Here is a 57,671-nt window from a genome sequence, read left to right as displayed (position 1 = left end):
AGTACGCGATCGCGCCAGGAAATAAATTTTTGCCCGTCGGCACCTTCTTGAATATTTCTGACAGGCAAATCCAGAGTATCTTCTACGCCATCCATAGGGAAGGCAATTCTGGCTTTATCGGAAACGCAGCAGAGAGCTTTGCAAATACTCAATGTCAGTGGCAGGCGAATAGTAAAGGTTGTTCCCTTACCTATAGTTGAATCAATAGTAATTGTTCCCCTAATTTCGCTGATTTTGGTGCGAACTACATCTAAACCAACACCCCTGCCTGCGAGATCGTCAGCTTGATCTTTGGTGCTAAATCCAGGCTGGAAAAGTAAGTCATAAACTTCAATCGGAGACATGATTTTGGCTTGGGCTGGGGTAATTAAGCCCACCTTCATCGCCTTGGCTTTCACCCGTTCAGGATCGATACCCGCACCATCATCACTGACAGAAATTACAGTTTGGTTACCTTGATGAAAAGCATTGAGGGTGATAATTCCCACAGTTCGCTTGCCTTGGGCTTGCCGTTCGTTTGGGATTTCAACACCGTGAGCGATCGCGTTGTTGAGCAAGTGTGTGAGCGGTGTCTTCAGATGTTCTAAAATCATCTTGTCAATCAAGGTATCCCGACCTTGAACAATCAGTTCCACTTGCTTACCATACTTAATTGAGTTGTCGCGCACACCTCGCGGTAGTAGATCGGTAGCTTGAGAAAAAGGCTCCATTCGCGCTCTTGTCAGCCCCTCTTGCAGCTGGCTTGTTACCTGCCTAAATTGCCGGGCTACACGCTCGGTTTCCTCAGTAACAAAGTCGATGTCACTTGCTGACTCGCGTACTCGCACAATTAATTCAATAATTTCTTGGCTGAGGATATGGAAAGGCGTAAAGCGATCCATTTCCAATTCGCTAAAGCCCCGATCTGTCTCTATTGGGGTAAAACCACTGTTTTTACGGCTAGCTAACAAAGAAGCTTCTAAGAGCGATCGCTCATACAATTCTTGCATTTTTGCTCCCACATCCGAGAGTTGATGCACTTGAATTAGTAAGTTATCAAGCGACTGACGCAGACGTTCTTGATCTTGCTCTAGAGTATTGCGATTAACTACCAATTCTCCAACCAAATTGCTCAGATCGTCCAGATGTTTAACTGGAACTTTCATCAACTGTTCAAATCTGGAAGCGCTCCAACTAGAGTTACGCCCACCTGGTAGATTAATTGTACCGGGTGTCATGGCTCTTCCTACCATCCCCTCCAAATCCTTAAATTCGTTGTCAATTTCTGGAGAGGAAACAGGTTTGCTGGGAGCTTTTGAAAAATTAGTTAGAGTAGGCTGGGCTGCTGCTATATCCTCATCTTGATTCGCAGCCAGCAGTTCTTCTAAATCGGCAAATTCTTCTTGCTCTGCAACAGATTCAACATCGGCGTTTGCTGTAACATCTTCTTTGAGCAACTCATCTAAATCACCAAATTCTTGCTCTGAGACAGGTTCAACATCGGCGTTTGCTGTAACATCCTCTTTGAGCAACTCATCTAAATCGCCAAATTCTTGTTCTGCGACAGGTTCAAAATCGGCGTTTGCTGTAACATCCTCTTTAAGTAGCTCATTGAAACCGATAAATTCTTGTTCTGCGACAGGTTCAACATCGATGTTTGCTGTAACGTCTTTTTTAAGTAACTCATCTAAATCACCAAATTCTTGTTCTGCGACAGGTTCAAAATCGGCGTTTGCTGCACCATCCTCTTTAAGTAGCTGATTGAAACCGATAAATTCTTGCTCTGAGACAGCCTGAATATTGGTATTTGATGTCACATCCTCTTCGGGCAACTCATCGAAATCAGTAAATGCATTTTCTTCAGCATCGATTTCTGAAGCCTTGTGAAAATCGAAGGCAACTGCTACCAATTCTGTAGGAGCAACAGCAATATCTTCTACTGCTGTATGTTCATCGTCTTGAGTTGTTGCCGATCCATCTTCGCTAAAATCAACTTTAACAACATCAGCTTCTTTTTCAGTCTCAAAAACTATCGTTTCAGTTGACAGCCAGATATCTACTAAGCCAGGGTTAGTATCAATGTCTGCAATCTCCGAGGATGTCTGCAACACTTCGGATTCAGAAGCATCTGTAAAATCGAGATCGGGTTGAATAATTGTAGAGAAGCGATCGTCAGCCAATTGCTCTTGTGGTACGCCAAGAGAAAAATCTGTACTCTCAGCCTGCAAATCATCAAAATTAGGTGTTGATGAATCTTCAAACAAAATTTCCAGATTCTCGTTGTTGTTCTCTTCTACGACATCTAACCAACTAGGTTCCTGCTCAATTGGTGATTGTGATAAATCAATCTGTGAAATTTCTGTAGATGAGTCGGTAAATGCTGGAGACAATTCCAGAGCTTCTGGTTGTTGTGAAAAAGTCTGAATTGGTGTGTCAGACAATTCGCGATCGCTTACAGGTAGCGCAGTAATTGAGTCATTGATTACCAACTCTTCAAATAAATCATTATCACCATCAACTGAAAGCGCCAAATCTAACTGTTGTTCTTGGGATAAATCTATGTCTAAATCTCCCAACTCTAGATCTGAGCCAGATGCAGACTGTTGGCGATCGCCAAATATCTCATTAGCACTCGTAGCAGCAAACAAAAGCTCCTCTAAAGCTGTGGCTGTGTCTTGCTCAAGGGGTGCTTGCAATGGCTGCTGTTGTTTACCCGTGTCTTCTGGTATCCATAAATTCAGATCCTCTTCTACAGGAGAAAATACGGGAGAAGTTGCAGATACTGTATCAAAAAAATCACCAAATTCAGACTCATCAATTGTTAAATTTAGGTTACTATCTTCTTCTGCTTGGTTAAACAGATGATCTAAATTCCAATTTACTTGTGTTTGTGGCGTATTTTCAGAATTTTCCTTTATTAAATCCTGATTGTCACTTAATGAAAACAACTCATCAAAACTGTCTTCTACATCTATTTCTAATGAAGTTAATTCATTTGAAGTTTGTAATTGATGAATTTGTGTATTTTCAATAATTTGTTGATTTTGTTGTTTTAAATTTTCTTCTTCTAAAAAGTCATCACCAAATAATTGTATAAGAGTTAAATCTTCTTTCGCAGTTTTGAACTGACTATCTTTTATACTTGTTTCTCTATCCAAAGATAATAGTTCTGCAAAATCATTACTAATATCTTCTGTTTCAGCATTATCAATAGTAAGTTCAATTTCACTACTACTGGGTTCAGATTCGAGAATTTCTTCTTCTATATCCCAATTTTCATGCAAATCAGGAGTTTCTCTTTCAAATAATTGAGCAAGGGTACTCAGTTCAGCAATTCCTACCTCTGGTCCATGAGCGTTAGTATCGAAACTGCTATGTATTGAAGCTTCATCTTCATCATCACTATTAAATTGATAGGATAGTTCAGGTAAGTTAGTGATGGAGTCTTGTAAGTCAAAATCTATTAGCTGTGCTTCGGCAGTAAATTCATCAAATTTGTCTATATTATCATCTATATTACTGCTAATATGGTCGGATAGTTCCGATAAACTAGTTATACTATCGTCTGGTTCACAATCTATTGACTCAGACTCAGTAGCAAATTGGCTAAAATTTTCAGCTGTTGAAGTAATAAATTTATCACTGTAAGTATTTGCAGATACAAATTCTTCTGGTGGATGGAGAGATAGAACTACTTCCACTTCCAGCCGCTCATCTACAAAATCATTGGAATTATCTAAAGTTTCAACATTGTGAGGAATTAAGACTTCTAGTTGCTGACTAATAGTGATTTCGTGTTCTTTTGCCGCTAAGGCAAGTTCTAGAGCTTTTTTAATATCTGTAATAATGATTTTTGCTAATGTCAGGAAACTATTTTCTTGATTAGCGATCGCTATTCCTGCCGCGTGACACAAATTCGACCAATTGGGGCAATTTGCTTCTGCACCAATTTGGGCTAATTTATTGCAACAATTTTGAAGATTTTGTCGTGTTTCGGGTGTGCAATCTTGTTTAAATAACTGCAACATCTCGCGCAATGTTTGCATCACTTGGTTGTAAGAAATTTGCCAACAATCGCTATCTGTCGTTTTTCCTCCACTACTTTTTTGTTGTACAAGCAAATTTAAATGTTCGTTTAAATAGCCAAAAGTTGGTTCTACTTTTGAGATGATTTGATTTGCAGTATCTTCTGTTAAACCGAATGGCCCTTGCAAATTTTCTAGCAATGCTTTGAGAGCATCAGATACATCAAGAAACAAAGATTCAAGTTTTTGATCGACATGAACTGAATGCTCTTTTAAAACTTTAAAACAGTCTTCCAAACGGTGAGCCGTCAACTGAATGCTACTTAAACCCAGCATCGCCGCTCCTCCTTTAATTGAGTGAGCTGCTCTGAATATTTCGTTGAGCATTTCTGGGTCTTTGATGGTACTTTGAAGGTTTAGCAATCCCTGCTCAATTGTATTCAGGTGCTCTTTAGCTTCCTCAATAAAGTAACCTAGAATACGCTGTTGTTGTTCTGGCAGCATAGGACAAGATGAAGGGTGAAGGATAAAGGATAAAAGATAAATGCTAAAGGATGAAAGCTAGAGGATGTAGACGCCCGCTAGAGCGGCTTCTCGTACTCCACAGGAGAACCCGCAGGGTAGGGTAGGCTAAAGGATGAAATATTTCATTAAATTCATACTTCATACTTCACACTTCATACTTCATACTACCCACTTCATTCTTTACCTAGTTTCAGAGGCTTCCACTCGGAAACGTTCCACGGAGGAGATTAAGTCACGGGAAACACCCACCAAGTTTTGCAAAGCCCCAGAAACCCTTTGTGCTTCTTGGGAAGTTTCTTGGGCTGTGAGTTCGACAGATTGCATGACTTGAGCTACAGCGCGGGAGGTTTCTGTTTGTTCAACTGTATCGGTAGTGATAGAGCGCACGAGAATATCAATTCGATTTGCTACTTGAATGATATTTTCGAGCGATCGCTTGGCTTCTTCTGCCAAGATGGTGCCTTGAATTACCTGTTGCGTACCTTCCTCCATTGCTGTCATTACCGAGCTGGTTTCACTCTGGATTTGACGGACAATTTCTTCTATTTCTTTGAGTGATTTAGCCGATCTGTCCGCTAACTGGCGCACTTCATCCGCCACAATCGCAAACCCCCTACCGGCTTCTCCTGCCCTTGCCGCCTCAATACTGGCATTAAGTGCTAACAAGTTGGTTCTGGAGGCAATCTGGGAAATCAACGCCACAATTTTAGAAATTTCTTGAGAAGATTCTGCCAAGCGCTTCACTTTACGAGTCGTCTCAGCTACAGTTTCCCGAATTTCTAAAATACCCGCCACAGTATTTTCCACTGCTTCCCCACCTTTAAGAGCGATACTGCTGGCATCGCGGGCAACAGCTTCTGCTTCTCGCGCTGCTTCTGCCACCCTTTGGATCGAATCAGTCATTACCTGTACGGAATTTAAGGTAACTGCTAACTCTTCTGCCTGCCGCAAGGCATCACTAGATAATGCTCTCGCAAATGTCTCAGAGTTGGTAGCTCCTTTAGTAACTTCCCGTGCTGCTACTTTTACCTGCTGTACAATATCGCGCAAGTTTTGAATCGTCAGGTTAAAAGCATCGGCAACTGCTCCCAACACGTCAGCAGTCACTTCGGCTTGTACAGTTAAATCTCCTCTGGCGGCTCCTTCTACATCATCAAGTAGGCGAATTACTTGACGTTGCAAGTTTTCTTTCGCTTCTTCTTGTTCTTGAGCTTTGCGTGTAGCTTCATGAGTAGTCGTGAAAATTACACGAGTCATTTCATTAAAGCCTGCCGCCAATTGCCCTAATTCATCTTGGGAATAAACAGTGGCTTTGACATTGAGATTTCCTTGTCGTACCGCATCAAATTGGGCTTGTAAATCTTTGGTAGTGCGGCGCAATTTCTTAATGCCAAGATTGCCCATCACCCCGGCAGTTGCAAAACTGGCAATTCCTGCTGCTAATGCCATTGCCCAACCTGTATTTCGCAGTGATGCCCGTTGTTGGGGAGGAGAAATTGTCGTAGCGGTAAAGCTAACCGCAGCTACAACCACCGCCGAAACAATGCCCGCAGTACCACCAATTATCCATTGCTTAGTTGTGAGTGGGGCATTTTCAAAAGGAGCTAATAAGCCTTGTTCTACATTGACTTGGGGTTCAATGTTAGCAGCACTACTTTGGGTAAAAATTGGCACTGCTTCTTGCGAACCGGTGATACTAAATAGCTCATCGTCACGATCCTTGTCTGTGTTGCCGCCTGCAGCCTGATTTTTTTGACTACTTTTATTGGTTTCAAGTGCTCTGCTTTGATTTTTGCTATCTAAGGCGATCGCTCCAGAATGCAGTTGAGAGTCACCCAAATTAGAATCTGCAACAAAGTCAAACTCTGCTTGAATATTCCCTAGATCGTCAAAGTCATCAAAGTCATCTAAAAACTCTATATTGCTTCCCTGGGAAGTTTTGCCATTTAAAATGCTGTTTGTGTCTTCACTATCTGCAAAACTCTCCGAGCCAAAAGCAGATTCAAATGCTTCTATATCAAAGCTATCATTCTCCTCAAAACTATTACTTGGTTTGACATGAGAGCTTGAGTTAGACTTTTGATTTTCTAAAGTAAAAGTACTGTTTGAAGTACTGTAACCTAAACTATTTATTCCTGATAAATCACCACTAGTTCCTGCTTCTTGTACCAGTAAAGTTTCATCCTCAAAACGATTGAACATCAGCTTAGAATTCGGTTCAACTTGTTTTGGAGATGTTTGTTCAGCTAAATTTTCTTGATTCTCTAATTCCGGTATAGAAAAGGAATTCTCTGGCTCAAACGTTGAGAAATTTCTCTTATTCTCCTGCTCTAATTCAGGTATTGAAAAGGAATCGTCTGGTGCAAATGATGAGGAATCTCCATTATTGTGCTGGTTAAATTCTGAATCTTCAGAAACAGAATCGATACTATCTGTAAAGAAATTGCTAAGTCCTTCTGCTTCTTTCTCTGATTCTACGGATATATCCTCTATATCTTCTTCTAAAAAAGCAGGGAATTTTAGTTCAGTTTGTTTATTCCAAATGTTTACCTGTGAATCTTCTGCCTCTTCGGAACTGAAAGCAAAAGGATTTTCGTCAGATTTTTCTGATGACTCTAATTCTGTATCAAATAAACTAATATCTACGGGTATATCAAATGGACTGCTATCTAAGGAATCCTCTTGAAACATTTCCAGAGCTTCTGGCTTCTCGAAGGAGCTCAAATCAAAGTTTTGGTCGCTAGAGTCTGCTATTGCTGCCAAATCTTCTAATTCTTGTTGCCCATCTTCTCCAGAATCAGACAAGTTAGGGAAATTTGCTTGAGAGTTATTATCTACCTCAAAATCAGCATCTAGTTGCTGTTGGTAATACTCTATATGCTCTAGACCATTTTTAGCAAAACCAATAATTTCTGGATCTTCAGTTAATTTTAATACCTCTTGATATTCTGCTTTTGCCACATCATACTGCTGCAAAACATAATAAACGTGACCCCTTAGCAAATGAGTATTAGGATCGTGGGGTAAATTTTGCACCACCTCATCAATCAGAGTGGCTGCTTCTTCGTAATTTTGTTGCGCGTAGGCTGTTAGAGCCTGTTGATATGTCTGCGCGTAATCATCTACACTCGCTGCCATTTCCTGCCTCCCTATTTCATCCCGCCCAGCGCGCACTTCGTAAAATTGCCGTTTGATCTAGCAGTCGCAAACACTGTTTTTTGTGAGCATCTAATAACCACTCTCCCCGCAAAAAAGGAGCCATCGTATCCGGCACGTTAGTTGGTGCCATCAAATGCTGCACATCAAGCCAGTGCATACCGCCAATTTCGTCTACTGCCAAGCCCACAATTGTGTCTTGCTCTTCAATCGCTATCACCGGAATCTCTGCGCGATCGGTGTTTAATGCTGTTGTTCCTCCCAGAAATTGACCCAAATCAGCTACCCAAATTACTCGACCTCGTAAATTTAGAGTACCCAAAAGTAAAGGAGAAACATTAGGAATCGGGGTAATTTTATCAGGACTGAGTTCAATTACCTCGCGAATACCTGTAGCTAGTAGTGCAAACTCCTGATGCGAAGGAATGAAAAATCGCAGGTGTAGTTCACCTTCAGGACTTTCTACTTGTAATTCAGGGCGAAAGTGATCTTGTCCACTGCCCCCTAAAAAGTCCGGCTTGCTCATCATTTTATACTCATCCTTATCCTCGCAGCAGTTGTTTGACTGTTCCCACCAATTCTGTTGGTTGGAAGGGTTTGGCTATGTAGGCATCCGCACCTTGCTTCATCCCCCAATAGCGATCAAATTCTTCGCCTTTAGAAGAACACATCACTACAGGAACATTTTGAGTTTTGGGATCAGACTTTAAGCGGCGGCACACTTCATAGCCATTCATCCGAGGCATAACGATATCCAATACCACTAAATCGGGCGGAGCAGTTTGAATTGCTTCCAACGCTTCTAATCCGTCACTGGCGTGGGTTACTGTTAAGCCACTCGCTTTCAGGAGATCTGTAATCATTTCCCTTTGCGCAATACTGTCTTCCACAATCAGAACTGTACTCATAAATGCCTTATCTACCTCCTGATGTAAAGGTTCCGACTTGGAACATCACCGAATTTACCGCAAGCATTTAATGTAAAAAATCACTTTATTCACACTACTTAAGTTTCCCAAACTGAACTCTAAAGTTGACTAATTCTGTGATAATATTTTTACTCTATCTTTTACTGAATCAACAAGTGGTGTATCTCTTTTGTTACTTTTGTTACAGAAGGGCGTTAAATATTTCTCTACTAAGATAACCAATTCATTATTCCCAAATGGCTTTGTTAAATAATCAGTAGCTCCCACCATTGTTGCTTTGACTCGGTCTAAAAATCCTTCTTTGGCAGTAAGCATAACGATTGGTACAAACCGAAATGCTTGAGACTGCCGCAACATAGCACAAATTTCATACCCGTTTAAATCTGGCATAGTAATATCACACAAAATCAGATCGGGCTTTAGTGTAAAAATAAGACTCAGTGCTTCTAGGGGATTACTCAGAGCGATCGCTTCATAACCTTGAGATCGCAAGATACTTTCTACAGTCGTACAGATAGCGATCGCATCATCAATACATAATATGAATTGCTTTCGGTTTTCCTCTAAATCTGGTGTTTTTTCGGATTTATTTGTCAGTAATTGTACCCAACCTTGTTGAATATAAGGATGTATAGCTTTAGCTAGTGCCACAAAATCTCGATTCAAATAGCGAGCTAATTGACGCAGCGAAGTTTTACCATCTGCCCAATGTTGGAGCTTATTGACAGTTACTGCTGGCAGTGAAGAGCGTAGATTCACTATGTCAGCAATGATGGGAATCTGATCGGGAGATTGAATATGAGGATATAGTAACTTCCAGATTTGCACCTGCTTGATCATCTCAGTTAGTACAGGGGCAATCTCCAGGGCAGTTAATTGCGGAGTCAGTGCCGAACCCACCTCAAAAATAAAGTTACCTTGCTGTAAATTCAGTAGATCGAAAAGAGTCTCATGCACCAAACTGTGGATAATACTGCGAGCTTGGGTTGGATTGATGATATTTTGCTCTAACAACATCCATAAGTATGCATATTCGGGTGGATTTAGAGTTCTTAGGCGATCTAGTTCTCGTTCATCAAGTTGGACTTTAATTTGGTGATGGCGCAAATAATCATTCAAACGCGATAGACTGGTATCGCCATTAGCCGCATAAATAATTTGACCATTGAGAAAAAAGACGAACCAGCAGTGGCGATCGCCGCAATCATTATGTCTGTCTGTCTCATCTACACCCAGTTTAGGGCATTTGTAATAATTATGGGCTTCTACAAATAGTTGCCCAGTGCGTTGCCCCAACTCAATTAATTGCAAAATACTGCGAATATCAATTTCATTTAAATTTCCCTGCATTTAGTGAACAAGCACTCCTTTTAATTCTGTCAGACTTACGTATATTTAAGTATTTGCAATCTTCTGCCTACGATATAGAGAGCCAGAGACTCTAGTTCTCGTTACCAGGTTGAACCTCTGATATCTTGCACCTTTCTCAATAACCGTAGGGTGGGCATTGCCCATAACGTCAAAATAAGGTTTTGAGCCAAATCTAAGCAATGCCCACCTTACAAAAATCGCAATTAAAAAACTGGTGCAAGATGTGAAACCTGATAACGAGGGTTTGTGGACTTGCCTGGTGGCTGTTGAAACTGATGCAAGATGTGAATTAAGGGATAATGTGTGTAGTTTAGATTTTTTAATTTTGCTGTTGTGTTTTTCTATCCTTTCAGCAGATATAGTAGAACTTAGAGTTTAAGAATTAGAGAAAATTTTTATACTAGCTCTTAGAAGATGTTTTCGACAAGAAAATCAATTAACATAGGTATTTTATTGTTTTGAGATGCCTTAACATTCCTAGATAACCTGAGTGATAACACGGTAGTCACTGTAACTTACAGCAGTAGAAAATATAAAGAAGCGACAATTTGGTTGTATAAATCTTAAGACGTAATTTCGCGTCTATAGACAATTTTGCCTGCCTTGTTTCCCCCTAAATTTAATTTAAACAAGGCAGCTTACCGCAATTATCTTCGTATAACAAACACTGATATTAAGTCCATCAGAAGGATTAAGGGTGTGCTGTATTTAGCAGAAGTACAAAAACAGAAAGGCAGTTTACTTACTGGCGCTGGCAAAACAGAAATAAAGCTGTTAGCTTGTCAGCGAACAGATCAAAGTTGGAGTACCGTATCAGAAGACGTAATCGCTGCTGAGGAAGCCAGTAAATTAAATGATGGTGCACTTATATTGGTGGAAATGACTCCTCAGCGTCAAGTGCAGCGGATTCAAGAGGCGGGACGTCCGCTAGTGAATATTTTGCAGAACTTCTCTCGCCAGCAGGAAAAAATTAAAGTCAAAGAAGAAGAAATCGATCAGTGGAAAGAATCACTGACGTTTCAAGCGCAGGAACTTAATCGCCGCGAACTGGAAATTGAAACGCGCTTGGAACAATTGGAAAATATGGAAGATGAGTTTCAACGCTTAGAGACAGAAAAACAAGCAGTTGAGACATCTTGTGCAGAAATGGAAAAGTTGCGAGAAGAAGTTGAGCGCAACCGTCAAGAACTCGAAGGAGCTTGGGAACATTTGCGGGGTGAGCAGCGCCGCCTAGAGGAGTCTCAAGCACACTTACAGCAAGGAAAGACGCTAGATGAAGAGCAAAGCCGTCTACTCAATGAATTACTAGATCGGCTCTCTAGCAGTGTTGCTCCAACACAACCAATGCAAGAACACCTCCAGCTAGCATTTGAAATGCTGGAAACACAACAATCTCTTCTTAACTCTCACTGGGAAAAACTAGAGCAGCAAAAAACAACAGTTGGCGAACAACAAGCAGAAGTAGATCGGCTGTCACAAATTTTCTCTGAGCATCAAAATGATTGGCAACAAGCGCAAAATTCTTTGGAACAGCAAACAGTCCAGTTGGAAGTGAATACAGTCACTCTCACGAGCAAGCAAGAGTATGCTTGTAAACTGAAAGACCAATTGCAATACCAAGAAGATTTATACCAGCAAATTCAATTTTTGGCAGCAATGTCTGGTGATGTGGTTTCTACCCCAGAGGTGGATATGGCTGCTTTGGAAAAAATGCCTCTGGAAGAATTGCAAAAGATAGTACAAGACTTGCAGGGAAAGTTAAATGTAGACTCTAGTTTTGTTAAAGAACAGGAACAAGAACTTGAAGAGAAGCAAAAAACTATAGAAGAATTACAAAAAAAGATAAACCAAGCATCAGAAATTGAGCGGAGTACATTAGAACCTGAACTGGCAGACGAGAAAGATCACTACCAAATGCTGAATGAAACATTGGTAGGACAACGTCGCCATCTGCTTGAGTGCCAGGGGCTTCTTAAACAACACAAAGTAGTGTTGCTGCGGCGAGAACAACCGTCTGCTAATTTCCAAGAAGAAAAATTAGATTTTAGTCCCGTACTGGTACATATTGAAAAGCAGCGACAAAGACAGTCAGAAGCACTGCAAAACTTAGAACGAGAAATTGAGCAGATGCAGGCTAGTATTGAACAGATGCAGGGAGTAATAGAAGAGCAAACTCAACAGCAACAAACTAGGTGGCAAGAACTGCAAACGATGGAGCAAGATTTGCTATCCTTGCGAACTGCAACTGCGGAATGTTCGGGTAGGGTGAATTTATATCAAGAGGCTTTACAACCAATTCAGGATTCCCTTGATGGATTGCGGCAGAAGTTGCAAGGCATTAGTGAAATTCAACAAACAGGTGACGAGCAAATCCAGGTTATTAACCAGATGCGTCAGGTTTTTGTTGATTTGATTTCTCAACCGCAATTAGCAGCAACTTAGGGAATGGGGACTGGGGATTAGGGAAAATGAAAAGGGGAGACGTGAATTACGTTGCTCTTTGTCACCTCTAACCTCTTTTCATCCGTTGTATCATGTTCGTCAAAATACCCGTAATAAAATAACCTTACCTTCCTGCGGCCTTTTTAAGGAGATGTTGGGGTGAGGTAACGCAGGAATTAAGGGTAATTTAGGGGACATAATTATTGGGTATGCAGTTCTTAAAGAATAGCCAGAATCAGGAATGATGTGGATTTGATTGAGATCATAGCGTTTCATAAGAACTTGAGTGATCGCCAAGGTAACAAGTAGTGACCTTTGCATTCACTTAGAAGGATAATGAAAAATATGTTTTTGATTTGACAGCAAGAGGATGTCAGAAGATGCTGCTCAATGAGCGCTATCAAGTAATTCGCACTCTGGGAAGTGGTGGATTTGGTGAGACTTTCTTAGCAGAAGATACCCAGATGCCTTCTCACCGTCGCTGTGTGATTAAACTACTCAAACCAATTCAAAATAATCCCCAGATTTACCAACTAGTACAAGAGCGGTTTGGGCGGGAAGCAGCAATTTTAGAAGACTTGGGCGGATCTACTGACCAGATTCCGACTTTATATGCTTATTTTCAATTAAATAATCAATTCTACTTAGTTCAAGAGTGGGTTGAAGGTGACACACTAACTGAAAAGATTGAACAACAGGGTTTATTTAGCGAAAGTGTAGTCCGAGAATTATTAGCAAATTTATTACCAGTTTTAGAATACGTACACTCCAAGCGGATTATTCACCGCGATCTCAAACCAGACAATATCATTTTGCGTCATCGCGACGGTAAACCCGTACTGATTGATTTTGGTGCGGTACGAGAATCAATGGGAACGGTGCTAAATTCACAAGGAAATCCCACTAGTTCGATTGTAATTGGTACGCCTGGATATATGCCCAGCGAACAAGCCGCAGGTAAACCAGTATATTCCAGCGATTTATATAGTTTAGGGATGACGGCAATTTATCTACTTACAGGACAACCACCACAAGCACTGGAAATAGACTCACGAACGGGAGAAATTCTTTGGCATAGTCATGCTATGAATGTTAGTCCTACATTGATGGGGATAATTGATAAGGCAATACAGTACCATCCGCGCGATCGTTACTCCAGCGCCAGAGAAATGCTACAGGCATTGCAGACTGGAGGAAATCAAACTATATCTACTCCAACCTTGGTTTCTGCACCACCAGCAAGACTATCCTCACAGTCTCAACCAGTTGTATCACCATATTCATCTCAGCCAACGCCATCCCCCAGTGGCTTAACTGATTTGCAAAAAATCTTGATCTTAGGGACGTTTATTAGTACAAGCATATTACTTTGTTTTCTCCTCATAAAAAGTTTTCAAGAGGTAGTGTCTAAGCCACAAAATACTCAAAAAACTTCATCTACAGAGCCTTTTGCTTCTCGCTCAACAGTTGTACCAACAAACCCTACTCAATCAACTGTCTCACCCTCCAATGTTCAACAGAGTCTTTCCCTTGGTTGGATCAGACTTGGTTCTGTGAATAATACTTTAGGTACTGTTACACTTGGAGAACCGCTTATTAAAACAACTCAACCCGTCACTATATCGCCGACGGTTGTTCCCTCCATAGGGACTCAAGTTACTGTTATCAATGGAGTCAATTTACGGAAAAAACAACCACAAAAACCGGACTATAAACTTGCAGAACGAACAGGTGTTGTTGTGGTTGGGCAAAACCTAGTTATTCTTAACTTAGATTATTTTGTTGACTCTAATTCTGGTTCTCCATACACCACAGTTTGGGCAGAAGTAGGTTTATGAGATAACAATATTAATTATTCATCTTCATTATCAAACAATATTCCGTTAATGCCAATAATATTAGCCTTTACAACTTCCTAATCCAGATCCAATCGCCTTGTACTTGCGCGATCGCACCACCGGGAAATGGATCGGTTTGTGATCGGTTGGGCGCTGTAATTAAAGCTGTAAGTTTTTCTATTTGCTCGAAGTTGGGAGCATCCGGCAGTATTTGTTGCAATACCTGCCGCATCACACGACGTTGTAAAGCTAGTGGGGCTTCTCGTAAAATACGACGATTTAATTTGAGGGGAAGAGGGGAAAAGGAGGGGGAGAGTGGGAGAGCGGGAGAGAGGGAGAGGGATTCGCGGCGTCTGGTTGTCTCCGCGTCTTTTTTTTCCTCACTCATGGCTTCTTCCTTCAACTTTTGGGCAGCTTTTTCTAAATATTCGACTTCTGCTTGCAGTAGTTCTGCTGTTTGAGCTAAAGCTGATTCAACTTGAGGGTTAAAATGCTCGCGTAAATACGGAATTAGCTCTTGACGAATGCGGTTACGGGCGTACTTCAAATCTTGATTGGTAGAATCTTCCCAAATTGGCAGCTGATTTTCTTGACAAAATACTTCTGTTTCTGCGCGAGTCAATTCTAACAGGGGACGCACTAGCACAATGTTATCAACTAGCGAACGTCGCCAGGTTAAAGCTTGTAAGCCATCAGCGCCAGTACCGCGAATTAAGTTATAAAGCAGGGTTTCTGCCCGATCGCTTGCTGTATGTCCTGTAACAATGCAGTTGTAATTATGTTGCTGGGCGATCGCACTCAAAGCTTGATAGCGCCAGTTACGTGCAGCAGCTTCACTTTGTAAAGATGCGAGTTCTTCCGTCTCTACAGTTGCTAAATAAAAGGGAATGTTCCAAGTTTTGGCTAAACTTTCTACGTGTTGGGCATTTGCTTGCGAATCCGCACGCCAGCGATGATCGCAATGAGCAACACCTAAATGCCATCCCCATTTAGATTGCAAATCTAATAATAATTTGATTAAACACAGAGAATCTTGTCCGCCAGAGACGGCAACTAATAGGCGCTGTTTACGTTCAAATAGGTGACGCGATCGGATAGTGCGATGGATTTTTGCATATAGGGGAGTCCATACCATTTTTGATTTTACAAATATTTTTACTCATTCTCAAGTAAGTTTCGTAGGTCTTGAATTACTAAATCAGGAGTTGGAATAGTTGGAGAAAGAGGTTGATTGTTTGAATTTATCCAAATTGCAGATAAACCTACTGCTTTTGAGCCTGCAATATCGAACAACAAATTATCACCAATAAATACTATTTTGGATTTATTCACACCAATATTTTCTATTGCTTTTTGGAAAATTAAAGGCGAGGGTTTTATAATACCATAATCAGAAGAAAATATAATTGTTTCAAATAAATCACGAATTCCTACTCTGTGAAATTCTTGAAGACAGAATTCACTTTTACACCAAATATTTGATACAACACCCAATTTATGGGTTTTTCTCAGTTGGCTAATTGCTGCTGCATATGTATTTGGAATTATTCCAATTTCGTGCTTAGTGAAAACTTGCTCTAATAAATCAATTTCACTAATTGGCAAACTGTTTTCATTAATAATCTTCACTATATAGCTTTTTAAAGATGGGAAAGATTCATAATATTCTGGATTATTATAATCATTGCCCATTTGATTAAATACCTGAACAATTATAGATTCTACTTGTAAATTAGAGAGTAAATTTCCACCGTGGTTGCGATATGTTTTACCAAAATCTTCTAATTCCGAAAAGCGATCGCACTCGAACATGAAAGTATCCCCCATGTCAAGGAGAATCGCATCAAATTTATCTAGAAAACCCATTATTTACTAAAAATTCTAAATAACCAAATGGATTTCATAACTGAGTTATTCCCTCTCTGTTTAGGCTATGATGCATAGACAAGAATCTAAAATGGTGCGTTGCCCTACGCGACAACACACCTACAACACTACTAATATTAGATTTGAATTTGATTCATCATTTGTGTGTACACCGTAGCCGCTTGGGGAGAGGGGTTAGAGTAAGGTTCCTAAAAGAACCACCCATAAGAGTGTAAACCCTTACCCAAAAGATTTACCCCTAAATAGCAAACCCAGACTACAACAAAACCACTAGCTGCTAAAATTGCCGGGCGACGCCCTTGCCAACCACGAGTAATACGAGCGTGGAGGTATGCCGCAAAAACTAACCAAGTAATTAATGCCCAAGTTTCTTTAGGATCCCAACTCCAGTAGGAACCCCAAGCTTCGTTAGCCCAAACAGCACCAGCAATAATACCAATCGTCAATAGAGGAAATCCGAGTCCAATGACTCGATAGCTAATATTATCTAAGGTTTCAGCAAGGCTGAGGCGTTGAGGTGAAAGGGGTTCGCCAGATGTTACGGTTTGAGGCTCGGAAGCAGTAACTAAATCCAAAACAGCAGTTTTACCGTTAGTGTTACTTTCGTAACGAGCCAAGCCATTATTTTCTACTGCCACTGTTGAGGATTGAGAAACTAGTTCACCTGCTTTTTGCAAGCGGAAACCATTACTGCGATAACCACCAGTACCAACAGAACTTCCTTGGAGTTGGATATCTTGCCCGCGAGTGACGACGAGGAAAGCGATCGCCAACAGCGAACCTACCATCAAAGCCGCATAACTTAACATCATGACGCTGACGTGCATCATCAACCAATTTGATTTCAATGCAGGTACTAATGGTTCAGCTACTTGCATTTCTGATGGCAATGTTAGGGTGGCAAAAGCGGTAATGCCCATCGCAACTGGGGCAGTAACAACTCCTACTAAACGACTGCGGCTGCTGTTTTCAGCAATCAGATGGATAGTTGTGATTCCCCAAGCTAAGAAAAACAGAGATTCATACAAATTGCTGAGAGGAAAATAGCCAGCCTCTAGCCATCGCGCTCCTAGTAATGTTGCGATGCATAAATTAGCGATCGCCATCCCTGCCGTTCCCAAAGTTGGTAAATAGGGCACGTTCCCAAAAGCCGCCCCAAACCAATAAATCAGCATTGTGATAAAGAGGACAGCAAAGGAGGCATTGTCTAGCGAGTTCTGGAGTTCAACCAGATTCATAAAATGTTCTCCCCCATGGATTCCTAAAAGTATTTCTTCTGACAGTTTTGATCCTATCTGTTTCTGGCTAATAGTTGGTGGTTAGTCATTAGTAGGGGCGGGTTTTGTTGATTATATGAACGGTTAAAAACGACAATTTATCTTTTAAACCCGCCCGTACAGTCGTTAGTGTTCTGCCTATCTCCTGGTACTCTTCTGCTCCCTGCTCCCCTGCTCCCCTGCCCTCTCTAGGGAGACGGTGGTGTTGCACGTAAGGGTATGCCAGAAGCATTGGGTAGAGTCGGCAAAGGAGTAAGAGAAGAGATGGGATTGATAGAGGAACTCTTTAGAGAAGCTGGTTTTCCAGCTTTTTTGAGTCCTAGAAAAATTTCGTAGCGATTAGTACGACTATCTTCGATCGCGGTTGTTATACCAACCGAGCGTGTTGCTTTTAACCATGCTTGTTGATTTGGCAACAGAGTCGGTAAAGGAAAATTTTTGGCGGTACGTTCTACATCTAAGAAAAACTGGCTATTTTTAGGATTTTTTTCTAAAGGAACTGTTGTTTGAAATAAAGGGTTAATAGCTAGTGCGTTGTTAGGTTTTGGGATAATTCTATCGCTGATGGGAGCACCCAGCGCCAAGAAAGCAATATCTTCATCTAACCAACCGTGGGTAGCAGTTAAGGTGCCTAAAGGCCCAATCCAGTTAACAATAGGTTTACCAGCGACAGTCGTCTGTTGAATCTGGAATTGGTACTGAGTTTTCATTACTTCATCGAGCTGTTTTAAGGAAGTTTCTGCCCGATCGCGATCGCGTGCTTGTACCATAAACAGCAAAGAAGCACGAAAATCCTCTGATGAACTGTTGGGAGTATTGGGAATTACGGAAAGAGAAAACTCTCCGCCCATCCAACTCAATAAATCTCGTTCTAAATCGAGATTCACAAGAGATTTTACACCTCCTCGCAACTGTTCTGGTGCAATGGGTGAGAGCGGATTTCCTTGGGATGTGGAAACGTAGTCTGCCCAAAAACGTTGCAAGTTGCCACCAGAAAACATCATCAAGGTTTCAGATGGCACGCGATTTTGCATCTTCCCAGCTTTGTTTTCAACTGCCAACACACGCTGACTATTAGGATTGAGCCAGGAAACACCTTTAACACGTATTCCTTGTGGCTCTAAGGTAACTGTACCTGCTAAACCTTGGTTATTTTGCAGTTGTGCTAAAACTTGGGCGGGTAAATGACGGTTACCAGATGCGGCAGCGATTTTGGCAGAGGATGGCACATTTACATAATATTGAGCAAAAGGTTGAGAGCTAGCTATTTTAGGAAAGTTATCTGCAAAACCTGCGCTTGTGGCTAGAGATGTTTTATTTCTATAAGCTTGAATTGCTTGTTCTATAGTTTTAGAATCGTCAGCAATCACCAGAAAACGACCATTGATGACTGCTGCTGATAAATTTTCTCCCAATGTGGATTTAGTTTCTTTGATGGCAATACCCTCGTAGCTGCGCTCACTCCATTCTCCTCCTTTGAGTGCTTGAGGTTGTGCCAAAATGTTTTGAGCTTTTTGTTGATCTTTGATGGGCAGCACCATCACTAACGATTGCTGATTAGGAATACTTCCATCCGTAGCTATGGGTTTGAGTGCAGGTTTAGTTGCTTGTGGGGCAAGAATTGCAATCGTCACTTGCTCGCCAACCCAAGGACTTATATCTTTTTGAAAGTCATAACCTTTGTTATTGATAAAGCGATCGCGCAACTGCACTAAATATCGATCTAGTTCGACTTGAGTTTCTTTTGTGCCAAACTCCCGCAATTGCTGCCATTGAACGGGATCGGTAGTTAGGGAAACCGCAAATAAAGCATCTTGAGGGATGATATTTGCACCCACTGGTAAATTTTTGGAAAATAGTTGTCCCTGATTTAACAGCCAGTATGCCGCCACACCACCACCAATTAATAACCCAGCAGATGAGAGTGTGAGTACCAGGGATGGTTTCTTTTTCTTCTTCATCGACGAAACAGATAGGACGGGCAGCGCCATTGAAACAAATACCTCATCATAGCGAATTTATTACTTGCTTTGTTGCCAAAACAAACCAAAAAGTTTCCCTTGTAGTAGGGTGTGAAATATATTAAATTATTAGCTCTAGAAGTTAATAATACTTCGGTAATAAACTACCATTGTTTCCTATGAATGACACGCCTGACGAAAAATAATTTCGTGATTAATTATCCAAAATTTGAGCTAAATTTTAGTAATTTTTAGTTTATGGTATAAATTCTTCAAATAGCCTTATTTATCAGCATCTTTGCTATCATTTCTCCAAATTACAGGGTTATAGTAGCTATGCCATCAAAAATAAATACTATTTAAATTAATTCAAGTTTAAAAAATGATGTGCTTTAGAAAATATTAATATTACTCAATTGTAGTACATATCACTTTTAGTAAAACTTGACTATCTTTAACTATTCAAAATTCAGGATACAATAATACTCTTTTCGTATAATAACTTACTACTTCAATCATGCCAAAATGAACAGTCGCAACAACCCAGATGTTCAGGCTGACTCGAACAGCTATATAGACTTGCTTATTTAATAGCAATTTTTACTTCAAACTTGTGTTAATAAATGCAACAAGAAGTAAACGTCGATAGTCAACAGTGCTTTGCTGCGAAGCTCTAAAATAGCGATCGCCTAACCGTAGTTACTTTACGGTTCAAATTCTGAATCTGATTGGAATTAAAAGTCAACTATTCAAGCCAACTGTGTCGATCCCAAATATTTTGTTAAATAAGGTGAAAAAACTTCATATATCAAAGTCAAGGGCTGTCCGTGATGCCAAAACAAGTAATGGCGTCCCCAAAAAGGCCCTTTTTCAGCAAAACCAGATTCCAATCCATCCGAGTAACCGTGATAAATACCTTGGATATCTCGATATAACTCTGTACGCAGACGAGCTAAACTAGCCCAAATCGGCAATGAACGGTTTTGTAAATATTCATCTACATGAGAAGCTTCCCACCATGAGGTGGCATACGCCAATCTTTGACCAGAGGCAGTACGCAGCCACACTTGCCGTCGCAGTCTCGGCCCAGGTACAGCTTTGATCAACTCAGGAGCACCATCCAAATCCATGCCAATCAATGACATATCAATAACATCCACTTCTGTTGGCTCACTTGTGAGCAATTGTAAGTGTCTTGTCGGGGAACCATCACCTAAAAGTAGCAATTGCCAAGCCGGAGCTAGTTGAGCGTGTGGCAAACCTTGTTGAATGACTTCTTCCCCACCTTGCCAGATGGGAGTAAGGCGGTGCCAACCCGTGGGCAATGTTAGATTGTTTGTCGCTGTAAAAGTAGCAGTCAATGTCCTTTACAAATCTTCACTTATTTCTATCAAAGCATAAAAAACCCACGCACCCAACAAGAAATAGGGATATACAGGGAAATAAGGAAAAATCTGACTCTTGACTGTGAATTTCAAAATGCGGATGGCGAGACTCGAACTCGCAAGGCAAAGCCACACGCCCCTCAAACGTGCGCGTATACCAATTCCGCCACATCCGCAAGGTTTTGCTGAATATCAAATATAGCACAAAAAAATATTTATAGTGGAGTCATACTTAGGTATTTCAAAAAATCAACGATCCATATGCACAAAATCTTTGACATGATGATCGCCCTTGAGGTAGGAAACAGGTTTGGGAAAACACAGACAACTCTGAGCGAAGGAACAGTGATAAAAGCTGCCCGAATAATTGGATACAAGCCGCTTACTGACAGCAAAATAGCATCGAAGTGATATTAAAAAGGGGTACAGCCACAACTCGGTAGATGCAACACAGAAGTTAGGTACACTGTTGATGCACGGTGCGCCTTAATCATTCTGGAGCGGGAAAGACCAGCATAATGTGTTGGTAGTCTGGTAAAACCCGTAAAAGCAGTGAAGCCAATGGATTGGACTTGGTCATCTCCTGTCATAATGTGAAATCAGGCGAAAGCGTTGTTTCAAAATTGCCGGGAGAAATTGTCAATTTACTAAACTGATATCGAAAGCTAGAAGATGAAGTTTGACAAGATATTAATTGCTAATCGGGGAGAAATCGCGCTTCGCATTCTCCGGGCTTGTGAAGAAATGGGAATTGCGACTGTCGCGGTACACTCCACCGTTGACCGTAATGCGCTCCATGTCCAACTTGCTGATGAAGCGGTTTGCATTGGCGATCCTGCCAGTAGTAAAAGTTATTTGAATATTCCCAATATTATTGCTGCCGCCTTAACTCGTAATGCCAGTGCTATCCATCCCGGTTATGGTTTTTTGGCAGAAAATGCCCGATTTGCAGAAATTTGTGCAGATCATCACATTGCTTTTATCGGCCCGTCTCCGGAAGCAATCCGGTTAATGGGTGATAAATCTACAGCTAAAGAAACAATGCAAAAGGCAGGAGTGCCAACCGTACCGGGTAGTGAAGGTTTGATAGAGTCAGAAAAAGAAGGATTAGCGATCGCCAGAAAAATTGGTTACCCCGTCATGATTAAAGCTACAGCCGGTGGTGGCGGCAAGGGTATGCGCTTGGTGCGATCGGAAAACGAATTTGTGAAATGCTTTCAAGCAGCCCAGGGCGAAGCAGGAGCAGCATTTGGTAATTCTGGGGTATATTTAGAAAAATTTATCGAACGTCCCCGCCACATAGAATTTCAAGTTTTAGCGGATAACTATGGTAACGTTATCCACTTGGGCGAGCGAGATTGCTCGATTCAGCGCCGCAACCAAAAGCTGTTAGAAGAAGCACCCAGCCCTGCTCTTGACTCAGACTTGCGAGAAAAGATGGGACAAGCAGCAGTCAAAGCAACCCAGTTTATCAACTACACGGGAGCAGGAACAATTGAGTTTCTCTTAGATAAATCTGGAAATTTTTACTTTATGGAAATGAATACGCGGATTCAAGTTGAGCATCCGGTAACCGAAATGATTACTGGAGTAGACTTGGTTGTTGAGCAAATCCGCGTTGCTCAAGGAGAAAGACTAAAGTTGACTCAAGATCAAGTAATCTTAAGGGGTCATGCGATCGAATGCCGGATCAACGCCGAAGATCCCGACCATGACTTTCGCCCTTCTCCGGGTAGGATCAGTGGTTATCTGCCGCCTGGAGGCCCTGGAGTGAGAATTGACTCCCACGTCTATACTGATTATCAAATTCCTCCATATTATGACTCTCTCATTGGTAAGCTAATTGTTTGGGCACCAGACCGTTCTGCAGCTATTACCCGTATGAAACGAGCACTGCGGGAATGTGCAATTACAGGGCTACCTACCACTATTGGATTCCATCAAAAAATTATGGAAAACCCACAATTTTTACAGGGTAATATCTACACTAATTTCGTACAGGAACTTCAAGGCTAGGGGCACTTGAAGGGGATAAGGGGGCAGAGGAGCTTCAGCGGCAGAGGGGATGGGGAGAACTACTAACGACTGTACGGGTGGGTTTAAAAGATAAATTGTCATTTTTAACGGTTCATATAATCAACAAAACTCGCCCCTACTAATGACTAATGACCAATGACTATTGACTAACCACTAACCCATCCCTAATTTACCCTAGACATCATAGTCAATAGCCCTTGCTGCCCAAGGAGAATTTCTCTCACTAAACTGAAGATGCCAACCCAAATAATGGGTGTAATGTCTACTCCCCCTAGAGGTGGTATCAACTTTCGCATTGGTACTAAAAATGGTTCTGTTGGCCAAGCGACTAAATTCAAAGGAAAACGATTTAAATCGGCTTGGGGATACCAAGTTAGAACTATGCGGAAAATAAACAAAAGTGTCATCAGTCCCAAGCTGAGACCGAGAATCCAAGCAGTAAGGTTAACGCCAGTCATTGTCTGTTGCTTCTCACTCTTTGTGAAGAAAAACCAGGGGGAAAGCCGAAAATCTTTAAGCTTTGTAAAGCTATTCCAATACTATTTTAACTAAATGTTGTCCCCTGCTCGTAAAGATGAAAGAACTTAGGTGCAAGGGCTGTCAATTATATGATGAGTCAAGGTAGCAAGTAAGTTTAGTGACCACAAATTGGAGACCAAAAGCTCATTGGAGAATCAATTCCCCGTAGTAAAATCAGTTCAATGCTAATAGCAGAATTGCGGTTTGACTCTAACACATCATCATGAGTCAACAACTAGTACAGATGCGTATGGTTGTGCTCGAACGGTGTGATAGACCATTAAAATTAAGATGAAGACTGTAAAAAAAGGTTGAAAACTATGACGCCTTCTTTAGCAAATTTTCTTTGGAGCCTTGTTTGGGGTACTGTAATTGTCGTTATCCCTGCTACTGTGGGATTGATTTTGATTAGCCAAAGAGATAAAATTCAGCGTTCTTAATTATCTAGTGGGAGTCAATTTGACTCTCAAAACTACTTGTGAGTCAGTCAATTGCTTAATTGCTGACATTTTGCAATTTATCTGTGCTGAAGGTAAATCAAACCAAACTGGCAGATAATGGCTTTTTAACTTTGGGTGATAATGTAGAGACGCGATCGCAGTCGCACGGGCGGATACAAACTCTGCTACGGCGCTACTATGAGTTTCGCGTCTCTACAATATATTTATGTCTTGTTAGAGTAGAGATTTAAATTCTGACCGGATAACAATAGATTTGATATTGGGAAAAGAACAATGATAACTTTTTGGCTGAACTCAGCGAGTGTTCTGGCTCAAGTAAATTTTGGAGCGAACTCAGCCAGTATTTTAGGAATTTTCCTAGCTGTGGCTGGAGCAGCACTTTATTTTCTCCGCACTGTACGTCCAGAACTATCACGAGATCAGGATATATTTTTTGCTGCTGTCGGCTTGCTATGCGGCTTTATTCTTATTTTCCAAGGCTGGCGTCTAGACCCAATTCTACAATTTGGTCAGTTGCTTTTAGTTGGCTCAACAGTATTTTTTGCTGTCGAAAGTATTCGCCTGCGGGGAATTGCGACTCAGCAAGCCAAGCGCAATACACCAATTGTGGACGATGAGCGAGAGGTTAGCAATCGCTATAAATATGAAAAAAGATCTCCCTATAAGGCTCAGGTGGACTATGAATACGATCCACTACCTTATGATGACGAATATGAGGAGGAACGGCCCCGTCCGCGCATTCCAGGTAGCAGAGAAAACCGTTCTTCTCGCGAAGATTTATATGAAGAAGAATCTCCCCGTCGCCCAGAGCGCCGCAATGTAAGTGAAAGACCAGAATTGACAGATAGACAGCGCAGACGTGGTACTACGCGTCCTACAAAGCGCACTCCTGAGAGAGTTGAAGATGATTGGGGTACTTCCAGCAGAAAAGTTGATGATTGGGATAGCCCAACGAGCGAAGAAAGAAAACCTCCTCGGCGTAGTAACAACGGTTCTTTCCGTCCAGAAAGTCGCAGTGATGATGTAGCTGATACTACATCAAGACCACCGAGAAGACGTCGTCCATCGAGCAGTCCAGAATCTCGACCAGAGCGAGTTGATGACGATGTCATACCTACTGACTATGTAGAATACAAACCAGTAAAAAGTTCAGAAGAAGAGCCAGATAATTCGGTAAATTTTGATGATGTTTAAATAAACTAAGGTGGAGGTTGCAAAAAGGTAACGGAAAACAGGTGAGGTGAAAAAAATTACACCTAGATTTTGGCTCCAAAGACAAATTCATTGGAGTCTCATTTTTGGATTGGCAAGTTTGCTTATATCTTGTAGTTCCGAGAATATTCCTATTGGCCCCACTTCTGTTAACAGTCGCTACACTGAAGCACAGCCGACTTTGAGTGGAAATGGGCGCTTTGTGGCATTTGTATCTAATCGAAATGGTTCTCACCAGATACTGCTTTACGATTTGCAGCAGCAAACTTTTGTGCGTACGCCCCGTTTAAATCGTCCTGAGACAATTGCCGAAAGTCCAAGCCTTAGCTACAACGGACGTTATATTGCTTATATTACTAGTGACCAAGGTAGACCAGTGGTAGCGCTTTACGATCGCGCTACACAAAATTCGCAAATCCTCACTCCCATCTACCGCGGTTGGATTAGAAATCCTAATATCAGCCCCAATGGGCGCTATGTAGTCTTTGAAAGCGCTAGCCGCGGTCAGTGGGATATTGAAGTACTAGACCGAGGCCCCAATATTGAGTTAGATATTCCTAATGGTGCAACTATAACTCCACCGCCTTGAGGAGGAGGGGGAGAGGGGGGCAAGGGGAGCAGGGGAGCAGGGGGACTGGGAAGATGAGGAGAGAACTACTAACCACTAACTACTAACCACTGTACGGGCGGGTTTTAACAGTAATCTCTCTAAGATAATGAAATCATTATATAAACCCGCACGGCAGTCGCTATAACGGAGCGGAGCCGGAGACGCTCCGCCTTCGGGGAACCTCCAAGGGCGCGCTGCCTCCCCTACTAAACAAATGACCAATGACCAATGACTAAACCCTATATTTTTCTACCTATACTTACTCTAACAACTATATTAAATGGCTGTGGTGGCTATCCCCGTCTTTTGAGTTACCCTTTTGATCCCGGAGGAAGAAGTCTTAATAGTACTGCTTCAGAATTAACGCCGCAAGTTTCTGGAAGATTTATTGTTTTTGCTTCCGATCGACGAGGCAGCCAAGATGTCTATATGTTTGATATGGTGACTCGCAGTTTAATTGATTTACCTGGCTTAAATTCCTTTGATGCGATCGCCTCTCATCCCAGTATTTCAGATAATGGTCGCTATATTGTTTTTGCTGCTTCTCGTCAAGGAAGAACAGCTATTTTCTTGTACGACCGAGAAACAAGGCAATCACGCAATTTAACTGCCAACCTACAAGCAGAAGTTCGCAATCCCACCATCAGCGCTGATGGCAGCAGAATTGCTTTTGAGTACAGTAACAATGGGCAATGGGATATTTTAGTCTATAACAGTTCAGGGCAGCCATTGAACATACCTCAAGATCCGCGGTGAGATAGGGGCTAGAGGTAGAGGCTAGAGGCTAGAGGCTAGAGGCTAGAAATTAAAGATTTCCTATCCCCTAGTCCCTAGTCCCTAATCCCTAATCCCTACTTCCTCTTTCTGCACTGCTTCGATTAGCGATCGCACTTGTCCTGCACCTTCTGAAGGTTCAAATGATAGAGGAAATTTGCCCCTAGCAACCATTCGCAAACCAAGGGGTACAATACCAAGCAATCCTCTTAAATCTTTAAAGTAGTTACCAACCACTTGTAAACCAAATTGCCTCTCATCAATCCAGCCACCTTCTTTGACTAGCTCGATTAAGACTTTGCGATGGCGAATGGAACGGCTGTCGCTTTTTTGTTTGCGATCAAGAATTTCTTGTTTAATTTTGGTGATTTGATCGAGTGGAGCTACATCCATTGGACAAACGGAGTTGCAGTATAAGCAACGGGTACAACCCCAAACTCCTTTTGTTCCTTCGTTGTATTTTTCTAAACGAGTTTCTGTTTCGCTATCGCGGGAGTCTTCCACCATCCGGTAAGCTTTGGCTAAAGCATGGGGGCCAACAAAATCAGGATTGACTTCAAAGGCATTACACTCAGAAAAGCAAGCTCCACACATAATACAATTACCGGTTTGATCCAGACGCGATCGCTGTTGTGGTGTTTGTAAAAATTCTCTTTCTGGTACTTGCCTAGCAGCACTACTCACATAAGGAGCGATCGCCTCTAGATTGTTCCAAAAATTGCTCATATCCACTACTAAATCTTTAATCACAGGCATATTGCCAAGTGGAGCAATTGTGATTTCTGGAATGTTATTTGCGCTATTTTTTAGTAGTGCTAGCTGTTGTAATCTGGCAATTTCACTGCCAACATTTTCCTTACAAGCTAAAGCTGAACGCCCGTTGATTCGCATGGCACAGCTACCACAAATCGTATTACGGCAATTTTTACGAAACGCTAAAGTTCCATCTTGTTCCCATTTAATCCGATTCAGGCAATCTAAGATTGTATTGCCCGGTTCCACCTGTAAAAGGTAAGTTTGTACGACAGGAGAAGAATTTTTTTGTTGTCGAATAACCTTAAAAAGTACTTCCATTACCATAAACCTATGTCTTGAAACCACTACATCTGGATCAAAATTTATTTCTACAAGCTACTTCCTCACCCTATCAGCTATGCCGTTGCCGCCCATAATTCCAAGCTAGCTGTTAATATACTGATCGTTTCAGGGCTACTGATTCTTGTTTGAGGATCTGCATAAAAAATCTAGTTGTATAACCTCTAAATGGGGTTTACGACAGTTTTGTCAACATCCACACCAGTTGCCTAAGGATATAACTGTATGTTGATGCTAACAAAAGTAAACCCGCTATAGGAAAAATGTATTAATAGGTTGCAAAGTACCATTTTTTGGTTATGTAGAATTGTTGAAGCTTTTGATCAACATCTTGGCTAATGAATAAAGGGCAGAATACTACGATAGTTTTTTTGCCTCTTCTCAATCAACAAGCTTGATAATGTAACTCAGATTGCCAAAACTGCTCGTCTAATTTACATGAATTTTTATAAAATCTAAGCCACAATACTTACAACGGTAATAAAGCGGGAGGAAAATCCTCACCGCTTTTTGTCTTCCTAAGGCCAGTTATTAAGATATTAAAGTATAGCAGTAAAATTAATTCAAACTTAAACAATAATTTTGCTATTATTATTGCATGTTAGTATTTAATATAATAATTACGAGGTAACAAAACCAGTACAAATAGCCGTATCAGAGCGGCTAATGCAGCTTTGTTTCTTCGTAGTCTAGAGACGCAAAAAAAGTTGTCTCAATTAGCAGGATAAAAAAGGTGTATATCTGTCAACCTTATGCAAATACTATGCTGTTATAAGCTGAGAGTGTGCATATGGAAAACCTTGTGATTCAAGGGCAATAAAGGCAAGCACCAAAAGTCACAAGCCTGCTATTTCTGGTTCTACGGCTAAATAGTAGTAGTGGGACTTAGCTCCTTTGTAAAGTTGGCTTAAAATTACACCGTCACAGTAATGCCAAAAAAGAAAAGTATTTCGTTTTCAATGGCAAATGATGGTTAAAAGTGCCGTAAAATCAGCAAATTTAATGCCTGTGCAACCACAATCTCTTATAAATAATGGGCAACCATAAAAGAGGTTGATGGTCTGTGATAAACGGGAATTTACCCTTTATAAGGGTTAACATTACCATTGTACAAATCTCGAACAGCCAAATATTGGCAAGAGACGTCATCTTTGAATAGTTTGGAGAGATTAAGGATATTTTGAGCGTAATGACTGAAACTGCAACCGCACCATTAACCGGCAAAGCACTGCTTGCTAAAGTCAAAGAGCTTTCCAATTTACCACGAAGAGAAAGAGCAAAACAGTGTGGCTATTATACAGTTACAAAAAACAATCAGGTTCGTGTCAATTTAACCGATTTTTATGATGCTTTGTTATCGGCGAGAGGAATTCCCTTAAGCCCAGAAGCACCCAAAGATGGCCGCGGGCGCGAACCTACCTATCGGGTTAGTGTTCATCAAAATGGTCAGATTGTAATTGGTGCAACTTACACCAAAGCAATGGGTTTACAGCCCGGTGATGAATTTGAAATTAAGCTGGGATACAAACATATTCACTTAATTCAAGTTGACACCGATAAAAAGGGAACTCAGGAAGACTTAGACATCGAAGAAGATGAGGAAGACATCGAAGAAGATGAGTAAATTTTTCTGATGATCAGGATAAGTTGAAAGTGGATACTGGAAAACTTATCCCCAAAGCCAGTGGAATTGGCTACTGCAGTCTGAAAATTTATTCAATCTGAGAAATACGATTAGACCTCTTGCAGAAAATACCTATTTTGGTAGAGGCTTGTTCTCAAAAATAGAAAAGAGTAGAGCAAAAGTAGCTGAGTTGGAGTGTTGAATAAGCGATCGCATCGCTACACCCAATGAAATTAAAATTTGCTCAGACAAAAGAGAAAACTTTTCTCTTTGCAAGCAAAAAATTATAATTGCAAGAAGTCTGTCGTGTTTTTGATGATTTTGATAACGTTATTTGAGTTTTCACTCAATTCCTTACAATCATTTCTGGAAAATGTGCCAGGATTGATTGTAGTCATAGCTTTTTTCACGATTTGGGTAGGGTGTTGGTTACCAGTGGCAGCATTATTGGCGATCGCCCTCAACTGGCAACCCCACCAACCTTTACCTCCACACCAAAAGCTGCCTTTACTCGTATCGCTCTACTTACTAGCACCATTCATTGTTTGGGCAGTGAGTTGGCTTACCGATACATCTTTGTTAGATTACGGCGTTATTGCTGAAATTTCAATGCTAGGTTCTGTAGCTCTGGGTTTTAGTTTAGGAGTACTGAGCCTAGCTTTTGTATTTTCTTGGCAATTGTGGCTGGGTTGGTGTAAATTTCAAGAGTTTAATATCAAGCAAATATTATCTATTACCTCACCTATTTTTTTGATAGCTCTATTTGTAGGTGGTGTAGAAGAGTTAGTTTTTCGGGGTTTTTTGTTCACGCAATTAGAGCAGGATTACCAAATTTGGGGAGCAGCAGTTATTTCTAGTTTTATATTTGCTGTCTTGCATTTAGTATGGGAACAACGAGAAACCATACCCCAACTACCTGGATTGTGGCTGATGGGAATGGTACTAGTACTAGCAAGGTTTGCTGACGGTGGGAAGTTGGGCTTGGCTTGGGGATTGCACGCGGGATGGGTTTGGGCGATCGCCACCTTAGACACGGCACAACTGATTGAGTATACCGATCAAGCTTCGGAATGGGTAACAGGTAAGAATAAAAAACCTTTGGCTGGTGTAGCTGGAATTGCGTGTTTAGTGCTGACTGGAGTCATTATCCTGTTGGGCGATCATATCTTGCATAGCCCTACGCCATAGCACACTAGGCTGTCTTAATGCATATATACTCAGCGGTTGTGGGCGTCAGGTAGTTTGCTTCTGTGATTTCAAATCCAGCCCGCCTTAGCATAGCTTCAATAATCCACGCAAAGGTACTGTGTTCCTCTCGCACGTGCATCTGGTAGTCTTTAACTGTCCAGCCTTCACCTTCAGGCATTGATGAATGCTCAATCCAGTTCTCAATGGAGCTTTCGTACTCACTAATTGGGAATGAGAAGATAACATCGCGTAAGTACAGAATGCCCTTAGGTTTCAGCATTGAAGCTATTCGTAGCAAAGCAACCATTTTCCAGAAGTCTGGCAGAATATGCAGCGCAGCTTTTGTAATCACAAAATCAGCCAGATTGTCATTATGTTCATAGGTTAGGAAACCAGCTCGGTGAAAATTGATGGTGGTAACGCCCATTTTTCGAGCTTTTTGTTGAGCATAAGCCAGCATACTTTGAGAAATATCAATAGCGTGTACAGATGCCCCTTGTAGTGAAGCCTGGATTGCAAAAGTACCTGTGCCTGCTCCTAAATCGATAGCGGTATGCCCTGAAGAAATTCCCAATCGCTTCACTAAAGCCTGTTCTTTCTCTGGGGTACTGGATGTTTGCTTGCAGTCAAAGGCTTCAACTTGGGCTATATCCTCAAAATCGATGCCAGCCATTTTAGATTCATCGAAGTACCAGGCAGGAAAGGAGTTCATGTTAGAGCCATCTCTGTGTGAATTTGATAGATAGCTTAACAATTTTAGGTTATGGAGCTTGAATCGTTCTTTAGAAAGAGTAATAGCTAGTGGAATTTTTGGTACTGTACTTGGTTGTATGATTATCTAGTTTTATACTAAAAACTAAAATACTAGTATAAATTTAAACAAAATTATAATTTTTGAATATATGAGTTTTAGCATCTGGATAAAAAGATTGCTATTAATTTCTCTTATGCTCATTACCACTGTTATTATTCTGATTGGTGGAAGAGTACAACTACAAACAAATAAGCAAATTACATCAGATCTAAGCTCAGAATCTGCTGCTTGGAGTCCAGTTAATGTCCCTCAGCAATCCACCGAACAGAAAGAAAAACTTCAATCTTTTTCCAAATCCTCAGTCAAGATTACACCCAGTCCAAAACCTAAGGTGCAACTCGAATCAACAAACAGCCAAGGGGGCAAGTCTACAAGTATCCCTCAATACTCTTTCCAAACTACTCAAGCTTTTAAAGAGTATAGACCGGGATACGAAATTGCCTTGGCGCACCCAAACAACTATGGAGATCGTTATAGTACAGATATTAATGGTGTATCTGTCAATAATCAAGCAATTATAGTACTTCATGAAACAAGCGGTTCTGCATCCAGCGCGATTAATACCTTTCAAGCCCCTCATGAGGATGACAGTAGGCAAGTCAGTTACCACGCCTTAGTCAAGCTAGACGGAACGATTGTTTATATAGTACCGCCAGAAAAGCGAGCTTTTGGTGCAGCTAACTCAGTTTTTGATGGGCCAAATGGCTCAGAGACAGTGCAAACTAATTCTAATTTGGCACCATCTGTAAATAACTTTGCTTATCACGTGTCTTTAGAAACACCACCCGAAGGTCGGAATGAACAACCAACTCATATTGGTTATACTGATGCTCAATATTATTCTCTTGCTTGGTTAATTGCTCAAAGCAGCGTTCCAGATGAGCGAATTACTACACATAAAGCAGTTGATAGATCGGGTCAAAAAAATGACCCCAGGAGTTTTGATTTTGACAAATTCTTTAGGTTGCTTCATTCCTTTCGTCAGCCAATTTCATAAAAATCTGGCAATAACTATCGACTAAAGCTATAAATTTTCTGCGTTTCTAATTGCTCGCAACAAATAGATGAAGGCAGGGTACCTGGAGGAAAAGTCTGCCGATCCAATTGCACTTGCAAATTGCTCAAAGGATCGACACCAGGAGAAATGAGAAATTCTAGCTTTTGAATATAAGGCAGAGTGACTAGGTAATCGAGAATTTGCCCGATCGCCTGCACGTAAGGATGGCTTTTTTGTGTATACCAATCAGGAGCTGCCAAGCGTGCTTGGTCAAATCCTAAGTGTACCGTTAAGGATGGTTTATCAAATAAGGCGATCGCTAGAGGACGTGCTTCTTCCTGTAACAACAAATCGTGGCTTTTTGCCAAATGGCGCAATTTCTCTAAGCGTTCGTAACGTTCGGTGACAGCTTGCGGATCGTCTTGCCAGTGAATCGCTACTGTTACTAGGTAAGTCTGCAACAACATATGACCCAACTTTTGGGCTTTTGTCGCCAAATAGTTGGAATTGTAGTTATTTGATTCAATTAACAGTGGCACGCGATCTACCACTTCCATGTTGTAACCTTTAACACCTGCAATTTTTCGAGGATTGTTGGTAATCAAGCGAATTTTATGCACGCCTAAATCCATGAGGATTTGTGCTCCCATACCGTAGTCTCGTAAATCGGCAGGGAAGCCCAAGCGTTCGTTTGCCTCTACCGTATCCAATCCCATATCCTGCAAAGAATAGGCTTTCAACTTATTAATCAGCCCAATTCCTCGTCCTTCTTGACGCAGATAGACTACAACACCTTGACCGGCATTTTCAATCATTTTCAAAGCTGCTTGCAACTGCATCCGACAATCGCAGCGCAAAGAACCCAACGCATCCCCAGTTAAACATTCAGAGTGCATCCTTACCATCACTGGCTGATCTCCGAATTGGGAAGGTTCGCCTTTGACAATCGCAACGTGTTCGGAACCATCAAGTGTGTGGCGATAAGCGTAAATTTTAAAAAGACCGAATTGCGTGGGCATATCGGCAACTGTTTCGCGGATCACGATGCGATCGTGCCGGAGGCGGTAGCTAATTAAATCAGCGATGCTAATAATTTTCAGGTTGTGATGTTTAGCATACTCTATTAACTGAGCTAACCGTGCCATCGAACCGTCGGGATTTTGAATTTCGCAAATTACCCCAGCAGGATATAATCCGGCGAGTCGGGCTAAATCGACAGCAGCTTCTGTATGTCCAGCCCGTTTCAGTACTCCTCCCTCCTTAGCGCGAATTGGGAAAATATGACCGGGACGACGTAAATCTGAGGCTTTTGTGCTAGGGTTAATAGCAACTTGAATCGTGCGAGCTCTATCTTCTGCTGAGATCCCTGTGGTTACTCCCAAATGAGGCCCAGCATCAATACTAACGGTAAAAGCTGTTTGGTTTGTATCAGTAATGTTACTTACCATCAAAGGCAAATCTAATTCATCCAAGCGTTCGCCCGTCATTGCCAAACAAATCAACCCTCGTGCTTCTACCGCCATAAAATTAATTGTGTCCGGGGTAGCAAATTGAGCTGCACAAATTAAGTCGCCTTCATTCTCTCGATTTTCGTCATCTACCACCACAATGATACGACCAGCTTTCAAATCTGCAAGAGCTGTATCAATCGAATCAAATTTAAAGGCTTGAGTTGAATTAGTCTTGGACTCAGACACAGATTTTAGCCACCAAACGTAAATTTTTTTTACAAAAACCTTGTTTAGATTGTACCTTCTTTATAAGGCTTGAAAACGACAGAAGTAATGATTTGTTAGCTCTGACCTACAAATAGAGTTGCTTAGGCTAGAGAAAAAAGATTTTCATGCCCTCATTGTGTGATTTATTACATAACCATCTAGCTTGGTAATTTTTGATTTTTGTGGGCAAGGATTACAAAGGCAAATGCAAGTTCGCTCAAAAACTTTTTTTAATTTTGGGGTTTTTGCCAAACCTTGAGTTCAGACTACTCTACCCTATTGTTCCAACTCTATGTTAGCTTTTGTCACTGTTACACTACTTGATTTTTTTTACCACTTAGGGTAAATGAACGCCTATATGGTACTACGATACCATACCAGAGTTTAGGAGTTATGGACTCCAAAGAAGACGACTAAAGTTTTTCCTACTTGTGGGTTGGTTGAAATGATGCAGCAAAAAGTTCTATCGCTAAAATTGTGTTTTAGTATTCAAGTGCAACACAACTTTTATAATCTGAGCGTGAACGGTTAGCATTAAACCTTCAACCGTCATATGCTAAAAGCTAATAGCTTTTAGCTGTTTGCAGATTGTTAATACCTAAAAACAAATTAACCATAAAGCGGATAAGGATTTCATTATCATGGGCAATTTTAGACGCGTACCAGTTGGGATTGTTGGCGCGTCAGGCTATGGCGGAGTACAGTTGGTGCGTCTACTGATGGATCATCCAGAAGTAGAGCTGGTGTATTTAGGTGGTGATAGTAGCGCTGGTAAGCCATTTGCGTATATTTATCCGCATCTAGCTCATACAGTGAACCTGTCGGTAGAAGCGGTAGATCCAGAACTTATCGCTCACCGTTGTGAAATAGTTTTTCTTTCTGTACCCAATGGTTTGGCTTGCCAAATTGCTCCGAAATTGCTGGAAAAAGGATGTAAGGTACTCGATTTAAGTGCTGACTATCGTTTTAGCAACCTCGCAACTTACACAGCTTGGTATGGTAAAGAGCGTCAAGATAGTGCCATTGCTGCCACAGCAGTTTATGGACTACCAGAAATGTTTCGTGATCGCATTGCCGAAGCTGAGTTAATTGGCTGTCCTGGCTGCTATCCTACCGCCAGTCTTCTTGCACTTTCTCCACTCCTCAAACAAGGGCTAATCATCCCTGAAACTGCCATTATTGATGCCAAGTCTGGCACATCGGGTGGCGGACGGGAAGCTAAAATCAATATGTTACTGGCTGAAGCAGACAATTCACTAGCAGCTTACGGTGTGGTACGTCACCGCCATACACCGGAAATAGAACAGATTTGTAGTGAATTAGCAGGTCATGAAGTAACCGTACAATTTACTCCTCACCTGATCCCAATGGTACGTGGCATTTTAGCAACAGTGTATGCCACCTTAAGAGATCCTGGTTTAGTAAGAGATGATTTAATAACTATTTACAGAGCCTTTTACCGCAACTCTCCGTGGGTAAGAATTTGCGAGCCTGGGATTTACCCTCAAACTAAATGGGCTTGTGGTAGTAACCTTTGTTATATAGGTATAGAAGTTGACCCGCGTACAGGTAGGATAATTGTGATGTCAGCAATTGACAACTTAATTAAAGGACAAGCGGGTCAGGCAATTCAGTGTATGAACATCATGATGGGTTGGGACGAGACTGTGGGGTTGCCAAAGTTAGGATTTTATCCATAATAAGGGGCTAGGGGCTAGAGGCTAGAAAATTAAAAATGCAACCGAGCAAAATTTTGACTTTTGAATTGATTCTGTCCCTAGTCCCCAGTCCCTAATCCCTATTTAGGCCCCAATCCGACAGCGCCAGCATAAATAGCGCGATCGCCTAACTCATGTTCAATTCGTAGCAAGCGGTTGTATTTTGCTACCCGTTCGCTGCGGCAGAGGGAGCCGGTTTTGATTTGTCCGGCGCGAGTTGCTACTGCAAGATCGGCAATGGTAGTGTCTTCTGTTTCACCAGAACGGTGGCTAATCACAGAACGGAAACCATTGCGAGTAGCGAGATCGATTGTTTCCAAAGTTTCGGTCAAAGAACCAATTTGATTAAGTTTAATCAAAATAGCGTTACCTGCCTGCAACTCAATCCCTTTTTGCAAGCGAGTAGCATTAGTTACAAACAAATCATCTCCCACCAACTGCACGCGGGAACCCAACTTCTGAGTTAGTGACTGCCAACTTTGCCAGTCTTCCTCGTGCAAGCCGTCTTCTATAGAAACAATCGGATATCGATCCACCAGTTGGGCAAGATAATCAATAAACTCAGCTGGAGAGTGGGGTTTACCATCGTAAACATACTGCCCATCTTTGTAAAACTCACTAGCAGCGACATCCAAAGCCAAAGCCACTTGCTCTCCAGGCTTGTATCCAGCTTTTTCAATCGCAGCAACTAGCAATTCTAAAGCTACCTGATTTGACTCTAAATTAGGGGCAAAACCGCCTTCATCCCCCACACCAGTGAGTAAACCCTTCTCATCCAATACTTTGCTGAGGGTAGCAAAAACCTCGGCACCCCAACGCAATGCTTCTCGGAAGGAAGACGCCCCAATGGGGACAATCATAAACTCCTGGAAATCTACATTGTTGGCTGCGTGAGCACCGCCATTAATCACGTTCATTAATGGCACGGGCAGCAAATTAGCTAAAGGCCCACCTAAATAGCGATATAGGGGAATATCCAAAGATTCGGCACCAGCTTTAGCCGCAGCCAGAGAAACTGCCAAAATTGCATTAGCGCCCAGATTCGATTTGTTCGCAGAACCGTCTAGGGCAATCATTGTACGGTCTAGGAGTTCTTGGTTGAGGGCATCCATTTGTAACAACTTTGGAGCAAGTACCTCTTTAACATTTTGTACCGCTTTGAGTACGCCCTTCCCACCATAACGACCTTTATCATTATCCCGCAATTCGTGTGCCTCAAAAGTGCCAGTAGACGCACCACTAGGAACTTGTGCCAGTCCTACAGCACCGTTTAACACATGCACTTCTGCTTCTATGGTTGGTCTGCCACGCGAATCGAGAATTTCACGGGCAACAATTGCTTCAATGGCTGTATCAATCATCAGTCTTTTGTCCTTTTTATGAGTGCGTTCTCACTGCTGAACACAAACATTGCAGTTGCAGATCCGACAATCTAGCATAGGCTTTCGAGGGGACAGTATAGGCAGAGATTAACGAAGATTTTTGCTCTGGGGATTGGGAAGAGGACAAGGGGACAAGGTGACACGGGGATCCGGAGAAAGATTCTCCCCTTGTCTCCCCACGCCAGTCGCCCCAAGTCGGGGAACCCGCCCACGGCGCTGGCTCCTCTCCCCCTCCTCTTCTTTGTCCCTAGTCCCTAGTCCCTAATTTTTGTCTAGGAAACCACAGATCAACGCTGATGCCCACCGATAAATTAAAGCAATCCCCTCCTGCTATGGATGCTAATTCTTCACAAATTCCTCATTTTTTGCACTTAGCCTAGAAGCTAGCTATCTGTCAACCATAAGTTGCTTTGAGCATACCCCAATAAATTTCAACTAGACAGACAATCACGGGAAAATCTCTTTCCTGTTCCTTTGATCAGAAGTTCGGAGGGAACCTCCGCACCCTGCACCGAAGCCGCAGAAGCGTCTACAGAGTTCTCTCCGTTCCCTGTTCCCTGTTAATAATCCATGCCCTGTAGAGAAAAAAACTATGACTCAAAACAAAACCGATTCCTACATGAAACTGATGCAAGTTCCCCCTGGCTATCTCAATATTATGGGTTATGTTGATGAATCTGAAGTGAATGGCCCTGGATGTCGTGCTGTGGTTTGGGTACAGGGGTGCCTGCGAGAGTGTCCAGGCTGCTTTAATGAAGAATCTTGGTCATTTGAGATTAATCAGCTAGTATCTGTTGACAATCTTGCCGAAAAAATTCTTAGCAATCCTCGCAATCAAGGGGTAACTTTTTCTGGTGGTGAACCATTCTGGCAAGCTCCGGCACTGGCAACTCTAGCTCGCAAAGTCAAAGCTGCTGGACTGAATGTGATGTCATTTAGTGGTTTTACTTTAGAGCAGTTACAATCCGATTATGCCCCAGCTGGCGCTCTAGACTTGTTAGATCAGTTAGATATTCTGATTGATGGCCCTTATGTCGAATCGCTAGCATTGAACTCTCCTGATTCTCCTGTCTCCTCTAGCAATCAAAGGGTTCATGTTTTCAATCCAGCTTTAGAAGAAAATATTACCTGGGCCAGCGATCAGATAGAGATTCATATTTTCAAAGATGGTAGTCGAATTATCACTGGTTATCGAGGACGCTTGGAACTGGGGGACTAGGGACAAAGAAGAGGAGGGGGAGAGGGAGAGAGGGGAGACAAGGGGAAAATCTTTCTCCACCTCCCCTAGTCACCTTGTCCTCTTCTTCCCAATCCCCAATCCCTAGTCCCCTGCATTTAGGCTTTCTTTCTCTGTTTTTCACATCCCAATCTAAAATCAAGAATTAGTAGTCACAAAATCTGGAGACCACTATGCGCCTACTACACACGATGCTGCGAGTTGGTAATCTCGAAGAGTCCCTTAAGTTCTACTGTGATGTCCTGGGAATGAAGCTACTGCGCCGAAAAGATTATCCAGGGGGAGAATTTACTCTCGCTTTTATTGGTTATGGTGACGAAAGTGACAATACCGTCATTGAACTCACTTATAACTGGGGTGTGGATAAGTATGAATTGGGCAATGCTTACGGTCACATTGCCATTGGGGTTGATGATATTTATGCTACCTGTGATGAAATTAAAAATCGTGGTGGTAAGGTAGTGCGTGAACCAGGGCCAATGAAACATGGTTCTACGGTAATTGCCTTTGTAGAAGACCCAGATGGATATAAAGTAGAACTGATTCAACTGGGTACTCAAGGTTCTACTGTCAAACAGGAAACAGAACAAAAACTTGTGACTCAGTGATTTTGAGGTAACTTTGTAGGAGATCAACTTGAGCGTCAAGCAATGCCTGCGCCAAAGGATTTATGTGTTAAAAGTATTAGCGGGGGGGCTAGCCAGTTGGAGTTTTTTCAGCCAAATCTGTTTAGCTTCACTAGCAAACTCTTTGCTACCTCAAAAGCAACTGTCCCCAGCGGCTGAGATCGGTGCTTGGAAAGCTGAATTATCACCCCATTCTTACTTTGAGTCATCATTAGCAGCCAATGAGCCTGTTAATGTTGACATGGATTCTGATTTGCGAAATAAGCAAACTTCAGTTGCCGAATTGTCTGATGTTAAGCCGACAGATTGGGCTTATCAGGCATTGCGATCGCTCATCGAACGTTATGGTGTCATCTCAGGTTATCCAGATGGCACCTTTGGTGGTAACCGTCCCCTCAGCCGCTATGAGTTTGCAGCAGCCCTTGCGGCTACCCTCGAACAAGTAGAAGGTTTAATTACCAATGGTGAGGGCGATCGCTATATCCAAGAAGACGCGATTGTTTTAAGGCGGTTGCAAACAGACTATAAATTGGCTTTAGAAGATTTACAGCAGCGTCTTAATAGAATAGATAGGCGTACAATTGAACTAAATGCAAATCAATTTTCTCCCACAACTAAGCTGCAAGGTCAACAAATTATTGCTCTTAGTGATGGTAGTGATGCCAACAAAACTGTTATCTCCCGTTCCCGCTTAACCCTTTCTACAAGCTTCAACCAACAAGATTTATTAGTAACCCAATTAGAATCTGGCAACAATGGTGGTGATGCCACTGGTTTAGCGCAACAAGAACAGCGCAACCTTTTGGGAGTTGCTGGTTTTATCGCCAATGGTGGTGGACTTGATTATGCAGAAGTTGAATCTTCTGTCAAGCTCAGACGTTTGTACTATACTTTTCGCCCTTGGCAAGATGTAGCATTAACCGTTGGTGCTAAGATGTTGCCGCGAGATTTTATTGATCGCAATAGATATGCTAACAACGAGGCAATAGATTTTAGTTCTAGCTTTTTTTTGAATAATCCTTTAATTGTTCAAAACCAAATTGATCGTAATGGTGGTGCAGGTGCTGCCATTTTGTGGAATCCTAGTGGCGGTAAAGTGACTTTGCGATCGCTCTACATTGCTGCTGATGCTAATCAACCAAATGCCGATACTACAGAAGGTGGTTTATTTGGCGATCGCTATCAAGCAAGCGTAGAAGTAGAATACTTACCCAGCGATAAGATAGCTCTAAGATTACAATATACAAATGCTTTAATTAATAATACTGATATTAACGTCTTTGGTATTAATGCTGAGTATGCATTAAACCGCAATACAGGCATCTTCGGTCGCTTTGGATTTGGTAGTTATAATGGATTCAACACTGCCATAAATGAAAATTTAGATTTACATCCCTTTAGTTGGGCTATTGGTTTGGGTTCCCGTAACTTTATGCTTCCTGGTACTGTTGCAGGTATAGCTGTTGGTCAACCTTTTGTCAGCGATAATCTAGGTAGCGCCACCCAAACTAATTTTGAGGCATTCTATAATCTCCAGTTGAGTGACAACCTTAGTATTACTCCCGCATTCTCACTAGTTACAAATCCTGATAACGATAGTTCTAAAGGTACTATTTGGCAAAGCACTCTTAGAAGTGTATTTTCGTTTTAAATTGAGGAATGAAGGATAGGGGCTTAGGGGCTAGTAGCTAGAGGCTAGAAAAAAAGATTTCCTAGTCCCTAGTCCCCAGTCTCTAGCCCCTAATCTCAAATTGCAACTGTAGATACAAGCAGATGCGGCCTGATAATGGTTGGATAAATATTTAGGACATACTTTCCGTAGTTTAAGATTTAAAATTCCAAATCAAAAATTGTCAAGATGCAGCCTACAGATCCGGATAAATTTACAGATAAAGCCTGGGAAGCGATTGTCAAATCTCAGGATATAGTACGCGCATATCAACAACAGCAACTAGATGTTGAACATTTAATACTGGCTTTATTCCAGCAAGAAAACGGTTTAGCAGCACGTATTCTCAACCGTGCGGGTGTAGATGCTAACCGTTTGCAACAGCAACTAGAAGAGTTTGCCCGTCGTCAACCCAAAGTAGGTAGAAGCGATCAACTCTACCTCGGCCGCTATTTAGACACGATGTTAGACTTGGCCGAAGAAGCGAGAGTACGGATGAATGATTCCTATATCTCTGTGGAACACTTACTTTTAGGTTTTGCAGAAGATGAGCGCATTGGACGGCGGATGCTAAAAAGCTTTAATCTAGATACAGCAAAACTAGAGGCTACTATTAAAGTGATTCGCGGTAGTCAAAAGGTAACAGACCAAAATCCAGAATCTCGCTATGAAGCTCTACAAAAGTTTGGTAGAGATTTGACAGAACAAGCCAAAGCTGGGAAGCTTGACCCGGTAATTGGGCGAGATGACGAAATCCGTCGGGTAATTCAGGTATTGTCTCGTCGTAGCAAAAATAATCCAGTTTTGATTGGTGAACCTGGAGTTGGTAAGACTGCGATCGCGGAAGCTTTAGCCCAGCGAATTGTGAATGGCGATGTGCCTGAATCTTTGAAAAATCGCCAACTTATTGCCCTAGATATGGGTAGTTTGATTGCCGGTGCTAAATACCGAGGTGAATTTGAAGACCGTTTAAAATCGGTTCTCAGGGAAGTTACTGAATCTAACGGTCAAATAGTCCTGTTTATTGACGAACTGCATACTGTTGTTGGCGCTGGTTCTGGGCAACAAGGTTCGATGGATGCAGGTAACTTGCTTAAACCCATGCTGGCGCGGGGAGAATTGCGCTGTATTGGGGCAAGCACTCTAGACGAATATCGCAAATATATTGAAAAAGACGCCGCCTTAGAAAGACGCTTTCAACAAGTATATGTGGATCAGCCCAGCGTCGAAAATACAATTTCCATTCTGCGGGGACTAAAAGAGCGTTACGAAGTTCATCACAACGTCAAAATTTCTGATTCAGCCTTAGTAGCAGCTGCTACCCTCTCAGCAAGATATATTAACGATCGCTTTTTGCCTGATAAAGCCATTGACTTGGTGGATGAAGCAGCAGCCCAATTAAAAATGGAGATTACATCCAAACCCGCAGAATTGGAAGCGATTGATCGTCGCTTAATGCAGCTAGAAATGGAAAAGCTGTCGTTGGCTGGAGAAGAGAAGGCGACAATGCAAACTCAAGAACGTTTGCAGCGAATTGAGCGAGAAATTGCTAATTTAACAGAAAAACAGCAGGATTTTAATGAGCAGTGGCAAGGTGAAAAGCTGCTACTAGAGGCAATTAGTGCTTTGAAGCAAGAAGAAGAAAAGCTGCGGGTACAAATTGAACAGGCAGAACGTGCCTACGATCTCAACAAAGCTGCCCAGTTAAAGTATGGCAAATTGGAGGGAGTGCAGCGCGATCGCGAAGTCAAAGAAGCCGAATTATTGAAAATTCAAGCGCAAGGTCAAACTCTGTTGCGAGAACAAGTCACAGAAGCTGATATTGCCGAAATTGTTGCTAAATGGACGGGAATCCCGGTAAATCGCCTGTTGGAATCAGAACGGCAAAAATTGCTACAACTGGAAAGTCACCTGCACGAGAGAGTTGTTGGACAAGAGGAAGCAACAGCAGCAGTAGCAGCAGCAATTCGTCGCGCTCGTGCTGGCATGAAAGATCCCAGTCGCCCCATCGGCTCATTTTTGTTTATGGGGCCGACAGGAGTCGGCAAAACCGAACTCGCCCGCGCTCTAGCTCAGTTTCTCTTTGATTCGGACGACGCCCTCGTGCGTTTGGATATGTCCGAATATATGGAAAAGCACTCAGTATCTCGCTTGGTGGGAGCGCCTCCAGGATACGTAGGTTATGAAGAAGGCGGGCAACTGTCGGAAGCAATTCGCCGTCGTCCTTACTCAGTGGTACTGTTGGATGAAGTCGAAAAAGCCCATCCAGATGTGTTTAATATACTATTGCAAGTATTGGATGATGGTAGAATCACTGATTCTCAGGGGAGAACCGTTGATTTTCGCAATACTGTGATTGTGATGACCAGTAACATTGGTAGCGAATATATCTTAGATATATCTGGTGATGACTCTCAGTACGAGAAAATGCGAAATCGGGTGATGGATGCTTTGCGATCGCACTTCCGCCCTGAATTTCTCAATCGCGTAGATGATTTGATTATTTTTCATCCCCTCAATCGCAGTGAAATGCGGCAAATTGTTCGTATTCAACTCAAGCGAGTGGAAAATCTGCTTTCCGATCAAAAAATTTCCTTGGAAATATCTCCGAGTGCTTGCGATTACCTTGTAGAAGTAGGTTACGATCCCGTTTACGGCGCACGCCCCATCAAACGGGCAATCCAAAGAGAAGTGGAAAATGCGATCGCCACCAAAATCTTGGAGAATGCCTTTATGGCTGGCGATACGATTGTCATTGACAAAGGAGATAAAGGACTGAACTTTAGTAAGAAAAAAGTAGTTACAGTCCCAGCATCGGCAAATATAACTCCTATCTTAGAAGCTTCTCGCGAGTCTTAATGTTAGAGATATAAAAATTGAGGGCAATAATATATTTTAAATATTCCTTCTGCCCTCATTTCTCTACTGCTAGATCTAAGAAAATTTTTGAAAGTCAATTGTGATTTTTAAACTTTTTTAAAAACTCCTACCCACCCATCTTTTTTACCAAAAAAACCTAAGGAAATATGAAATAGTAATGAATTGATTAATTCTACAAATTGGTAAAATCTGGTAGTGGTACTTTTCAAATATTTTCCTCTCACATATGTAGATCTATAATGGCGTTTCCGATATTTGAGATCTATTAAATGTAGTTTGTTGCGAGAATAATATTGAACTTGAGACGCTTGTTTACCAAATACCATCATGATAGAGAGAGGTGAATATGGCTTAACATGGTCAAAATCATCATAAAAATAATTAGTAAATAATGGAGTTGCAATTATTAAATAACCTCCTGATTTGAGTCTATCAAGATATCCGTCCATAAAATCTTTTAAATCAGATGGACTAAAATGCTCAATAATATGAGACATTAAAATAATATCAAACTGGGATTCATTCGTATGAACAAAGTCTTCTACAGTTACACAATTAAGACCTTGATTTTGATTAATTTCAATAAGTTGGGAATTTATATCTACACCTAAAACTTTGTAACCAGTTTGCTGAAGTAAACTTATTTTTCTACCATATCCACAACCAACATCTAAGATTCGGTATTCTTTGTGGTTATTGTGGGAATATTTGTTACAGAAATTAAGTATGATGGGTAAATCATAGTCATGATTTATTAACGAATAATAGAGTTTTTTAATTTCTTTGTACAAAGTATGATTAGCTAGTTTACTCATAGTAATTTTTTAGTAGAAAATCAATTATCATAATTCAGTAAATAATTAATATTTGTAAAAATATAGGAAGCTTGAAAGCCTTGAAACATTTGGAGCTTTCCAAACGACCAATTTAAAATCCAAAATCTCAAAAGGTATAACCGATTTTAGGCGAAATTCAGCCCTGTATTTGTAGAGGGTAGGGAAAACCGAATCTACAATATGCAGTTATCCCTGACTTAAAATGAGTGATCGTCTTGGAGAACAACCGCTAAAATTCTCACTGAGATACTTTTATTTAATTACAAGTCATGATAGAACAAGGCACCATCAGTATTCATACTGAAAATATTTTCCCGATTATCAAGAAGTCTCTGTACTCCGATCACCAAATTTTCTTGCGGGAATTGATATCTAATGCGGTAGATGCGATCCAAAAGCTGAAAATGGTATCCCGCGCAGGAGAGTATTCTGGTGATATTGGCGAACCAGAAATTCAAATTTCCATAGATAAAAATCAAAAGACTCTCTCTATCACCGATAATGGCATCGGCATGACAGCCGATGAAGTCAAAAAATATATTAATCAAGTTGCTTTTTCTAGTGCTGAAGAATTTATTCACAAGTACAAAAATGTATCAGAACAACCAATAATCGGTAACTTTGGACTAGGTTTTTACTCCTCCTTCATGGTGGCAAAACAAGTCGAAATCGATACCTTATCCTACAAAGAAGGAGCGCAGGCAGTTCATTGGACTTGTGATGGTTCCCCAGAGTTCACCTTGGCAGAATCATCCCGCACGACTCGCGGCACCACCATTACTCTTCATCTCATGGAGGAGGAACTAGAATATTTAGAATCAGCACGAATTAAGAATCTTGTCAATACTTACTGTGACTTCATGCCAGTGCCCATCAAACTAGATGGCGAGGTTTTAAATAGGCAAAAGGCACCGTGGCGCGAGTCTCCCAACAATCTGAGTCAGGAAGATTATTTAGAATTTTACCGTTACCTGTATCCTTTCCAAGAAGAACCTCTGCTGTGGGTGCATCTGAATACAGATTATCCGTTTATCATTAATGGTATTTTGTATTTTCCCAGATTGAGACCAGATGTAGATGTAACTAAAGGGCAAATTAAGTTATTCTGCAATCAAGTTTTTGTTAGCGATCACTGTGAAGAAATCATTCCCCAATTTCTTTTACCCATGCGGGGTGTGATTGATAGCAGTGATATTCCCCTGAACGTATCGCGCAGTGCCCTGCAAACCGATCGCACTGTTCGCAAAATCGGTGACTACATCGCCAAAAAAGTAGGCGATCGCCTCAAAGAACTTTACCGCGATAACCGCGAACAGTATATCAGCGCGTGGAAAGATCTCGGCACTTTTATGAAATTCGGGGTCATGAATGATGAGAAATTTAAAAAACAAATCGAAGAATTCATCATCTTTCGCACCACTGCCAAGCAGCCAGAACAAACTGCTTCTGAAACTCCCGCAGTACAAGTTCAATCCGAACAAGGAGACGCTTGGCAAGATGTCACTTCCACAACTGGGGAACAAGAAAATCTCAAATATCAATACACAACTCTCAAAGAGTATTTAGAGCGCAACAAAGAACGCCATCAAAACCGTGTTTTTTACTGTACTGATGAAAGCGCACAAGCAGCTTACGTAGAACTACATAAAAAACAAGGTTTGGAAGTCCTATTTATGGACTCCTTCATCGACACCCACTTTATCAACTTTTTAGAGCGGGAATACACAGATGTTAAATTTACGCGGGTAGACTCCGATTTGGATCAAACCCTGTTGGATAAAGACAAAGCTGGAGAAATTGTCGATCCTAAAACAAATAAAACCCGCAGCGAAGTTATCAAAGAGCTATTCGAGAAGGCTCTCAACAAACCCAAGGTTAATATCCGCACCGAAGCCCTAAAATCTGACGATCCGCAAGGAACACCGCCAGCGATGGTATTACTACCAGAAATTTTACGTCGCCTGCGGGAAATGAATGCTTTAATGCAGCAGCAAGCAGCCGAGTTTCCTGAAGACCATATTTTACTAGTAAATACTGCTCATCCACTGATTCAAAATCTAGCAAATCTCAGTCAAGGCAGTATTATTCAAGGAGATGGAGAATCGCCTACAACTGCCTTAGTCAATATGATTTGCCATCACATCTACGATTTGGCATTGATGTCTCAAAAAGGATTTGATGCTGAGGGAATGAAAGCCTTCGTTGAGCGTTCTAACGAAGTACTCACTCAGTTGACAGAAAAAGCGACTAGATAAGGGTACTGGAGATTGGTGATTGGGAATAAGAGGACACGGGGACAGATCAATTAAAAATTTTGCTCGGTTGCATTTTTAATTTTCTAGCCTCTAGCCCCTAGCCCCTAGTCCCTAATCCCTAGTACCTTTACACGATTGACACAAGATGTGAATAAAATAGAAGATCGTGGTCAAAATAAATTGGAGATTCAAGCAATGTCTCGTCGCTGTCAACTAACTGGCAAAAAGGCTAATAATGCCTTTGCAATTTCCCACTCTCACCGTCGCACCAAGCGCCTTCAATATGCGAATCTGCAAAGTAAGCGCGTTTGGTGGCCTGAAGGTAATCGCTGGGTAAGACTTAAGCTTTCTACCAAAGCCATCAAAACTTTGGAAACTAAAGGCTTACAAGCAATGGCAAAAGAAGCTGGAATTAATCTTAATCACTTCTAAACTGCTTCCACAAAGCACAAGCAAGGAACTGGCAGAGAGAACAGTCGTAACGCACCTTATTTAAAGGTGCGTTACTCGTTCTTGAAGGCTACTACTGGCACAGCTAAAATAAAACAATATTACGGATTGCAGTACATACATTGTGCTGGATCGGCATATTCAATGCCATTTGGAAATGTTTTTTCTTGACTAAATCCACATTTTTGACATTGATGAATAACAGCAAGAGTCAAGGAAGTGGGCGTATAGCAGAGCGCACAAGGTAATCCCTGAATTCTTTTAGTGATTTCAAAACCAGGCGTAGAACATTTTGGGCAACGGCTGTTTATTTTACTCACTAAGTTTTGGGTAGCTTTAGCGATATTTTTCATCCGTGTAGGGTTATACATCGCCCGCATATCTGTTTCCAGGTGTATTTTTCCTGTCGGTGAATTTTTAATCATAAAATTCACCGCTTCTATAAGTTTTTCTTCTGAAACTATTCCTTTAATAACTTCATTATTATTTTGAGGTAACTCTCTGAGCATAACTACCAAACCATGTTCAGGAAAGCCAACTTTTTTAGCAAATTTCAATGCCTGTTCGCTATTCTCTACAACTATATGATTATGATTAGTTTCTGTAGAAAATTCTTCTCCAATTATTTCTAAATTTTGGTTTTTATCTAAGAGAATGACAATTTCTCTATTACTAGAAATAAAAGGTATATCAGGATGAGGCGCAAAACTTCCTTCGCTGGATATAGCTAGAGTCTCACCAGTTAATTCTAATGCTTTTTGAGCTTTCAATCTGGCAGCTTCAATTTGATTACCTGGACGTTTAATTTCTCTAGTAAAAGTACCGAAAGCATCAGTATTAAAATCTTGAGGTACGATAACCTTAATGCCTAATTCTGCTTCTAAAATTGGGGCAATAACTTTTTCTTTTTGGTGCATCGTCGCCAGCACTGCTATCCGGTTGGTAAATAATGAATCTTTTGGCATTCTTTACCTCCTTTGATATTGCCTTAGCATGGGTTGGGGAGAACAACTTCCTTATATATCAGGCTTTTTAGCAAGGATGTATTTTAGCGGTTTTCAGCTTTGATGAATACTTCAAACTCCTCCAGAGCCTGACTAACTCCGACTTCTTGAGCACGCTTCATAAATCGCGGGATAATTTCTACAACAGCTACATTTTCAACTGTAGGGCTTGTTTGCGACTCAATATACTTGCCTTCTCGCAATACATTAATTCTTAAGTTCTCACCTTCGTAAATCCATAGCTCTGGTACTCCCAAAACTTCATAAGCATCTAGTTCCGTTTTCGAGGTAACATCGGTTTCTAGGGCTAAGTCAGGTGGTGGATCTACAGTCAAATCCAATCGATTCTTACCTATTACAGCTTTATAGTTTTGGATGTAGAAGCAATCATCTGGCTCAATACCTGCTGCCATATCCTTTCGCTTCAAAGTCGTAGAGCCAAGGGGTTCCCAAGAACGTTTCTGAACTTTCAGCAGGATTTTTACTAAATCAGCAAGCAAAACTTTTGCTCGTTCATGCTCTGGCAATGGAGCCATGATTTCTAGAATTCCTTTAGCATAAGCAATTCGAGATGAGCGCTGTTCTCCTAATTCAGCGAGAATTTCTTCCAACCCTTCCCAGGAAACAGGCTGTAGTGTAACTTTTTGACCTGGTTCTAATCGTAGGCTAATAGAAGTTGTTGGCATGGCGAGCGATCGCACTGCTATCGATGGTTTTATTTTTGTTGGATGAGTTGTGCCTGAGATGTTAAAGATATTTTGTTTACATTTCTTAATCTAAGACATCTCAGACAAAATTAACTAAGCTTGTTCTTGAGGAACTTGTGTGATTTGTGCCAGTTCCTTCTCTTTGTCGAGTCTGCGCTTTCTGGCATATAGCTGAATAGTCACAGCCATCAAAATAATCAAGCCAAAAATTACCCAGACTGTCAGATCTGTAGGCAAATTATTCTTGAACACCGCTAGCATGACAATTACCACTAGCAGCAGAGTCGGAGCTTCATTCATAGCACGCATTTGTTTGCTAGTCCATTTACATCTGTCTTCTGCCAACTGTTTCATCAAACGACTGCAGTAATGATGATAAACAAGTAAAAGCGCTACAAATCCAAGTTTGAAGTGCAACCAACCCTGTTTTAAATAGTCTGGTACTGTTACCAGCAAGCCAATAGCACACGCCACTGTCACCAACATTCCCGGAGTGGTGATGATATTGTAGAGGCGTTTTTCCATGATTTGATACTGATTTTTGAGTATTGTCTTGGCTGGTTCTGGTTCTTGATTGGCTTCTATGTGATAGATGAAAAGACGTACTAGATAAAATAATCCGGCAAACCAAACGACAACGCCGATGATATGAAATGCTTTAAACCAGGAATAAGCCATGTAATGATACCTGCCTTTGTTAACTTATGCTAGAGAAGCGATCGCCTCCGCTACCAATCCCCTCAATAACAGGTTACGGCAAAACCTTGTGTGGCAATTACTAGCTAGGCGGTGCAAAGATAAAGAAGTGTGAAGCCTGCTGATAAGGCACTCGCCCAAAATTTTAAATAGCAAATCCCAGAACTACATTTACTGTTCATTAGAAAAGCGCTGTGAATTACCCCTTGGCATTAATTCCATTCACAGAAAAATACTTTCAACTATCAAATTTTTGTTAGTTATTTCTACTTAATTCTTCAGATCTGCAATTTATCCTCAACTACCTAACTAAGTATTTTCCTAAACTAATTGTGACTTTTTAACTTGTCTTAACCTGTACACAGGGTTAAACTACAACAAATCAGTAGATTTCTTGTAGTAATTTGCAATGATTAATCAAAAACAGGGTAGCATCAACAATTTTCAATTAGGCAACAAGGTGCTGATTCTACATCCAGGATACGTAGCAGGAAAGCTAGGAGTCGTATGTGGGCAAGAATGCCAATCTAGTCAGCGTTGGCTGATCCGGGTGGATTTGGAAGATATTGTGGTATCACTAACTACACAAGAGTTTCATGTACTTAATCTGGATGGAAAGTTACATGAGATGAGCGGCTCTAACCTTTAGAAAAGCGATCGCTTTCCTAAATGCATGACTCATCGTATCAGTTCTAATTACTGGTTAAAAAACTCCCAAAGCGCAACCAGTAGCCTAAAGCCAACACAACTGATACAGCCAAGATGACGGTGATAATGGATTTAAAATCCCCACCTTGATCTGGCAAAATATCTGTGACTTGCACCGTTTGTAAAGGAAAGTTACCAAGCAATCGATCAACTCTTACTTGATCTTCAACGACTAGACTTAGACCAGGCCAAACGTATTGGTTATTATAATCATTTGGCCCTTTTTTAACACCACCAAAATTTTCAAATAAAGCATCGTCGTAATAGGTGGTGTCTGTTACTGCTTGGTTATGAAAGGCAATTAAAGGAGGGTGATGCTGTTGATTGGAAAGCGAAAAATAGATTTTTTTCTCTTGACTAGCGATATAGTCAAAGTTAGATAGTGGTTGCCAGTATGATGTTTTTACCCAAGACTGGGGCTTAACAATATCGTCATCTGCTCCGTGCATAATCCCAATCGGGATATTTAACTGACTACCGATGTCACTGATATTGATTGGTGCTGTTGCAAACGGAGAGCGAAACAGTTTTAGAATCCAGATGGCGATTCGAGGAATCCCCATCTCCGTGCTTGGTGCTGGATCGGCAGTGATAATTTGTTGGGGAAAAAACTTTTTTTGGTTTTCATCGGTGATATAAATAGGCCAACTTAACGCTAACAATCCTCCCAGAGAATGACCAAATACATAGAAATCAAACTCTTGTTGAGCGAGTTGGGGATTAACTTTGCACAGGTGTTGCCAAGATTGCTCGGTTAAAGCGATCGCATTTTTTATCCACTCTGAAGGTTGATGTGCAAGACTGAAACCGACAGTAGAAATTAAGTGGATTAGATTCTTGCCATAGGTATCATTGAACCAAGTGTAAATAAGTTTCACGATAAGGATAATCGTCGCTACAGCTAAGGAAGTACGAAGGTAGTTAAATCGCTTAGGTTCGTCTAGATTTCCTTGAATAGTAGGAATTTCTTGCGATGTCTGTTCTTCTAGGCTGCTAAACAAGCTTTCGGGTTGAAATTTATTGAATTTTGAACTTTTATTAGTCGCAATTTTTAAAGCCCTAGAAACCCAAAGTGAAAAATGAGGCTTTTCTACGTTGGCTTTCTGCGTTTTTTCAGCTACCCTGCTATTTGGATATTCACTTTTTTGAAAATCTAGAAAGAAAATGTAATAGCCCCTTTTAGCCAATACTTCTAAATGAGCTTCATAGAATTGGGGCATACATAAAGCAAAACCGTGTAAATAAGTAATAAGCTTTAGTTTACCTTGTTTATTAAAATAAGGATTGTCAGGTACAAAAACTCGGATAAAGTTAGCTTTTACATGACTGCCAGACTGATATATTTTATAACCGTCTTTTTGCTCATAATGCCAAATCTCAGGTAGATTACTACTTGTATTATTTCCCATAAATCTATTCTCCAACATGAAATTAAGGAGTTTAAGGCTATCAAAAAATTTTGATGAAGATTTGAACTGTTCTGATTTGTGTATGACTAATTTTCTTTGATATTTTGTGGAGTAATACCTTTCATGTAAATTAGCCAAGTAAATATAGCTACTCCTGCTTCTGTTCCTAATAAGTCATGGAGGATATGAAATAAAGCATTGAAAAGTATTTGAGGATTAGTATAAGGATTGCCACCAAACTTATCTAGCAGAAAGACAAAGCTTAAGTTAACTCCTACTGAAAAAAATGGCACAAGCATAATTTTCCAATTCTGGAGAACCTTATAACCGCGATAAGTTAATACGCTAAAAACTAAAGTCAGCGCAATATAGATAGGAACTTTAAAGTTATCGTTGTTTTCTTGATAACCTAAAGGGTACAAAATGGAAACAACTAACAAACTAATTGCAAAGATAATGTTAATTAAATTAGTGATTGCGGTAGTCTTTTCAATTAATCCATCTGACCACAAAGCAAATGCTGAAATCAAGAAAAAATAAAACATGAAGTTCAGCATTGTGAAATCATTTTGATAATACCAACACTGTGTAACGTGCCAGCCAATTTCTGAGGCGATCGCTACCATAATAAAAGCTAGACCTAACTGAGAAGCAAAAATTGTTCTAATTGGAAATCCCAGATTATTTAAACTTTGGTAAAAAATCCTCATTGCTAAAGGAATCAGTCCAAAAGTTAAAACGTGGGTGATAATCAATCCGAATTTCCAACCACCAGTAATGCAGGTTCGAGGCTGAACTGTTGTAGACTCCGCAATTCCTGGTAATATTGCCAGCACGTAAGCAAATCCTGCTAAACCGATGAAGAAGCAGAGGGCAATAAAACCTAAGTGTACGCTGAATATTTTGCTATTGGTTCTATCTTCTAGATTGTACATAGATGCAATTTTTTCGATAAAAATTAAATTGGCTGGTTGTAAAAGATTATTAAGCCGCCGATAGAAACTTTGCTAATCGTTTTAACACCAAACGAATACTATGTAAAATATCTGACTTTTCAGGAGATGTGGAAACTAGGCTTTTTAGATGAAGCGATCGCCTAATTTAGCAATGTTTGTAGGGTGGGCATTGCGTAACTTTCCTCAAAATTTTTACGTTGTGGAAAGTGCCCACCTTACAGTTATTGAGAATGGTGCAAGATTTCAGTTTAACTTTCTTTACATTCCTTTAGAGACAACCTCTAATACTATGTAAATTGTCAATTAGACTCTGCACAACGCACAAAAGGCAACAAGTCTATCAAAATAGTCTCGTGATGATGTTCTTGAGGATAATGCCCGACGTCATTAAGTTTAATTAATTCTCCATCTGGTACAGTAGTGGCAAATTTTTCTGCCATATCTAAACTCAACCAAGGATCGTTTTTTCCCCATTGAATGAGAAGAGGTTTTTGCCACTGTTGAAAGCCAGATTCTATTTCTTGCATTGCGTTTGCTAGTTGTAAATTGCGAATACTTGCTAGCAAAGCTCTTCCGGCAGATGAACTTTTTAAATAGGGTTTACGATAAACATCTAAATCGGCATCAGAAATAACGTAACGACTACCACCCTCTAAAGTTCTATCTACCAACAGAGGATCTTGAGTCATCATTTCACCTGCTAAAGGTAAACCCATTTGTTGAATTTTCCAAGGTAACTTTGCAGTGGTAGAAATTGGTGTATTGAGGATAGCGATATTGACAATTTGTTCTGGGTGACGTAAAGCATATTGTAGTCCCACAGAACCTAAAAATCCTTGTACAACTAAGGAAAAACGTTCCAATTCTAAGGCTTTGACAAATTCTTCTAAAGCGCTAATAAATGCCTCAGGAGTGTAAGCAAAATCTCTTTTTTCTGGTTTGGAGGAAAAGCCAAAACCAATCCAATCTGGTGCGATCGCTCTTGTTCCTTGCTGTGCTAAAGCAGGCATAATTTTACGCCAACTGTAACTTTGCGATACTAAACCATGTAAAAAAACAACAGGCAGCAAGTCAGTTCTACCGATGGGTTCGGCTATTCGGTAAAACCACTCTAGGGAATTTACGGTTATCTTATGTTCTGCTAGTGACATTTTTATTTAAAATTCGTAAAAAATCTCCACCACGCGGGTGAGTTTAGCTTGCGTAGTAGCAATTTTTATCACCCGGTTAAGAAGATGTTAAAAATCTAAGTTTGATTAAGAATCAATCATCTCACGAATTGCGTAAGCTGTGGCGGGTGCGAGTAAAACGCCATTGCGATAGTGTCCAGTGGCAAGGAGAATGTTGCTAAACCCTGGTAGTTTACCAATTATTGGTGCTGCACGTCCTTCGGGGCGGGGGCGTAATCCATACCAAGTGCGGATGGTAGTTGCATTTGCTAACTCAGGGCAAAAAGCGATCGCTTGTTGTTTTAAAGACTCCAGTAGTTCTTTATCGGCTAGTATGTCATCAATGCGGTCTTTTGGAAACTCAACTGTTGCACCTACCCAGTAGTCTGCGCCACTAACGGGAACAATATGAACATCATTACCAGTAATTACTGGCTGGAAATGTGGATTACCTAAAGGATGCTCCAACCGAAGATGCCACGCTTGCCCCAGTACAGGACGAATATTAACCCACTGATTTAATTGTGCTGATAGTGGTGACGAACCCAGCCCTGCTGCGAGGATAAACCAATCACTTGCGATTGTGCCTTCTGTTGTTTCCAGTTGGTGGCAAAAATTGGCAATAGTATCTTTCGCCTTCCCGTTTAAGGAGAGGGGGTAGGGAAATGAGGACATCCCTAAAACTTTGACTCCAAATTTAAAAGTCACACCATTGTGACTTGCTGCCTCAACTAAGGCTAACGTTAGCGCTGTTGGATCAATCTGACGATCTTGAGGAGAATAAACAGCACCTATTAATTGTTTCTCTTCTATCTGAGGACAGAATTTTTTCAGCGTTGCAATATCCCAAATTTCCAACTCATAGCCTTGAGAGTGGCGAATATTTACCAACTTTTCCCAACTTTTGAGTTCGCTATTTTCTTGATCTGATCCGATCGCTTCACTTTCATCTGCCGTGAAGGGTTCTAAATTCTCAGGCAACAGCATGAGAATTCCGTGCCGATTGAAAGGAATTTTGCGAGTAGTTATTTGCTCTAATTCTGGAATCAAGGTTTCATAGCGCTGCATACTAGTTTTGCGCATCTGCCAAGCTCTGCCCTTAGTTTTGTGACTAATCACACCCATCAAAACACCCAAGGCAGCTCCTGTAGAAGCTTGTGCAGGCAATTGTTGATCTAGGACAGTGATATTTAAACCTTTAATTTGGCTCAGTTCATAGGCGATCGCTGCACCAACAACACCACAACCGATAATGACTACGTTCATAGCTTTGGAGAAGGGATTAGGTGCTGGAAAGAGGGGAACGTGGGGGAGCTAGAAAATTAAAAATTAAAAATGCAAAATTTTTAATTTATCTATCCCCTATCCCCTGTCCCCCAGTCTTCCTAACTAGCTTTTTTGAGTACTATTTTCAGGAAGCAGGCTGAGGAAATTGTCAATATCTGCAAATGCGGCTTTGGCGTTACTCGAAGCTTTGAGAGTATTGCCAGATTCAGCGGCTTGATCGATTTTAATCAAATGATCAAATAATTCCCGCGCCACTTGACGTGCTTTGGGTTGATCGCTAGGCAGGAGGTTGGGAACAACGTAGTTCATATGCAACCTTGCTTCTGCCATAGGGCCGTGTATAAAATTTTCAACGTTGATCCAATCATTTTTTTGGATCAGCTCTTGTAATTCTTGTGAGCGATCGCGCACAACTTTAATTTCAGGCAGGTATCCCTGAATTTTTTGAATCTGTGCGTAGGTATAAGTTGGAGGTGCTGTGGCAACGGAAGGACTACCACAACTGATCAGAAATGTTGCTAAAAGAACAAGGATTAATGATAAGAAAGAGCGTTGACGCGCCATAAACCAAGCTTATGTGTTGCCGATTACAGTGTCATTTTAGATCGGAGTGTGTAACTTCTTGTTCTGATTCAAAGGGGATTTTGTGGAAATTCTTCAATCGCCACTTGGAATCTTCCAATATCGACAGCGTTTACCTGTTTTTTCTTGACATTTTGAGTATATTTACTTAAGATTTTCTTTTTAAAGTTAATATTCATAAATTCAATGTTTGTCAGGAAAGTCTGATTTAGAGTTGCTAAATTAAAAAGATATTGATAGGGTAAAAGTCCAATATCAAAAGCCTTCTGGCGGTTTTTATGTAGTCCCATCATCCATTAGCAGACACCAGTTGAGGGGAGTGTTTTTCGTGAACGCAGCTGAGATGGCAACAAATCTAGAATTCGCCAGCAAGATTGCAGCAGTGGTGAATTTATTCAAATTCGAGTTTCCCGACGCCAGATCGGATCTTAAACCCTGGACAAACGATCCGCAAACCAGAGAGTTAGTTGATCCAGATTCGATAGACATCGGCTTTCACTTCCCTGGTATCAGTAAATCTTGGCGCAGTCGCAGTATCTTGATTCAAATCCGTTTTTATCAAGATCCTGTTAACGGTTCACGTCGAGCCATCGGTGTGGAGGTAGCAGGATTTACTCATCTTGGCGAACAGTGGCGGCTGTCTACAGTGGAAAATTGGAATTTTGTGGGTGCAACTCAGCCCTCAGAAGAAGTAGGGGAAAAACTCAAGAATTTTTGTCGGCAGATTTTGGAGTTGTTTAATAAATCAAGTGAATAGGAAATAGGGGACAAGGAGGTGAGGGAGGTGAGGAAGTAATAAATTCACACTTTGCAACTACCTTCGTCACAGTACACGGATTTATAGGTGTCAGTACGCTTGCCAAACAGAGTATAACGATTGTCGCGAATTTGTTCGTAGACGCGATCGCCTACCCATTTCACACCCGGTAAAGCACGATATGCATCCACAAAGACACTGCCCAAAGGTAACAATCGCCCAATTTCTTCAGCTGCTGCACTGCCTTGCCAGCGTTTTTCCGGCGTATTCGCATCGATTAAAATCATACCCAACTCACAATCTTGGGGTGTAATTCCCCACTGTTGGATTTTTTCGGAGTCTTGCATGGGAATATAGCGAAATAGCTTTCCTTGATCTAGAGTTTCTAGTAGTTGCACTAAAGTAACGCAGAGATTGCAATTGCCGTCGTAGACGACGTAGTATTGTGTGCTCACGATAGATGTTGGCTAAAAAACTAGTGTATATTACTATTTGTAAATCTAATTATCTATTCTTGACAAACAACATCAGTGCTGTTTAATCGAGACAGTATGGGCTAATACCTAAAACCCAATTTTTTCTGAGGCTGGAACCATGGCAGAAGAGAAAATATTTAGTGTTGATTTTGCAAAAGAGAATCCTTACGCAAATATTCTGCCGCGATCGCCCGTGATTTCTAGCTATAAATCCAAATGGAACGGTATACGTCTAGACTTTCATCGACAGCCTGGTTATGAAACTCCAGAACACAGTCCTAATCAGCATACGCTTAGTATCAGTCTTGTCAATAGACCGATTAAAGCTGAACGATTGTTAGATGGACGCATTCAAACTGAGATCATCAAGTACGGTGATATAGTTGTAGTTCCAGCTAATATCAATCATAAATTGTGTTGGGAATCAGAAGCAGAATTTTTAGTCATCAGCTTAGATTCTGAACTGTTTGATCGTGTCAGTTACGACACCATTGATTTACAACGCTGCGAGATTATTCCTCATTTTACTTTCACCGATCCGCTAATCCAGCATATTGGATTGGCGCTCAAGTCAGAACTTGAGTCAACTAGTATGAGCAGTATTTTATACATAGACTCTTTAGCTGCAACTTTATGCCTTCACTTGCTGAAAAAGTATTCTAAATTTTTGGAGATAATTCCCACATATTCTGAAGGACTTTCTCAGATGAGGTTGCGAAAAGCAATTGAATATATTGATGAGAATCTCGATCAAGATTTATCACTCATGGAAATTGCTGGTATTGTCCAAATGAGTATGTATCATTTCTCACGACTTTTTAAACAGTCCACAGGTTTATCACCTCATCAGTACGTCACAAATTGTAGAATTGAGAAGGCAAAAAGATTATTGGCACGAACTGAGGAAGCAATAAATCAAATTGGCCAGCAAGTTGGTTTTCCAAATCAGAGCCACTTCACTAGCGTGTTTCGCAAGTATATCGGCATAACACCAAAAGCCTACAGAGAGCAAGTAAAAGTTTAAGCAGGGGTAGAAAGTGTTT

Annotated in this window: 48 protein-coding genes and 1 tRNA gene (1 of these 49 running past the window's edge); 22 read left to right on the top strand and 27 right to left on the bottom strand. The window is 41.1% G+C overall.

Going from position 1 to position 57,671, the window contains the following annotated elements; genetic code table 11:
- From UYC_RS0113505 to UYC_RS0113485, 5 genes are all read right to left on the bottom strand, one after another.
- A protein-coding gene (locus tag UYC_RS0113505; RefSeq protein ID WP_016876364.1) for a hybrid sensor histidine kinase/response regulator crosses the window boundary here: on the bottom strand, window positions 1-4,508 show its 5' portion. The gene continues 766 nt to the left of window position 1, outside the view; 4,508 of the gene's 5,274 nt are visible here — the first part of the coding sequence; its start codon is at window positions 4,506-4,508; the stop codon falls past the left edge of the window.
- 201 nt (window positions 4,509-4,709) lie between these two features.
- Window positions 4,710-7,667: a methyl-accepting chemotaxis protein gene (locus tag UYC_RS0113500; RefSeq protein WP_016876363.1), complete on the bottom strand. Its 2,958-nt coding sequence runs from the start codon at window positions 7,665-7,667 to the stop codon at window positions 4,710-4,712.
- A gap of 16 nt (window positions 7,668-7,683) precedes the next feature.
- Window positions 7,684-8,214 (bottom strand): chemotaxis protein CheW, encoded by a 531-nt coding sequence (locus UYC_RS0113495; RefSeq protein WP_026087582.1) that lies wholly within the window; start codon window positions 8,212-8,214, stop codon window positions 7,684-7,686.
- Window positions 8,215-8,227: 13 nt separating this feature from the next.
- Complete coding sequence (locus UYC_RS0113490) at window positions 8,228-8,593, bottom strand: response regulator transcription factor (protein ID WP_016876361.1); 366 nt, start codon at window positions 8,591-8,593, stop codon at window positions 8,228-8,230.
- A 129-nt stretch (window positions 8,594-8,722) separates the two neighbouring features.
- Window positions 8,723-9,964: a response regulator gene (locus UYC_RS0113485; RefSeq protein WP_016876360.1), complete on the bottom strand. Its 1,242-nt coding sequence runs from the start codon at window positions 9,962-9,964 to the stop codon at window positions 8,723-8,725.
- Window positions 9,965-10,684: 720 nt separating this feature from the next.
- On the opposite strand from UYC_RS0113485, the gene hmpF reads away from it, so the two are divergent.
- Window positions 10,685-12,427 carry a pilus motility taxis protein HmpF gene (gene hmpF / locus UYC_RS0113480; protein ID WP_016876359.1) on the top strand — a complete coding sequence of 581 codons (1,743 nt, stop codon included), beginning with the start codon at window positions 10,685-10,687 and terminating at the stop codon, window positions 12,425-12,427.
- A gap of 380 nt (window positions 12,428-12,807) precedes the next feature.
- Window positions 12,808-14,265: a serine/threonine-protein kinase gene (locus tag UYC_RS0113475; protein WP_016876358.1), complete on the top strand. Its 1,458-nt coding sequence runs from the start codon at window positions 12,808-12,810 to the stop codon at window positions 14,263-14,265.
- Between the two features lie 67 nt (window positions 14,266-14,332).
- Here UYC_RS0113475 and tilS read toward each other — a convergent pair whose 3' ends face one another.
- The 6 genes from tilS to UYC_RS0113445 form a co-directional block, all read right to left on the bottom strand.
- Window positions 14,333-15,400: a tRNA lysidine(34) synthetase TilS gene (tilS, locus tag UYC_RS0113470; RefSeq protein WP_016876357.1), complete on the bottom strand. Its 1,068-nt coding sequence runs from the start codon at window positions 15,398-15,400 to the stop codon at window positions 14,333-14,335.
- Window positions 15,401-15,420: 20 nt separating this feature from the next.
- The gene (locus UYC_RS0113465; RefSeq protein ID WP_016876356.1) at window positions 15,421-16,131 is read right to left on the bottom strand and encodes an HAD family hydrolase; all 711 of its coding nucleotides are present in this window, start codon (window positions 16,129-16,131) and stop codon (window positions 15,421-15,423) included.
- A gap of 209 nt (window positions 16,132-16,340) precedes the next feature.
- The gene (ccsB, locus tag UYC_RS0113460) at window positions 16,341-17,390 is read right to left on the bottom strand and encodes a c-type cytochrome biogenesis protein CcsB (protein WP_016876355.1); all 1,050 of its coding nucleotides are present in this window, start codon (window positions 17,388-17,390) and stop codon (window positions 16,341-16,343) included.
- A 227-nt stretch (window positions 17,391-17,617) separates the two neighbouring features.
- Window positions 17,618-19,420 carry a DUF3352 domain-containing protein gene (locus UYC_RS35530; protein WP_200862374.1) on the bottom strand — a complete coding sequence of 601 codons (1,803 nt, stop codon included), beginning with the start codon at window positions 19,418-19,420 and terminating at the stop codon, window positions 17,618-17,620.
- Between the two features lie 719 nt (window positions 19,421-20,139).
- Entirely contained in the window at window positions 20,140-20,751 is a 612-nt protein-coding gene (locus UYC_RS0113450; protein ID WP_016876353.1) for a chorismate lyase, read from the bottom strand.
- A gap of 119 nt (window positions 20,752-20,870) precedes the next feature.
- A tRNA-Leu gene (locus UYC_RS0113445) sits at window positions 20,871-20,951 on the bottom strand.
- A gap of 496 nt (window positions 20,952-21,447) precedes the next feature.
- Here UYC_RS0113445 and accC point away from each other — a divergent pair.
- Window positions 21,448-22,791 carry an acetyl-CoA carboxylase biotin carboxylase subunit gene (accC, locus tag UYC_RS0113435; protein ID WP_016876351.1) on the top strand — a complete coding sequence of 448 codons (1,344 nt, stop codon included), beginning with the start codon at window positions 21,448-21,450 and terminating at the stop codon, window positions 22,789-22,791.
- 185 nt (window positions 22,792-22,976) lie between these two features.
- Here accC and UYC_RS0113430 read toward each other — a convergent pair whose 3' ends face one another.
- Window positions 22,977-23,270, bottom strand: coding sequence for a YggT family protein (locus UYC_RS0113430; protein WP_016876350.1), 294 nt, complete (start codon window positions 23,268-23,270; stop codon window positions 22,977-22,979).
- 381 nt (window positions 23,271-23,651) lie between these two features.
- Here UYC_RS0113430 and psbX point away from each other — a divergent pair, with 381 nt between their 5' ends.
- From psbX to UYC_RS0113410, 5 genes are all read left to right on the top strand, one after another.
- Window positions 23,652-23,771, top strand: coding sequence for a photosystem II reaction center X protein (psbX, locus tag UYC_RS0113425; protein ID WP_016876349.1), 120 nt, complete (start codon window positions 23,652-23,654; stop codon window positions 23,769-23,771).
- An 83-nt stretch (window positions 23,772-23,854) separates the two neighbouring features.
- Window positions 23,855-24,022, top strand: coding sequence for a hypothetical protein (locus UYC_RS37820; RefSeq protein WP_157171245.1), 168 nt, complete (start codon window positions 23,855-23,857; stop codon window positions 24,020-24,022).
- A 43-nt stretch (window positions 24,023-24,065) separates the two neighbouring features.
- Entirely contained in the window at window positions 24,066-24,986 is a 921-nt protein-coding gene (locus tag UYC_RS0113420; RefSeq protein WP_016876348.1) for a Ycf66 family protein, read from the top strand.
- Between the two features lie 46 nt (window positions 24,987-25,032).
- Complete coding sequence (locus UYC_RS0113415) at window positions 25,033-25,593, top strand: TolB family protein (RefSeq protein WP_016876347.1); 561 nt, start codon at window positions 25,033-25,035, stop codon at window positions 25,591-25,593.
- A gap of 249 nt (window positions 25,594-25,842) precedes the next feature.
- Entirely contained in the window at window positions 25,843-26,370 is a 528-nt protein-coding gene (locus UYC_RS0113410; protein WP_016876346.1) for a TolB family protein, read from the top strand.
- A gap of 81 nt (window positions 26,371-26,451) precedes the next feature.
- On the opposite strand, the gene UYC_RS0113405 is transcribed toward UYC_RS0113410, so the two are convergent.
- Entirely contained in the window at window positions 26,452-27,462 is a 1,011-nt protein-coding gene (locus UYC_RS0113405) for a succinate dehydrogenase/fumarate reductase iron-sulfur subunit (protein ID WP_026087581.1), read from the bottom strand.
- A 1,210-nt stretch (window positions 27,463-28,672) separates the two neighbouring features.
- Here UYC_RS0113405 and UYC_RS0113400 point away from each other — a divergent pair.
- Together UYC_RS0113400 and UYC_RS0113395 are read left to right on the top strand one after the other, a co-directional pair.
- Window positions 28,673-29,107 carry an AbrB family transcriptional regulator gene (locus tag UYC_RS0113400; RefSeq protein WP_016876344.1) on the top strand — a complete coding sequence of 145 codons (435 nt, stop codon included), beginning with the start codon at window positions 28,673-28,675 and terminating at the stop codon, window positions 29,105-29,107.
- 315 nt (window positions 29,108-29,422) lie between these two features.
- Window positions 29,423-30,295 carry a CPBP family intramembrane glutamic endopeptidase gene (locus UYC_RS0113395; protein ID WP_016876343.1) on the top strand — a complete coding sequence of 291 codons (873 nt, stop codon included), beginning with the start codon at window positions 29,423-29,425 and terminating at the stop codon, window positions 30,293-30,295.
- Window positions 30,296-30,299: 4 nt separating this feature from the next.
- Here UYC_RS0113395 and UYC_RS0113390 read toward each other — a convergent pair whose 3' ends face one another.
- Window positions 30,300-31,007 (bottom strand): class I SAM-dependent methyltransferase, encoded by a 708-nt coding sequence (locus UYC_RS0113390; RefSeq protein ID WP_016876342.1) that lies wholly within the window; start codon window positions 31,005-31,007, stop codon window positions 30,300-30,302.
- A gap of 190 nt (window positions 31,008-31,197) precedes the next feature.
- Between UYC_RS0113390 and UYC_RS0113385 the strand changes: the two genes are divergently transcribed.
- Window positions 31,198-32,106, top strand: a complete 909-nt coding sequence (locus UYC_RS0113385; RefSeq protein ID WP_026087580.1) for a peptidoglycan recognition protein family protein — start codon at window positions 31,198-31,200, stop codon at window positions 32,104-32,106.
- A 14-nt stretch (window positions 32,107-32,120) separates the two neighbouring features.
- Here the strand turns inward: UYC_RS0113385 and ribBA are convergent, their stop codons facing one another.
- Window positions 32,121-33,803: a bifunctional 3,4-dihydroxy-2-butanone-4-phosphate synthase/GTP cyclohydrolase II gene (gene ribBA / locus UYC_RS0113380; protein WP_016876340.1), complete on the bottom strand. Its 1,683-nt coding sequence runs from the start codon at window positions 33,801-33,803 to the stop codon at window positions 32,121-32,123.
- Window positions 33,804-34,465: 662 nt separating this feature from the next.
- Here ribBA and argC point away from each other — a divergent pair.
- A complete protein-coding gene (argC, locus tag UYC_RS0113375; RefSeq protein ID WP_016876339.1) occupies window positions 34,466-35,524 on the top strand; it encodes an N-acetyl-gamma-glutamyl-phosphate reductase in 1,059 nt (352 codons plus the stop codon).
- A 98-nt stretch (window positions 35,525-35,622) separates the two neighbouring features.
- Here argC and eno read toward each other — a convergent pair whose 3' ends face one another.
- Window positions 35,623-36,903, bottom strand: coding sequence for a phosphopyruvate hydratase (gene eno / locus UYC_RS0113370; protein ID WP_016876338.1), 1,281 nt, complete (start codon window positions 36,901-36,903; stop codon window positions 35,623-35,625).
- Window positions 36,904-37,516: 613 nt separating this feature from the next.
- Here eno and UYC_RS0113365 point away from each other — a divergent pair.
- From UYC_RS0113365 to clpB, 4 genes are all read left to right on the top strand, one after another.
- Window positions 37,517-38,143 (top strand): 4Fe-4S single cluster domain-containing protein, encoded by a 627-nt coding sequence (locus UYC_RS0113365; RefSeq protein ID WP_016876337.1) that lies wholly within the window; start codon window positions 37,517-37,519, stop codon window positions 38,141-38,143.
- Window positions 38,144-38,334: 191 nt separating this feature from the next.
- On the top strand, window positions 38,335-38,769 hold the full coding sequence (gene gloA / locus UYC_RS0113360; RefSeq protein WP_016879538.1) for a lactoylglutathione lyase: 435 nt from the start codon (window positions 38,335-38,337) through the stop codon (window positions 38,767-38,769).
- Window positions 38,770-38,791: 22 nt separating this feature from the next.
- The gene (locus tag UYC_RS0113355; protein WP_392408655.1) at window positions 38,792-40,438 is read left to right on the top strand and encodes an iron uptake porin; all 1,647 of its coding nucleotides are present in this window, start codon (window positions 38,792-38,794) and stop codon (window positions 40,436-40,438) included.
- A 207-nt stretch (window positions 40,439-40,645) separates the two neighbouring features.
- A complete protein-coding gene (gene clpB, locus UYC_RS0113350) occupies window positions 40,646-43,315 on the top strand; it encodes an ATP-dependent chaperone ClpB (RefSeq protein WP_016876334.1) in 2,670 nt (889 codons plus the stop codon).
- Window positions 43,316-43,422: 107 nt separating this feature from the next.
- On the opposite strand, the gene UYC_RS0113345 is transcribed toward clpB, so the two are convergent.
- Window positions 43,423-44,151, bottom strand: a complete 729-nt coding sequence (locus UYC_RS0113345) for a class I SAM-dependent methyltransferase (protein WP_016876333.1) — start codon at window positions 44,149-44,151, stop codon at window positions 43,423-43,425.
- A gap of 290 nt (window positions 44,152-44,441) precedes the next feature.
- On the opposite strand from UYC_RS0113345, the gene htpG reads away from it, so the two are divergent.
- Both htpG and rpmB read left to right on the top strand, forming a co-directional pair.
- Complete coding sequence (gene htpG, locus UYC_RS0113340) at window positions 44,442-46,427, top strand: molecular chaperone HtpG (protein ID WP_016876332.1); 1,986 nt, start codon at window positions 44,442-44,444, stop codon at window positions 46,425-46,427.
- Between the two features lie 195 nt (window positions 46,428-46,622).
- Window positions 46,623-46,859, top strand: coding sequence for a 50S ribosomal protein L28 (gene rpmB, locus UYC_RS0113335; RefSeq protein ID WP_026087578.1), 237 nt, complete (start codon window positions 46,623-46,625; stop codon window positions 46,857-46,859).
- A 119-nt stretch (window positions 46,860-46,978) separates the two neighbouring features.
- Here the strand turns inward: rpmB and UYC_RS0113330 are convergent, their stop codons facing one another.
- From UYC_RS0113330 to hemJ, 3 genes are all read right to left on the bottom strand, one after another.
- Window positions 46,979-47,842 carry a DUF6671 family protein gene (locus UYC_RS0113330; RefSeq protein WP_016876330.1) on the bottom strand — a complete coding sequence of 288 codons (864 nt, stop codon included), beginning with the start codon at window positions 47,840-47,842 and terminating at the stop codon, window positions 46,979-46,981.
- An 83-nt stretch (window positions 47,843-47,925) separates the two neighbouring features.
- Window positions 47,926-48,567, bottom strand: a complete 642-nt coding sequence (locus tag UYC_RS0113325; RefSeq protein WP_016876329.1) for a Uma2 family endonuclease — start codon at window positions 48,565-48,567, stop codon at window positions 47,926-47,928.
- A gap of 114 nt (window positions 48,568-48,681) precedes the next feature.
- Window positions 48,682-49,266 (bottom strand): protoporphyrinogen oxidase HemJ, encoded by a 585-nt coding sequence (hemJ, locus tag UYC_RS0113320; protein ID WP_016876328.1) that lies wholly within the window; start codon window positions 49,264-49,266, stop codon window positions 48,682-48,684.
- Window positions 49,267-49,693: 427 nt separating this feature from the next.
- Between hemJ and UYC_RS0113315 the strand changes: the two genes are divergently transcribed.
- Window positions 49,694-49,933 carry a hypothetical protein gene (locus tag UYC_RS0113315; RefSeq protein WP_016876327.1) on the top strand — a complete coding sequence of 80 codons (240 nt, stop codon included), beginning with the start codon at window positions 49,694-49,696 and terminating at the stop codon, window positions 49,931-49,933.
- 43 nt (window positions 49,934-49,976) lie between these two features.
- On the opposite strand, the gene UYC_RS0113310 is transcribed toward UYC_RS0113315, so the two are convergent.
- Window positions 49,977-51,401, bottom strand: a complete 1,425-nt coding sequence (locus tag UYC_RS0113310; protein ID WP_016876326.1) for an alpha/beta hydrolase — start codon at window positions 51,399-51,401, stop codon at window positions 49,977-49,979.
- Window positions 51,402-51,487: 86 nt separating this feature from the next.
- A complete protein-coding gene (locus UYC_RS0113305) occupies window positions 51,488-52,336 on the bottom strand; it encodes a hypothetical protein (protein WP_016876325.1) in 849 nt (282 codons plus the stop codon).
- 148 nt (window positions 52,337-52,484) lie between these two features.
- Here UYC_RS0113305 and UYC_RS38925 point away from each other — a divergent pair, with 148 nt between their 5' ends.
- Window positions 52,485-52,652 (top strand): hypothetical protein, encoded by a 168-nt coding sequence (locus tag UYC_RS38925; RefSeq protein ID WP_016876324.1) that lies wholly within the window; start codon window positions 52,485-52,487, stop codon window positions 52,650-52,652.
- A gap of 4 nt (window positions 52,653-52,656) precedes the next feature.
- Here UYC_RS38925 and UYC_RS0113295 read toward each other — a convergent pair whose 3' ends face one another.
- The 4 genes from UYC_RS0113295 to UYC_RS0113280 all read right to left on the bottom strand — a co-directional run bounded on the left by UYC_RS0113295 (window position 52,657) and on the right by UYC_RS0113280 (window position 55,688).
- Window positions 52,657-53,508: an alpha/beta fold hydrolase gene (locus tag UYC_RS0113295; protein WP_016876323.1), complete on the bottom strand. Its 852-nt coding sequence runs from the start codon at window positions 53,506-53,508 to the stop codon at window positions 52,657-52,659.
- A 105-nt stretch (window positions 53,509-53,613) separates the two neighbouring features.
- Entirely contained in the window at window positions 53,614-54,792 is a 1,179-nt protein-coding gene (locus tag UYC_RS0113290) for an NAD(P)/FAD-dependent oxidoreductase (protein WP_016876322.1), read from the bottom strand.
- Window positions 54,793-54,915: 123 nt separating this feature from the next.
- Window positions 54,916-55,377 (bottom strand): photosystem II protein PsbQ, encoded by a 462-nt coding sequence (gene psbQ / locus UYC_RS0113285; RefSeq protein WP_016876321.1) that lies wholly within the window; start codon window positions 55,375-55,377, stop codon window positions 54,916-54,918.
- A 68-nt stretch (window positions 55,378-55,445) separates the two neighbouring features.
- Complete coding sequence (locus UYC_RS0113280; protein WP_016876320.1) at window positions 55,446-55,688, bottom strand: hypothetical protein; 243 nt, start codon at window positions 55,686-55,688, stop codon at window positions 55,446-55,448.
- A gap of 35 nt (window positions 55,689-55,723) precedes the next feature.
- Here UYC_RS0113280 and UYC_RS0113275 point away from each other — a divergent pair, with 35 nt between their 5' ends.
- On the top strand, window positions 55,724-56,152 hold the full coding sequence (locus UYC_RS0113275) for a hypothetical protein (protein WP_016879536.1): 429 nt from the start codon (window positions 55,724-55,726) through the stop codon (window positions 56,150-56,152).
- Window positions 56,153-56,196: 44 nt separating this feature from the next.
- On the opposite strand, the gene UYC_RS0113270 is transcribed toward UYC_RS0113275, so the two are convergent.
- A complete protein-coding gene (locus tag UYC_RS0113270) occupies window positions 56,197-56,607 on the bottom strand; it encodes a thiol-disulfide oxidoreductase DCC family protein (RefSeq protein WP_081588153.1) in 411 nt (136 codons plus the stop codon).
- Window positions 56,608-56,746: 139 nt separating this feature from the next.
- On the opposite strand from UYC_RS0113270, the gene UYC_RS0113265 reads away from it, so the two are divergent.
- Complete coding sequence (locus tag UYC_RS0113265) at window positions 56,747-57,652, top strand: helix-turn-helix domain-containing protein (RefSeq protein ID WP_016876317.1); 906 nt, start codon at window positions 56,747-56,749, stop codon at window positions 57,650-57,652.
- The last annotated feature ends 19 nt before the right edge of the window (window positions 57,653-57,671 follow it).

The sequence above is a fragment of the Chlorogloeopsis fritschii PCC 6912 genome, from assembly GCF_000317285.1.
Lineage (GTDB): Bacteria > Cyanobacteriota > Cyanobacteriia > Cyanobacteriales > Nostocaceae > Chlorogloeopsis > Chlorogloeopsis fritschii.
The sequence above is the reverse complement of the archived record's forward strand: the minus strand, read 5'-3'. Positions and strand labels throughout refer to the sequence as shown.

Excerpts from the sequence above, each read along its gene's own strand:
- UYC_RS0113420 (WP_016876348.1), top strand. The coding sequence starts at position 24,066 with ATGATAACTTTTTGGCTGAACTCAGCGAGTGTTCTGGCTCAAGTAAAT.
- UYC_RS0113265 (WP_016876317.1), top strand. The coding sequence starts at position 56,747 with ATGGCAGAAGAGAAAATATTTAGTGTTGATTTTGCAAAAGAGAATCCT.
- UYC_RS0113305 (WP_016876325.1), bottom strand. The coding sequence starts at position 52,336 with ATGTACAATCTAGAAGATAGAACCAATAGCAAAATATTCAGCGTACAC.
- eno (WP_016876338.1), bottom strand. The coding sequence starts at position 36,903 with ATGATTGATACAGCCATTGAAGCAATTGTTGCCCGTGAAATTCTCGAT.
- UYC_RS0113500 (WP_016876363.1), bottom strand. The coding sequence starts at position 7,667 with ATGGCAGCGAGTGTAGATGATTACGCGCAGACATATCAACAGGCTCTA.
- UYC_RS0113365 (WP_016876337.1), top strand. The coding sequence starts at position 37,517 with ATGACTCAAAACAAAACCGATTCCTACATGAAACTGATGCAAGTTCCC.
- UYC_RS0113395 (WP_016876343.1), top strand. The coding sequence starts at position 29,423 with ATGATTTTGATAACGTTATTTGAGTTTTCACTCAATTCCTTACAATCA.
- UYC_RS0113475 (WP_016876358.1), top strand. The coding sequence starts at position 12,808 with ATGCTGCTCAATGAGCGCTATCAAGTAATTCGCACTCTGGGAAGTGGT.
- UYC_RS0113280 (WP_016876320.1), bottom strand. The coding sequence starts at position 55,688 with ATGATGGGACTACATAAAAACCGCCAGAAGGCTTTTGATATTGGACTT.
- UYC_RS0113325 (WP_016876329.1), bottom strand. The coding sequence starts at position 48,567 with ATGCCAACAACTTCTATTAGCCTACGATTAGAACCAGGTCAAAAAGTT.
- UYC_RS0113465 (WP_016876356.1), bottom strand. The coding sequence starts at position 16,131 with ATGGGTTTTCTAGATAAATTTGATGCGATTCTCCTTGACATGGGGGAT.
- htpG (WP_016876332.1), top strand. The coding sequence starts at position 44,442 with ATGATAGAACAAGGCACCATCAGTATTCATACTGAAAATATTTTCCCG.
- gloA (WP_016879538.1), top strand. The coding sequence starts at position 38,335 with ATGCGCCTACTACACACGATGCTGCGAGTTGGTAATCTCGAAGAGTCC.
- UYC_RS0113345 (WP_016876333.1), bottom strand. The coding sequence starts at position 44,151 with ATGAGTAAACTAGCTAATCATACTTTGTACAAAGAAATTAAAAAACTC.
- tilS (WP_016876357.1), bottom strand. The coding sequence starts at position 15,400 with ATGGTATGGACTCCCCTATATGCAAAAATCCATCGCACTATCCGATCG.
- UYC_RS0113330 (WP_016876330.1), bottom strand. The coding sequence starts at position 47,842 with ATGCCAAAAGATTCATTATTTACCAACCGGATAGCAGTGCTGGCGACG.
- UYC_RS0113295 (WP_016876323.1), bottom strand. The coding sequence starts at position 53,508 with ATGTCACTAGCAGAACATAAGATAACCGTAAATTCCCTAGAGTGGTTT.
- argC (WP_016876339.1), top strand. The coding sequence starts at position 34,466 with ATGGGCAATTTTAGACGCGTACCAGTTGGGATTGTTGGCGCGTCAGGC.
- UYC_RS0113315 (WP_016876327.1), top strand. The coding sequence starts at position 49,694 with ATGATTAATCAAAAACAGGGTAGCATCAACAATTTTCAATTAGGCAAC.
- UYC_RS0113290 (WP_016876322.1), bottom strand. The coding sequence starts at position 54,792 with ATGAACGTAGTCATTATCGGTTGTGGTGTTGTTGGTGCAGCGATCGCC.
- UYC_RS0113385 (WP_026087580.1), top strand. The coding sequence starts at position 31,198 with ATGAGTTTTAGCATCTGGATAAAAAGATTGCTATTAATTTCTCTTATG.
- UYC_RS0113400 (WP_016876344.1), top strand. The coding sequence starts at position 28,673 with ATGACTGAAACTGCAACCGCACCATTAACCGGCAAAGCACTGCTTGCT.
- UYC_RS35530 (WP_200862374.1), bottom strand. The coding sequence starts at position 19,420 with ATGGCGCTGCCCGTCCTATCTGTTTCGTCGATGAAGAAGAAAAAGAAA.
- ccsB (WP_016876355.1), bottom strand. The coding sequence starts at position 17,390 with ATGAATCTGGTTGAACTCCAGAACTCGCTAGACAATGCCTCCTTTGCT.
- hemJ (WP_016876328.1), bottom strand. The coding sequence starts at position 49,266 with ATGGCTTATTCCTGGTTTAAAGCATTTCATATCATCGGCGTTGTCGTT.
- UYC_RS0113495 (WP_026087582.1), bottom strand. The coding sequence starts at position 8,214 with ATGATGAGCAAGCCGGACTTTTTAGGGGGCAGTGGACAAGATCACTTT.
- psbQ (WP_016876321.1), bottom strand. The coding sequence starts at position 55,377 with ATGGCGCGTCAACGCTCTTTCTTATCATTAATCCTTGTTCTTTTAGCA.
- UYC_RS0113405 (WP_026087581.1), bottom strand. The coding sequence starts at position 27,462 with ATGGAAGTACTTTTTAAGGTTATTCGACAACAAAAAAATTCTTCTCCT.
- rpmB (WP_026087578.1), top strand. The coding sequence starts at position 46,623 with ATGTCTCGTCGCTGTCAACTAACTGGCAAAAAGGCTAATAATGCCTTT.
- UYC_RS0113390 (WP_016876342.1), bottom strand. The coding sequence starts at position 31,007 with ATGAACTCCTTTCCTGCCTGGTACTTCGATGAATCTAAAATGGCTGGC.
- UYC_RS38925 (WP_016876324.1), top strand. The coding sequence starts at position 52,485 with ATGAAGCGATCGCCTAATTTAGCAATGTTTGTAGGGTGGGCATTGCGT.
- UYC_RS0113310 (WP_016876326.1), bottom strand. The coding sequence starts at position 51,401 with ATGGGAAATAATACAAGTAGTAATCTACCTGAGATTTGGCATTATGAG.
- psbX (WP_016876349.1), top strand. The coding sequence starts at position 23,652 with ATGACGCCTTCTTTAGCAAATTTTCTTTGGAGCCTTGTTTGGGGTACT.
- clpB (WP_016876334.1), top strand. The coding sequence starts at position 40,646 with ATGCAGCCTACAGATCCGGATAAATTTACAGATAAAGCCTGGGAAGCG.
- UYC_RS0113490 (WP_016876361.1), bottom strand. The coding sequence starts at position 8,593 with ATGAGTACAGTTCTGATTGTGGAAGACAGTATTGCGCAAAGGGAAATG.
- accC (WP_016876351.1), top strand. The coding sequence starts at position 21,448 with ATGAAGTTTGACAAGATATTAATTGCTAATCGGGGAGAAATCGCGCTT.
- UYC_RS0113485 (WP_016876360.1), bottom strand. The coding sequence starts at position 9,964 with ATGCAGGGAAATTTAAATGAAATTGATATTCGCAGTATTTTGCAATTA.
- UYC_RS0113430 (WP_016876350.1), bottom strand. The coding sequence starts at position 23,270 with ATGACTGGCGTTAACCTTACTGCTTGGATTCTCGGTCTCAGCTTGGGA.
- UYC_RS0113410 (WP_016876346.1), top strand. The coding sequence starts at position 25,843 with ATGACTAAACCCTATATTTTTCTACCTATACTTACTCTAACAACTATA.